Raw genomic sequence first — 56,720 nt, forward strand, 5'->3', positions numbered from 1 at the left:
GCCGGCGTCCGCGTGCGCGGCGCGCGCGAGGCCGAGCGCCGCGGGCGACGCGGACAGCACGCGCTCGAACGGCTTGCCGACCGGCTTCAGCGTGCCCTGCGCATGGAACCAGATCGAGTTGACGGCCGGCAATCCGCGCGCTTCGCGCGCTTCGTTGACCGGATGCTGGAACCACGCCATCTGCACTTCGTTCTGCAGCTTCATCCACATCCGCGAGCGTTCGCCGGTGTGCGCCTCGTGCGGCAGCCAGATCTCGATGTTGCGGCCGCTCGCGCGCAGCGGCGCGGCGCCGGCAAGGCGCGCGAGCTGTTCGCTGGACAGGTACCAGCGCGCCGGCTGCGGCGCTTCGAGCCGCACGCCGAGCTCCTCGATCAGCGGGCGCGCGACCGCGAGCAGTGCGGCGGCATCGCCGTCGTCGAGCGCGAGGCTCGCCGGATCGACGAGCACGAGGTGATCGTGCGCGATTTCGACGTGAACGGGCTCGACGCATGCCCATGCATGCGTGCCGGGGTCGCCGCCGTCCGCCAGCAGCATGTAGGGCGCGAGCGGCGCCTCGTCGGCGGCATTGCCTTGGGTCGCGCCGAACTGGCGGGCCAGCCAGCGCTCGTGCGGCAGCGTGCGCTGGAAGTCCTCGCCGGCCACGCGCTCGACGAGGCTCGCGCGGGCGAGCAACTTTTCGAGCGCGGGACTGTCCAGCGTGTGCAGGGACGAGGCCGCATCGGCCGCCGACGGCAGCGCGAACGGAACGAGAAAATGGAGGCGTCGGTCGTGCATGATGGTGCGCATTGTATGGCAAACTGCGCGCGTGATCGGGCCGGCTGACGGTCCGGGCGGGTCCGAACAGGCCCGATCCCGTCCGGCGACCGCTGTTTTCCGACCGCGCCCGGGCGGCCGGCCGCGGGCCGCCATCCCCGCCGTAACCAGCAGAAAGGATTCGCTTGAAACTTCCGTACGAATGGCAGATCGGCTGGCGCTACACGCGCGCCGGCAAACGCACGACCGGCAACGGCTTCATTTCCTTCATCGCGCTCGTGTCGATGCTCGGCATTGCGCTCGGCGTCGCCGCGCTGATCGTCGTGCTGTCCGTGATGAACGGCTTCCAGAAGGAAGTGCGCGACCGCATGCTGTCGGTGCTCGCGCACGTCGAGGTGTTCTCGCCGACGGGCTCGATGCCCGACTGGCAACTGACCGCGCAGGAAGCGCGCCGCAATCCGGCGGTGATCGGCGCGGCGCCGTACGTCGACGCGCAGGCGCTGCTCACGCGCCAGGACGCGGTGAACGGCGTGCTGCTGCGCGGCGTCGAGCCGTCACTCGAGCCGCAGGTGTCGGACATCGGCAAGGACATGAAGGCGGGCCAGCTCGCCGCGCTCGTGCCCGGCCAGTTCGGCATCGTGCTCGGCGACGCGCTCGCCGGCAATCTCGGCGTGACGGTCGGCGACAAGGTCACGCTGGTGGCGCCCGAAGGCACGATCACGCCGGCCGGGATGATGCCGCGGCTCAAGCAGTTCACGGTCGTCGGCGTGTTCGAGTCCGGGCATTACGAATACGACAGCACGCTCGCGATGATCAACATCCGCGACGCGGAGGCGCTGTTCCGGATGTCGGCACCGACCGGCGTGCGGCTGCGGCTCACCGACATGCAGAAGGCGCCGCAGGTCGCGGTCGAGCTGTCGCACACGCTGTCGGGCAGCCTGTACATCCGCGACTGGACCCAGCAGAACAAAACCTGGTTCTCGGCGGTGCAGATCGAGAAGCGGATGATGTTCATCATCCTTACGCTGATCATCGCGGTCGCGGCGTTCAACCTCGTGTCGTCGCTCGTGATGACGGTGACCAACAAGCAGGCCGACATCGCGATCCTGCGCACGCTCGGCGCGCAGCCGGGCTCGATCATGAAGATCTTCGTCGTGCAGGGCGTGACGATCGGCTTCGTCGGCACCGCGTCCGGCGTCGCGCTCGGTTGCCTGATCGCGTGGAGCATTCCGTGGCTGATCCCGATGATCGAGCATCTGTTCGGCGTGCAGTTCCTGCCGCCGTCCGTGTACTTCATCAGCGAGCTGCCGTCCGAGCTCGTCGCCGGCGACGTGATCAAGATCGGCCTGATCGCGTTCGCGCTGTCGGCCGTGGCGACGCTCTATCCGAGCTGGCGCGGCGCGAAGGTGAAACCGGCGGAGGCGCTTCGCTATGAATGACCGCGCAACCGCATTCGCGGATTCACGACAACCCATCAGACAGGATTCGGCAGGTATGCAGGAATACGTGCTTCAGGCGCGCGGGATCACGAAGGCGTTCGTGCAGGGCGGCTTCAACGTGCAGGTGCTCAACAACGCCGAGCTGACGGTGCGGCGCGGCGAGAAGCTCGCGGTCGTCGGCGCGTCGGGCTCCGGCAAGAGCACGCTGCTGCACGTGCTGGGCGGTCTCGACGAGCCGAGCGCGGGCGAGGTGTCGCTGCTCGGCAAGCCGTTCACGCAGCTCGCCGAGCGCGAGCGCAACGAGCTGCGCAACCGCGCCCTCGGGTTCGTCTACCAGTTCCATCACCTGCTGCCGGAATTCACCGCGCTCGACAACGTCGCGATGCCGCTGCGCATCCGCCGGATGACGACCGAGGACGCGCGCGCGCAGGCACAGGCGATGCTCGAGCGCGTGGGTCTCGGCCCGCGTGCGAAGCACCGGCCGGGCGAGCTGTCCGGCGGCGAGCGGCAGCGCGTCGCGATCGCGCGCGCGCTGGTGACGAAGCCGGCGTGCGTGCTCGCCGACGAGCCGACCGGCAATCTCGACGGCTCGACGGCCGACACCGTGTTCAATCTGATGCTCGAGTTGTCCGAGACGCTCGAAACGAGTTTCGTGATCGTCACGCACGATCCCGAGCTTGCCGCGCGCTGCGACCGCATCATGCGCTTGCGCGACGGCGTGCTGCACGAGGAGCCGGCGCTGCCGGTGTGAACGAACGCGTTCGCCGCTCCGCCCGGTGAAGCCGGGCGACGCGGCGAGCGCGCAGGAAAGCCGCCATGTGGATCGATACGCATTGCCATCTCGATGCCGCCGAATTCGACGCCGACCGCGATGCGGTCGCGCACGCGGCGCGCGCGGCCGGTGTGTCGCGCATCGTGATCCCGAGCGTCGGGCGCGACAATTTCACGACGGTGCGCGACCTGGCGCAGCGCACGCCGGGCGCGGTCTATGCGCTCGGCATCCACCCGTTGTTCACACCGCACGCGCGCGATGAGGATCTCGACCGGCTGCGCATGGAAATCGAGGCGAGCCTCGACGATCCGCGCTTCGTCGCGATCGGCGAGATCGGTCTCGATTACTTCGTGCCGGGCCTCGACGAAGACCGGCAGCAATTCTTCTACCAGGGGCAGTTGCGGCTCGCGCGCGAATTCGACCTGCCGGTGCTGTGCCACGTGCGCAAGTCGCAGGATCGCGTGCTTGCCGGGCTGCGCCGCTTCGGCGTGCAGCGCGGCATCGCGCATGCGTTCAACGGCAGTTTCCAGCAGGCCGGCGCGTATCTCGCGCAGGGGCTGCATCTCGGCTTCGGCGGCAACGTGACGTTCGAGCGCGCGCGGCAGATTCGCCGGCTCGCGGAGCAGTTGCCGCTCGATGCGATCGTCGTCGAGACAGATGCGCCCGATATCGCGCCCGAATGGGCGTACAAATCCCGCAATGCGCCCGATCAGGTGCCGCGCATCGGTGCCGTGCTTGCCGAACTGCGCAGGATCGACGCGCACGCGCTGTCCCTATCCACAACGGCTAACGCGCACGCTGCGCTGCCGCGCCTCGCACTTTCGTCCGCATAATCGTTGCCGGAAGGTGCCGTCCGACGACGGCGGCGCCGGTCGACGAGGAGGCGCGATGCGCGTGAGCTGGATTGCGTTCGCGCTCGGCGTCGCCGTGCTGCAGCAGCAGGCGGCGTTGCCGGGCGCGGGCGTCTGGGCGAGCGGTGCGGTGATGTTCGCGGGGTGCGGCCTGCTGCTCGCATGGGGTGTGCGGCGCCCGCGCACGCGCGCGGTCGTCGCGCTGCGCTGGATGCTGTGCGCGACGGCCGCCTGCGCGATCGGATTCGGCTATGCGGCCGCGCGTGCCGAATGGCGGCTGCGCGACAGTCTGCCCGTCGAGCGGGAAGGCCGCGACATCGTCGTCACGGGTGTGATCCGCGGGTTGCCGGTGATCGACGACAGCGGTGCGCGCTTGCTGTTCGCGGTCGAATCCAACGAGGCGGGGCTGGCCCGCTTTCCACCGGTGATTCGTTTGTCGTGGCGCACGTACGGTGCGTCCGCTGCTTCCACCGCGTCCGCCGACCCGCATGAAGCGCTGCCCGATTTGCGAGCGGCCCAGCGCTGGCGTCTCGTCGTGCGCCTGAAGCGCCCGCATGCGGAGGCGAATCCTTTCGTGCGCGACAGCGAGGCGGCGTGGCTCGCCGCGGGGATCCGGGCGATCGGCTATGTCGTCGCGCCGGAGCGCGCGGAATTGCTCGACGCGCGCGCATCGGGATGGCGCGCGTCGATCGATCGGTCGCGCGACGTGCTGCGCATGCGTATCGGCGAAGCGCTCGGCAGCGGCGCGGGCCATCGCGGCATCGTGACCGCGCTCGCGGTCGGCGATCAATCCGCCATCGGCGACGACGACTGGCGCGTGCTGCGCAATACGGGTACGAGTCATCTGGTCGCGATCTCGGGGATGCACGTCGGGCTCGTCGGCGCGCTCGCCGGCGGGATCGCGTCGATCGTGTGGCGGCGTCTGCGCTGTCGCTCACGTGCGGCGGCGCTGATGGTGCCGGCGCCTTACGTCGCTTCCGTGGCCGCGCTGATCGCCGCCGCCGGCTACGCCGCGCTCGCCGGCTTCAACGTGCCGGCGCAGCGCTCGTGGTGGATGATCGCGGCCGGTGCGGCCGCTTATCTCGCCGGGCGCAGCGTGCCGACCTCCGCCGTGCTGTGCGCCGCGCTCGGCGGCGTGCTGCTCGCCGATCCGTGGGCCGTGTTGTCGGCCGGCTTCTGGCTGTCGTTCGGCGCGGTCGCGGTGATCCTGATGGCCGTGGCCGGGTGGCGCGCGGTGCGCGAATTCGACGGGAATGACGCGGACGGCGGGAGCGGCGCCGCCGATGGAGCGGACGACGGGATCGCCGCGACCGGCCGCCGACGGCGGCTGCGAGCATGGTGCGCGCGGGCCGCGCGCCGAATCGCCGACGCCACGCGCGTGCAGTACGCGGTGACGATCGGGCTCGCGCCGCTGACGGCCGCATGGTTCGCGCAGATCTCGGTGTCGGGCCCGCTCGGCAACGCATTCGCGATTCCTTGGGTCAGCTCCGTCGTGACGCCGATCGTGCTCGCCGGGATCGGATTGCCCGCGCCGCTGGACGGCCATGCGTTCCGGCTCGCGCATGCGGCGCTCGAACCGATGATGGTGCTGCTGCGGCATCTCGCCGACTGGCCGGCCGGCGTGTTGTGGCTGCGCATGCCCGACTGGCCGGTGCTGGCGCTTGCCTGCGTGGGCGTCGGATGGGCGTTGATGCCGCGCGGCTGGCCGCTGCGCTGGGCCGCGCCGATCACGTGGCTGCCGCTCGTTGCGCCCGCACCCGATGCGCCGCCGCCCGGCGGCTTTCGCCTGACGGTGCTCGACGTCGGGCAGGGCGCATCGGTGCTGGTCGAGACCGCGAGCCGGACGCTGCTGTTCGACGCGGGGCCGGGCCCGGAGTCGACTCATGCCGGTGAGCGGATCGTCGCGCCGTCGTTGCGTGCGCGCGGGATCCGGACGGTCGATTCGCTCGTGCTCAGCCATGCGGATGCCGATCACACGGGCGGGGCGGCGGCCGTTTACGCCGCAGCCGACGTGCGTCAGCTGCTTGCCGGCATTGCGCCGCGGCACCGGTTGTGGCGTGCCGCGGAAGCTGCCGGCGTGGCCGATCGGCTGCCGTGCGCGGCCGGGCAGCGGTGGACGTGGGACGGCGTCGTGTTCACGATGCTGTGGCCGTCGCGCGTCGCGGGCGGCGGCCCGTCGAACGAGCAATCGTGCGTGCTGCGCATCGACGCGGGCGGCACGTCGGCGCTGCTGACGGGCGACATCGAAGCGCGCGCCGAGCGGCGGCTCGTGGCCGACGCACGCGATGCGCTGGCCGCGCAGATCCTCGTCGTCGCGCACCACGGCAGCCGTACGTCGTCGGTCGAGCCTTTCCTCGATTCGGTCGGGCCGCGCGTCGCGGTATTTCCTGTAGGCTATCGCAATCGCTTCGGGCATCCGCACCGGACGGTCCTTGCCCGCTACGCGGCGCGCGGGATTCCGCTGCCGCGCACCGATCTCGACGGGGCCGTGCGATTCGACGTCGCGCCGGCGGGCGGCGGTTTCGCGTTCGCGGGTTATCGCGATGTGCAGCGGCGGTACTGGATGGACCGGTGACGGATGCGATCGCGTGCGGTAGAAAACAACGGACTACGGTCAACGTTGCAGCGGCGGTCCATCCGGTCGCCGCGACGCATGAGGCGGGCGTCATGGCTGGTCCGCACTCCCACCGACCGCGAAGCATGGGGTGGGAGCAAGTGCTGAAGCACTAACTCCCACCGACCGCGAAGCATGGGGTGGGAGTAAGTGCTGAAGCACTAACTCCCACCGACAAAGGAGACATTGGCGTTTGAAGGACATCATCCACTTCTCGCATGCGAACGGTTTTCCTGCATCCACGTACCGGACGATCTTCGCCGAGCTGGCAGACGACTACGAGCTGCGCTACATCGAGCGGATCGGTCACGACCGCCGCTATCCGGTGACGCGCGACTGGCCGCATCTCGTCGAACAGCTGCTCGACGACATCGGCCGCCGCTACGAGCGCCCGGTCTGGCTCGTCGGCCATTCGCTCGGCGGCTACCTGTCGCTGATGGCCGCGCTGAAAAAACCGCAGTGGGTGCGCGGCGTGGTGATGATCGATTCGCCGATCATCGCGGGATGGCGGGCGGGCGCGCTGCGCGCGAGCCAGTGGGCCGGGCTCGACGAGCGGCTGTCGCCGGCGGCCGCGACGCGCAACCGGCGTACGCGCTGGGCGAGCCGCGACGAAGCGTGGCGGCACTTTCACGAGAAGCCGGCGTTCGCGCGCTGGGACGAGCGGATGCTGTCCGACTACATCGACTACGGCATTCCGCAGGCAGGCGCCGACGGCGAACGCGCACTCGCGTTCGACCGGCAGGTCGAGTACCTGATCTACCGGACGCTGCCGCATACGCTCGGCCCGCGGCTCGCGCACGGCGCACCGGTGCCGCTCGGCTTTCTGGCCGGCACGCGCTCGCGCGAGGTGCGGCAGGTCGGGCTCGATGCGACGCGCCGCGCCGCGCGCGGGCGCATCGAATGGATCGACGGCAGCCACCTGTTCCCGATGGAGCGGCCGATCGAGACGGCGCGCGCATTGCAGCGGATGCTGAATACGCTGAAGACGGCCGACGGCGGCGTGCCGCGCGACGGCGCCGCGCTCGCGAAGCGCGCGTGATTGCGCATGAAGCGGACGTGAAGCGGCGCGCGCAGCCCCGCGTCGCGCGGGCGCGGTTGCACCGACCGGCCGGCCGGTTCGCACCGGGCGCGCACGGCTGACGCGGCCCGGTCGGAAAGGGCGCGATCATCGCGTCAATTGCTGAGAGAAGGGCGGGCTTTACGGTATAATCCGTTTTTCCCGCGAGCATCCAGCGATGACCAAATATGTTTTCGTCACCGGCGGCGTAGTTTCTTCCCTCGGCAAGGGTATTGCCGCCGCCTCCCTCGCCGCGATCCTCGAATCGCGCGGTCTGAAAGTCACCCTCCTCAAACTCGATCCCTACATCAACGTCGACCCCGGCACGATGAGCCCGTTCCAGCACGGCGAAGTGTTCGTGACGGAAGACGGAGCGGAGACCGACCTCGACCTCGGCCACTATGAGCGCTTCATCAGCACGAAGATGCGCAAGGCCAACAACTTCACGACCGGCCAGATCTACGAATCGGTGATCCGCAAGGAACGCCGCGGCGACTATCTCGGCAAGACCGTGCAGGTGATTCCGCACATCACGAACGAAATCCAGGCGTTCATCGAGCGCGGGGCGGCATCGGCCACCTGCGGCGAGCCGGACGTCGCGATCGTCGAGATCGGCGGCACGGTCGGCGACATCGAGTCGCTGCCGTTCCTCGAGGCCGCGCGGCAGATGAGCCTGCGCCTCGGCCGCAACAGCGCGTGCTTCGTGCACCTGACGCTCGTGCCGTACGTCGCGACGGCCGGCGAGCTGAAGACGAAGCCGACCCAGCACAGCGTGCAGAAGCTGCGCGAGATCGGCATCCTGCCGCACGTGCTGCTGTGCCGTGCGGACCGCCGCATCCCGGACGACGAATCGAAGAAGATCTCGATGTTCTCGAACGTGCCGGAAGACGCGGTGATCTCGGTGTGGGACGCCGACAGCATCTACAAGATTCCGCAGATGCTGCACGACCAGGGTCTCGACCGGATCATCTGCGAAGAGCTGAAGTTGTCGCCGAAGGATGCCGACCTCGGCATGTGGTCGGAGCTCGTCGAGAAACTGGAAAACCCGAAGCAGGAAGTCACGATCGGCATGGTCGGCAAGTACGTCGATCTGACCGAGTCGTACAAGTCGCTGATCGAAGCGCTGCGCCATGCGTCGATCCACACGTCGACCAAGGTCAACATCGAGTACATCGACTCGGAAGAGCTCGAGGCGAACGGTGTCGACAGCCTGAAGCATCTCGACGCCGTGCTGGTGCCGGGCGGCTTCGGCCGTCGCGGCACGGAAGGCAAGATCGCGGCGATCCGCTATGCGCGCGAGTCGAAGGTGCCGTACCTCGGCATCTGCCTCGGCATGCAGCTCGCGGTGATCGAATTTGCGCGCGACGTCGTCGGCCTGAAGCAGGCGAACAGCACGGAGTTCGACCCGGACACGCCGGAACGCGTGGTCGCGCTGATCACCGAATGGTACGACCGCGAAGGCAAGGTCGAGACGCGCAGCGAGGAATCCGACCTCGGCGGCACGATGCGCCTCGGTTCGCAACGCTGCCCGATCAAGCCGGGTACGATGGCCGAGGAGATCTACGGCAAGGACGTGAACGAGCGCCATCGTCACCGTTATGAAGTCAATAACCGCTTCGTGCCCCAGCTCGAAGCCGGCGGCCTTATCATCAGCGCCCGTACCCCGAGCGAGGATCTGCCGGAAATGATGGAGCTGCCGCGTTCGATGCACCCGTGGTTCGTCGGTGTCCAGTTCCACCCGGAATTCACGTCGACGCCGCGTGACGGTCATCCGCTGTTCAAGTCGTTCGTCGAAGCCGCGCTCGCCAACAAGCAAGCGCGCGGAGCAAAAGCATGAAGCTGTGCGATTTCGAGGTCGGTCTCGACCAGCCTTTCTTCCTGATCGCGGGCACCTGCGTCGTCGAATCGGAGCAGATGACGATCGACACGGCCGGCCGCCTGAAGGAGATCTGCGAGAAGCTGAACGTGCCGTTCATCTACAAGTCGTCCTACGACAAGGCGAATCGCAGCTCGGGCAAGTCGTTTCGCGGCCTCGGAATGGACGAGGGGCTGCGGATCCTCGGCGAGGTGAAGCGTCAGCTCGGCCTGCCGGTCTTGACCGACGTGCATTCGATCGACGAGATCGAGCAGGTCGCGTCGGTCGTCGACGTGCTGCAGACGCCCGCGTTCCTGTGCCGCCAGACCGACTTCATCCACGCATGCGCGCGCTCGGGCAAGCCCGTGAACATCAAGAAGGGCCAGTTCCTCGCGCCGCACGACATGAAGAACGTGATCGACAAGGCGCGCGACGCCGCGCGTGAAGCCGGTCTGTCGGAAGACCGCTTCATGGCGTGCGAGCGCGGCGTCTCGTTCGGCTACAACAACCTCGTGTCCGACATGCGTTCGCTTGCGATCATGCGCGAGACGGGCGCGCCGGTCGTGTTCGACGCGACCCATTCGGTGCAGCTGCCGGGCGGGCAGGGCACGAGTTCGGGCGGCCAGCGCGAATTCGTGCCGGTGCTTGCGCGTGCGGCGGTCGCGACGGGGGTCGCGGGCCTCTTCATGGAGACGCACCCGAATCCGGCCGAAGCGAAGTCCGACGGCCCGAATGCGGTGCCGCTGAACCGGATGAGCGCGCTGCTGGAGACGCTCGTCACGCTTGACCAGGCGGTGAAGCGCAATCCGTTCCTGGAAAACGATTTCAACTAAAGATCGAATGAACCTTGCGGCGGCTTCGCGCGTCAGTAGCGAAAGCGGTTGCGGCACGCGTGCCGCCGCAGTTTGAAGAATCCATCGTCATTCTCAGAGGAAACCCATGAGTGCAATCGTAGATATCATCGGCCGCGAGATTCTGGATTCGCGCGGCAACCCCACCGTCGAATGCGACGTGCTGCTCGAATCGGGCACGATGGGCCGCGCGGCGGTGCCGTCGGGCGCGTCCACCGGCTCGCGTGAAGCGATCGAACTGCGCGACGGCGAAGCCGGCCGCTACAACGGCAAGGGCGTGCTGAAGGCGGTCGAGCACATCAACACCGAAATCTCCGAAGCGATCATGGGCCTCGACGCGTCGGAACAGGCGTTCCTCGACAAGACGCTGCTCGAGCTGGACGGCACCGACAACAAGTCGCGCCTCGGCGCGAACGCGATGCTGGCCGTGTCGATGGCCGTCGCGAAGGCAGCCGCCGAAGAAGCCGGCCTGCCGCTGTACCGCTACTTCGGCGGCTCGGGCGCGATGCAGCTGCCGGTGCCGATGATGAACATCGTCAACGGCGGCGCGCATGCGAACAACAGCCTCGACATCCAGGAATTCATGATCGTCCCGGTGAGCCAGCCGACGTTCCGTGAAGCCCTGCGTTGCGGCGCGGAAGTGTTCCATGCGCTGAAGAAGATCCTGAGCGATCGCGGCATGAGCACGGCGGTCGGCGACGAAGGCGGCTTCGCACCGAACTTCGGCAGCAACGACGAGTGCCTGTCGACGATCCTGCAGGCAATCGAGAAGGCCGGCTACCGTGCGGGTGAAGACGTGCTGCTCGCGCTCGACTGCGCGGCATCCGAGTTCTACCACGACGGCAAGTACCAGCTCGCCGGCGAAGGCCTGCAACTGTCGTCGGCCGAATTCACCGACTACCTCGCGACGCTCGCCGACAAGTTCCCGATCGTGTCGATCGAGGACGGCATGCACGAAGGCGACTGGGACGGCTGGAAGCTGCTGACCGAGCGCCTCGGCAAGAAGGTGCAGCTCGTCGGCGACGACCTGTTCGTCACGAACACGCGCATTCTGAAGGAAGGCATCGAGAAGGGCATCGCGAACTCGATCCTGATCAAGATCAACCAGATCGGTACGCTGACCGAAACGTTCGCGGCGATCGAAATGGCGAAGCGCGCGGGCTACACGGCCGTGATCTCGCATCGCTCGGGCGAAACGGAAGATTCGACGATCGCGGACATCGCGGTCGGCCTGAACGCCGGTCAGATCAAGACGGGTTCGCTGTCGCGCAGCGACCGCATCTCGAAGTACAACCAGCTGCTGCGTATCGAGGAAGATCTCGGCGACATCGCGAGCTACCCGGGCAAATCGGCTTTCTATAACCTGCGCTAACGCGCTACTATCGGGTTCGTCATCTCGACGCCGCTCTGTGCATGTCGCGCGGAGCGGCGCTTCTTATATCTGCGTCTCCTACATGCGGCTTGTCACTGTCGTCCTGATTGCCTTGCTGGCGCTCATTCAGTACCCCCTATGGTGGGGACACGGCGGCTGGCTGCGGGTGCATGAATTGCGCCAGCAGCTCGGCGATCAGTTGCAGAAGAATGCGGACGAGAAGCTGCGCAATGAACGGATCGCCGGCGAAGTGCAGGATCTACAGAGCGGCACCGCAGCCATCGAGGAGCGCGCGCGCTACGAAATGGGCATGGTGAAGGATGGCGAAGTATTCGTGCAGTTCGTATCGCCGAATGCGCCGGCCGCGCCGGTGAACAACACACCGTCGAACACGTCGACGCGCGGTGCGGTGTCGGCGGCGCCCGTGCGTGTCGTGCCGAATCCGCAGTCGATCGCGAAGCCGCCGCGGCATCACGGCGGCGACAAAGGCAAGGCCGCGCATCACTGAGCGGCAGTCCGAATCATTGAAAAAGCGCGGGAAATGCCGCGCTTTTTTATTTCCTGCAAGTTGTCAATCGGCGCGGCACGCGCGGGTAGCGTATCACCACCACCAGCCCGGATAGCCGTAGCCGATGCCGGTACCCCACCGGTTGCCCCAGCCGCCGCCGTAATAGCCGCCATAAACCGTCACCGGCGGCGGCGCGTAATACGACCATGCGCGTGCGGCCGCTTCCGCCGCCATCGCATCGTTCTGTTCGCGCAGCACCTGCCGGTCGATCTCGTCGTAGCGCTTGCGCTCGGCGCTCGATAGCGCGGGCGGCTGGCCGCCCGATGCGCCGGCTTCGGGCAGGCGGCTCAGGATCGTCGACGAAGGCGGCTGCACGGCGCAACCGGCGAGAGCCAGCGTGCCGGCTGCGACGCTGGTCAGAAGGAGAGTGCGGAACGGGCGATTCATCTGTTTCTCCAGCAGCGCGCCGACAGCGGGAAGCAGGCTTGTGCCGAAGGCCCGGGCCTACGGTGCGCGAGCCGTGCGTGCGGCGCTCGTGCGTCATTATGCGCCCGCGCTCGCATCGCGCGCACGGGCGCGCGGCTCATCAGTGACGCTGGCCGGTCGCGGGCGTGATGCCGGTCGCGAGTTCCGGCGCGGCGAACAGTTGCGCGACGTCGACGGGATCGAACTCGTAGCGCTGGTTGCAGAACTCGCAGTGGATCTCGACGTGACCGCGCTCGACGATCACGCTGTCGACTTCTTCTCGGCCGAGCATGCGCAGCATCGCGCCGACCTTCTCGCGCGAGCACGAGCACAGGAAGCGCGTGCCGGCCGGATCGAAGTGCTGCACGTTTTCCTGCCAGAAGAGCCGGCGGAACACGACTTCCGGCTCGACCTCGAGCAGTTCCTTCGCGGACAGCGTGCCGCCGAGCGTGCACACGCGCTCCCAGGTATCGGCGTCGGTCTCCGCGTTGCGCGGCACGATGCCGCCGTCGCCCGGCAGCTTCTGCAGCAGCATGCCGACCGCGCGGTCGCGATCGGCGGCGAGCCACAGGCGCGTGTCGAGCTGCTCCGAGTGGTGCATGTATTGCTCGAGCACCTGCGCCACCGATTCGAGCGGGCCGTCGACGCCGTTCAGCGGCACGATCCCCTGGTACGGCTGCTGGCCCGGCAGTTTCTCGGCCGGATCGAGCGTGATCACGCAACGGCCGTGGCCGCTCGCGTTGACGAGCGACGCGAAGCGCGTGTCGTCGTCGATCGTCTGCGCGGCGTCGCCGGCGAACTTGGCTGTCGCGCGCATCGACAGGTCCGAGCTGCACTGGACGACCAGCATCTGGACCGGCCCGTCGCCGAAGATCTGCATGATCAGGGTGCCGTGAAATTTCAGGTTCGCCGACAGCAGCGCGCACGCGGCCATCATCTCGCCGAGCACCGTGCGCACCGGAGCAGGGTAGTCGCGGCGGGAAAGCACCTCTTGCCACGTGTTGCGCAGCGACACGATTTCGCCGCGCACGGGTGCCGAATTGAACATGAATTTCTGTAACTGGTCGCTCACTCTTCTTCCTTGAAATCCGCGCGAATCACCCGATCCGCACGAGTTGCTCCTTGAAATGCGCACGCCGCTCGACGTACGTCTTCGCATTTGCGCGCAGCCGCGCGATGTCGTCAGCCGACAGCTCGCGCACGACTTTCGCCGGCGCGCCGAGAATCAGCGAATTGTCCGGGAACGTCTTGCCTTCCGTCACGACCGCGCCGGCACCGACCAGACAGTTGCGGCCGATCACCGCACCATTCAAGACCACCGCCTGAATTCCGATCAGCGACCCTTCGCCGATCGTGCAGCCGTGCAGCATCGCCTGGTGCCCGATCGTCACGTTTTCGGCAATCGTCAGTGGAAAGCCGGGGTCCGTGTGCAGGACCGCGCCTTCCTGGACGTTGCTGCCGGCGCCGACCGTGATCGTCTCGTTGTCGCCGCGAATCGTCGCGCCGAACCATACGCTCGCGTTCTCGTCGAGCACGACCTTGCCGATGATGGCCGCCGTATCGGCGACGAACACGCTTTCGTGGATCGTCGGGGCCGTATCGCCCAGTTTGTAGATCGTCACGGAGTCTCCTGGTCTCTTCGATGATGGGCGCCGGTAGAATGGCGCGTCTGGCGTGCCGCGCGCATTGCGTCGCGGCGCAAGCGCATATTGTAAACCGTCGCGTGCATGCGCTCCTGCGATGCGCGGGGCGGTCCCCCGTTCGATGAGCATGGAGTCTTCTTCTTTCCCCGCCGCGCCGGTGTGCGTGCGGCGCGGCGCGCTCGACGCGCTGCGGATGTCCGAGCCTGCCGCGAAGGCCGAGCAGGTACGCGCGCTGTACGACGCATGGCTCGCCGGGCAGGCCGCGATCGCGCCCGCTCTGGCGCTGGACGAGCCGGCCGGCCTGCCGGGCCGGCCGGCGCGGCCGCCGCTCGTCGAGCCGCGCCAGCTCGAGCGGCGCAGCATGCGTTCGCCTGCGGGGCGGGCCGTGCTGCTGCACGCGCTCGCGCATATCGAATTCAACGCGATCAACCTCGCGCTCGACGCAGTGTGGCGCTTCGCCGGGATGCCGGACGCGTTCTACGCGGACTGGCTGAAGGTCGCGGCCGAGGAGGCCTATCACTTCACGCTGCTGTCCGACCGGCTCGCGCAAGGGTTCGGGCATGCGTACGGCGATTTCCCCGCGCACGACGGGCTGTGGGAGATGTGCGAGCGGACCAGGGGCGACGTACTTGCGCGGATGGCGCTCGTGCCGCGCACGCTCGAGGCGCGCGGGCTCGACGCGTCGCCGCCGATCCGCGCGCGGCTTCTGCAGGCCGGCGACGACGCGTCCGCGGCGATCCTCGACGTGATCCTGCGCGACGAGATCGGTCACGTCGCGATCGGCAACCGCTGGTTCCGGCATTTGTGCGATTCGGCGGGCCGCGATCCGGTGCCGACCTACCGTGAGCTCGCGGAGCGATACCATGCGCCGCGACTGCGCGGCCCGTTCAATTTCGACGCGCGTCGCACCGCGGGATTCGAGCAGGCGGAGCTGGACGAACTTGCCGCGCAGGACGCCGCGAACGGCAAGACGGCGGATTAGGGCGGCCGCCCAGGGCCGATTTCGCTGCGCGCGCGCTCGGCCGCATGCCGCAAGGCCGTTCGGCGCTGTTCCTGCCTCGTTCCGGCACCACCCGACGCGCCCGCTCCTGATACCGCCGCGTCGCCGCGGCTAGAGAACTGCCTCGACGGCCGGCCGCCGGAACGGAAGCACCGCCGCTATAATCGAACGACCATTCTTTTTTTGGCGGCTGCAATGAATGCCTCGACTTCTGTTTCCGATTTCGTCACGGTGCGCGGCGTGAAGCTGCATGTGCGGCGCTGGGGCCGGCCCGACGCGCCGACGCTGTTCATGCTGCACGGCTGGATGGACGTCGCGGCGTCGTTCCAGTTCGTCGTGGACGCGCTCGCGGGCGACTGGCAGGTGATCGCGCCCGATGCGCGCGGCTTCGGCCTGTCCGACTGGCCGGTCGCGCGGCAGGGCGGTGGTCATTACTGGTTTCACGAATACCTCGGCGATCTCGACGCGCTCGTCGATCACTATGCGCCGACCGGTGAAGTCAACCTGATCGGACACAGCATGGGTGCGAACGTCGTGTGCCTGTACGCGGGCGCGCGGCCCGAGCGCGTGAGGCGCGTGGTCGACCTCGAAGGATTCGGGCTTGCGCCCGCCAAGGCGGAGCAGGCGCCGCGCCGGCTGCGCGGCTGGCTCGACGAACTGCGCGAGCCGCCGGTGCTGCGTCCGTACGCATCGCTCGACGACGTCGCGGCGCGGCTGATCAAGACCAATCCGCGGCTCGCGCCGCGCCGTGCCGCGTTTCTCGCCGCGCACTGGTCGAAGCGCGGCGACGACGGCCAGTACCATCTGCTGGCCGACCCGGCGCACAAGATGGCGGGGCCGCAGCTGTACCGGCTCGACGAGGTGATGGCCGTTTGGAAACAGGTGCGCGCGAAGGTGCTGCACGTCGAGGCCGTCAATTCGCCGACGCTCGCGTACCTCGCGGGCGACATTCCGCTGCCGGAGTTCAAGGCCCGCTTCGCCGCGTTCCCGGACTGGCGCGAAAAGCTCGTCGAGGATGCCGGCCACATGGTCCATCACGATCAGCCGGAGCAGATTGCCGCGCTGATCGAGGCGTTCTGCGCGTAGGCCGGCGGCCGCGGCGCGGCAGGCGGGCGGCGCGATTGCCGCATTGCAGTAGAATGAAGCTTCACCTGCCATACCGACAATGAACGCCGATCTCCACTGCCATTCGAATGTTTCCGACGGGTTGCTGTCGCCTGCCGACGTCGCGCGCCGCGCTCATGCCGGCGGCGTGACCTTGTGGGCGCTGACCGACCACGACGAGATCGGCGGCCAGGCGGCGGCGCGCAGCGAAGCGGAAGCGCTCGGGATGCGCTACCTGAGCGGCGTCGAGATTTCCGTCACGTGGGCGTCGCGCACCGTGCACGTCGTCGGGCTGAACATCGATCCGTCGAATCCGGCGCTCGTCGACGGCCTCTATCGCACGCGTCACGGCCGCGCGGCCCGCGCGCAGGCGATCGCCGCGCAGCTCGAGACGCTCGGGATCCCCGGCGCGTACGAAGGCGCGCTGAAGTACGTTTCGAATCCCGACCTGATCTCGCGCACGCACTTCGCGCGTTTCCTGGTCGAGAACGGCCACGCTGCATCCACGTCGGACGTGTTCGATCGCCTCCTCGGCGACGGCAAGCCCGGTTTCGTTCCGCACCGCTGGGCGACGCTGCCGGACGCCGTCGGCTGGATCCGCGCGGCCGGCGGCGAGGCCGTGATCGCGCACCCGGGCCGCTATCGCTATACGCCGGTCGAATTCGATGCGTTCTTCGGCGAGTTCATCGATCTCGGCGGCCGCGCGATCGAAGTCATCACGGGCAGCCATACGCCCGACCAGTACCGCGAATACGCGGACGTCGCGCGCCGCTTCGGCTTCGAAGTGTCGCGCGGCTCGGATTTCCATGCGCCGGGCGAGGGCCGCATCGAGCTCGGCAGCCTGCCGCCGTTGCCGCCCGACCTGAAACCGGTCTGGGAGCGCTGGCTCTGACGCGCCGCGTGCGCCGGCCGTTCGCGTCGGCGCCCGCGTGCGCATCCGACTTCCCCTTCTTTACGTGCCTTCATGTCCCAGTTCTTCAGGATCCATCCGGATAATCCGCAGCCGCGCCTGATCAAGCAGGCCGCCGACATCGTCAGCAAGGGCGGCGTGATCGCGATGCCGACCGATTCGAGCTACGCGCTCGCGTGCCACCTCGACGACAAGGACGCGGTCGAGCGCGTGCGCCGCATTCGCGGCCTCGACGAGAAGCAGCACCTGTCGCTGCTCGTGCGCGACCTGTCGGAACTCGCGAACTTCGCGATGGTGGACAACCGCCAGTTCCGGCAGATCAAGTCGGTAACGCCGGGTCCGTACGTGTTCATCCTGCAGGCGACGAAAGAGGTGCCGCGCCGGCTGTCGCACCCGTCGCGCAAGACGATCGGGCTGCGCGTGCCCGATCACGCGATCACGCTCGCGCTGCTCGAATCGCTCGGTCAGCCGCTGCTCGGCACGACGCTGATCCTGCCGGAGGACGACGAGCCGCTGAACGATCCGGAGGAGATCCGCGCGCGCCTCGAGAAGCAGGTCGATCTCGTGATCGACGGCGGCGCGTGTCCGCGCGAGCCGTCGACGGTGATCGACCTGACGGGGGACGAACCGCAGCTCGTGCGCGCGGGGCGCGGCGCGCTCGAACCGTTCGGGTTGTCGGTTGCGTAAGCGCCGTTCATTTTTGCGCGAGTGCGCTTGTTACAATAGCGCGATATGGATGCTTCCCTGATACAGACCATCGCCGTCTACGCGCTGCCCGTGATCTTCGCGATCACGCTGCACGAGGCCGCGCATGGCTATGCCGCGCGCCTGCTCGGCGACAACACCGCGTACATGATGGGACGCGTGTCGTTCAATCCGATGCGCCACATCGACCCGCTCGGCACGATCGCGATTCCGCTCGCGATGTATTTCCTGACCGGCGGAGCGTTCCTGTTCGGCTATGCGAAGCCGGTGCCGGTGTCGTTCGGCAACCTGCGGGATCCGCGCTGGGGCAGCTTGTGGGTGTCGCTCGCCGGTCCGGCCTGCAACTTCGTGCAGGCGCTGGTGTGGGGCGTGCTGACCATCGTGCTGCCCGTCGTCGGCATCGACGAACCGTTCTTCACGCGAATGGCCTATGCGGGCGTCAGCGCGAATCTGGTGCTCGGCGTGCTGAACCTGTTTCCGCTGCCGCCGCTCGACGGCGGCCGCATCCTGGCGGCGCTGCTGCCGCCGAAGCAATCGATCGCGCTGTCGCGCATCGAGCCGTACGGTTTCATCATCGTCCTCGTGCTGGTCGCGACGGGCGTGCTGACGAACTTCTGGCTGCGCCCGCTCGTGAACGCCGCGGCCGGCGTGCTGAGCGCCATCCTGTCTCCCTTCGCCTCGCTTTTCTAACGACAATCATGTTCCCAGATCGTATTTTCTCCGGCATGCGACCCACCGGGTCGCTGCACCTCGGCCACTACCACGGCGTGCTGAAAAACTGGGTGAAGCTGCAGTCCGAGTACCCGTGCTTCTTCTGCGTGGTCGATTGGCACGCGCTGACGACGCACTACGAAACGCCCGAGGTCATCGAGAAGAACGTGTGGGACGTGCTGATCGACTGGCTCGCGTCTGGCATCGATCCGGCGCAGGCGACGCTGTTCATCCAGAGCAAGGTGCCCGAGCACGCGGAACTCGCGCTGCTGCTCGGCATGAGTACGCCGCTCGGCTGGCTCGAACGCGTGCCGACCTACAAGGAGCAGATGGAGAAGCTGAAGGACAAGGACCTGTCGACCTACGGCTTCCTCGGCTACCCGGTGCTGATGGCGGCCGACATCCTGCTGTATCGCGGCTCGCTCGTGCCGGTCGGTGAAGACCAGGTGCCGCACGTCGAGATGACGCGCGAGATCGCGCGCCGCTTCAACTACCTGTACGGCCGCGAGCCGGGCTTCGAGGAGAAGGCGCTCGAAGCCGCGAAGAAGCTCGGCGGCAAGCGCGCGAAGCTCTATCACGAGCTGCGCAATGCGTACCAGCAGGAGGGCGACGACGAGGCGCTCGAACAGGCGCGTGCGATGCTGCAGGAATCGCAGAGCCTGTCGATGAGCGACCGCGAGCGCCTGTTCGGCTATCTGGAAGGCGCGCGCAAGATCATCCTGGTCGAGCCGCAGGCGCTGCTGACGGAAGCGTCGCGGATGCCGGGTCTCGACGGCCAGAAGATGTCGAAGTCGTACGGCAACACGATCGGGCTGCGCGAAGACGCCGAAACGATCACGAAGAAGGTCCGCACGATGCCGACCGATCCGGCGCGCGTGCGCCGCACCGATCCGGGCGACCCGGACAAGTGCCCGGTTTGGCAGCTTCACCAGGTCTATACGGACGAAGCGACGCATCAGTGGGTGCAGAACGGCTGCCGCTCTGCGGGCATCGGCTGCCTCGACTGCAAGCAGCCGGTCGTCGAAGGGATCCTGCGCGAACAGCAGCCGATGCTCGAGCGCGCGCAGAAGTACATGGACGACCCGTCGCTGCTGCGCGCGATCGTCGCGGACGGCTGCGACAAGGCGCGCAAGCACGCGGTCGAGACGATGCGCGACGTGCGCGAGGCGATGGGCCTGTCGTATACCTGAGCCCGGCTACATGCGCGAACCTGTCATTGCCGCCGCGGGCGGCCACGTCGCCCAAGCCGAACCGTCGCGCTGGGTTGCGCGCTGGTCGACGCTCGTTCCGGCGGGCGGCGCGGTGCTCGACGTCGCCGCGGGCGGCGGCCGCCATGCGCGCTGGTTCGCGTCGCACGGGCATCCGGTCGTCGCGCTCGATCGCGATCCAGCCGCGCTCGGCGCATTGCGCGCGATCCCCGGCGTCGATGCGCGCGAAGCGGATCTGGAGGGCGCGCCGTGGCCGCTCCCGGCCGGCGCATTGTTCGCGGCCGTGATCGTTACCCATTATCTGCATCGCCCGCTCTGGCCCCATCTGCTCGACGCGGTGGCCCCGGGCGGCGTGCTGATCTACGAAACCTTCGCGCAAGGAAACGAAACGGTCGGCAAACCGTCCAATCCCGCGTTCCTGCTCGCCCCGGGCGAGCTGCTGGACGCGGTGCGCGGCCATCTCCGGGTGGTCGCTTACGAGGACGGATTCGTCGCCGCGCCGCGCGAGGCGTTCGTGCAGCGCATCTGCGCGGTACGCGAGGGCGCGACCCCGGCGGCGGGGGCGGGAATTCCACGTTACGAACTGCCCGGCTAATCCGCTACAATCTCAACGTTTACCGGTACATCAATCAATCGCGTTTCATGGCTAACGGCACCCAAGGCGGCATTCAAATCCGCGGCAGCATCCCCGCGATCGTCACTCCGATGCTCGAAGACGGCAGTCTCGACCTGCCGGCGTTTCGCAAACTGATCGACTGGCACATCGAGGAAGGCACCGACGCGCTCGTCGTGGTCGGCACGAGCGGCGAGTCGGCAACGCTCAACGTCGAAGAGCACATCCTGATGATCCGCACGGCCGTGGAGCATGCGGCGAAGCGCATCCCGATCATCGCGGGCGCCGGCGGCAATTCGACCGCCGAGGCGATCGAGCTGTCCAAGCACGCGAAGGCTGTCGGCGCCGACGCGACGCTGCAGGTCGTGCCGTACTACAACAAGCCCACGCAGGAAGGGATGTACCGTCACTTCAAGGCGATCGCGGAAGCGGTCGACCTCCCGGTGATCCTGTACAACGTGCCGGGCCGCACGGTCGCGGACATGACGCACGAGACGACGCTGCGCCTCGCGCAGGTGCCGGGCATCATCGGCGTGAAGGAAGCGACCGGCAACATCGATCGCGCCGCACACCTGATCAAGGCGGCCCCGAAGCACTTCGCGATCTACAGCGGCGACGATCCGACCGCGATCGCGCTGATGCTGCTCGGCGGCCACGGCAACATCTCGGTGACGGCGAACGTCGCGCCGCGCGCGATGAGCGATCTGTGCCGCGCCGCGCTGGCGGGCGACGTCGCAACGGCGCGCGCGCTGCACATGAAGCTGCTGTCGCTGCACAAGAACCTGTTCATCGAGGCGAATCCGATTCCGGTGAAATGGGCGCTGCAGGCGATGGGCAAGATGCAGGGCGGCATCCGCCTGCCGCTCACGCCGCTCGACGAGCGTTGCCACGATGCCGTGCGTTCGGCTCTCGTCGAGGCCGGCGTTCTCGCCTGATGCCCAGGCGGCCGCGTCCTGCGGCCGCCGGCTCGACCCCTCATCAACCCGCACCGGCCGGCTCCGTCCGGCGCCGCTCCTGACGAGCGTTCTAGCAAGACGAAGGATTTCATGAAACGTTTCGCCTTTTCCTCTCGCGCCATCCAGGTCTCGGTGGTGGCGCTGGCGCTGGGCGCGCTCGCCGGCTGCGATACGCTGAACGATTACCTGGCTCCCGACAGGGTCAACTACAAGAACACCGGTTCGGCGCCGCCGCTCGCGGTGCCGAGCGACCTGAAGCCGGTGCCGACGACGCAGCAGTTCGTTGCGCCGCCGAGCAACGCCGGCCTCGGCACGCTGCCGCCGCGGGCGACGACGGCCGCGGGCAATGCGACCGACGGCGTACCGAGCGCGCAGGATCCGCTCGGCATGCACATCGAGCGCGACGGCGATCGCCGTTGGCTCGTCGTCGACGGCCGCACCCCCGAGCAGCTGTGGCCGATCCTGAAGGAGTTCTGGCAGGAGAACGGCTTCTCGCTGAAGACCGACGCGCCGTCGACCGGCATCATGGCCACCGACTGGGCCGAGAACCGCGCGAACATTCCGGACGACTGGTTCCGCCGCACGATCGGCAAGGTCATCGACTTCGCGTACTCGTCGGGCACGCGCGACCGCTTCCGTACGCTCGTGAACCGTACGCCGGACGGCAACACCGACATCTCCATCACGCACAGCGCGATGGAGGAGATGATGGTCGGTCCGCAGGGCGGCACGTCGTCGCGCTGGGAAGAGCGTCCGCGCAACCCGGTGCTCGAGGCCGTGTTCCTGTCGAAGCTGATGCAGAAGTTCGGCCTGAGCGATGCGCAGGCGAAGCAACTGCTGACCGATGCGCGTCCCGCGACGGCACCGGCGCAAGTCCGCGACACGAGCGGCGGCGCCGCGACGCTGCAACTGGCCGAATCGTTCGACCGCGCGTGGCTGCGCGTCGGTCTCGCGCTCGACCGCACCAACTTCGCGGTCGACAACCGCGACCGCGAGAAGGGCCTGTACACGGTTCGTTACGCGAACACGATGGAAGAGCTGAAGCGCGACGGCCTGTTCGGCAAGCTGTTCTACGGCGGCCCGTCGGCGGCCAAGCCGGGCAAGGAATATCTGGTCAACGTGCGCGCGCAGGGCAACGGCAGCACGCAGGTCGCGGTGGTCGACGCGAACGGCCAGGTCGACAACTCGTCGGACGCGCAGCGAATCATTTCGCTGCTGCACGCGCAACTGAACTGATCGCGTGCGCTTCGCCAGCCTCGGTAGCGGCAGCGAAGGCAACGCGCTGGTCGTCGAGGTCTCGAGCGGCACGACGACCACCCGCGTGCTGCTCGACTGCGGTTTTTCAGCGAAGGAGGTCGAGCGCCGGCTCGGCCGCCTGAATCTCGGCATCGACGATCTCGATGCGATCCTGATCACCCACGAACACAGCGATCACGTCGGTAGCGCGCTGACGCTCGCGCGGCGAGGTTCGCTGCCGCTCTACATGAGCTGGGGCACCGCGCGCGCGGTCGGTGCGGACGATGCCGATGTCGACCTGCACGTGCTGTGGGGCGACGAGACGGCCGCGATACGCGACCTCGCGGTGATGCCTTACACGGTGCCGCACGACGCGCGGGAGCCGCTGCAGTTCGTCTTCATGGACGGTTGCCGCCGGCTCGGCGTGCTGACCGACGTCGGCATGGCCACGCCGCACATCACGACCGTGCTGAGCGGCTGCGACGCGCTCGTGCTCGAATCCAACCACGATACCGCGATGCTCGCCGGGAGCCGCTATCCGCAGTCGCTGAAGGCGCGGATCGGCGGCAGTCACGGGCACCTGAGCAACGATGCCGCGGCCGGCATCCTCGCGTCGCTCGAGCGCAGCCGCCTCCAGCACCTGGTCGCGGCTCATCTGAGCCAGCAGAACAACCGGCCGGAGCTGGCTCGCCAGGCGTTTGCGGGCGTGCTGGGAACGGACGGGGAGGACGTCGTCGTCGCCACGCAGGACACGGGCTTCGACTGGCTCACGCTCGGCTGAGCGCGCCAGGAAGAGCGTGGCGGTGTCGTCGGCCGCAGCGGCGGTATCGCGCGGCGCGCGAAAGCGACAGACGCAAAAAAACCGGCCCGAAGGGCCGGTTTTTTTTCAGCTGATGCTGAGGCTTACTGGCTTGCGCCCGAAGCCGGAGCAGCCGTCGCTGCCGAAGCAGCCGACGCCACAGCAGCAGCTGCATCGCTCGCAGCAGCCGAAGCCGACGAAGCTGCAGCCGAAGCGTCGCTCGCAGCACCAGCAACTGCCGAAGCAGCCGACGAAGCAGCAGCCGACGCGTCGCTAGCAGCCGACGAAGCAGCTTGATCAGCGCTCTTGTTGCAAGCAGCCAGTGCAACAGCAGCCAACAGGGAAGCTACGAGGAGGGATTTCTTCATGATCACGTCCTTTTATGGTTAAAGGTAAGCAACAGCGCGAAACAATACCGGTAATGTGCTCCAACACCGACCTGGGCCGCTGGTGGAGACGCACTTCTAGAGCGTGAATCTTCCCTACGGCTTGGGCGGAAATTATATGCACTTTCCTATCGACCGTCGACAAATGCGGGGTCAATACGTTGTCTTTCCCATACAGAATTTGATCTGTACGGGCATACGGGGCGATTCACTAAATCCGGTTTCCGACCCGTATCCAGCCCGCACAATACCACTCGTGCAGCAAGGCTGTCATTGAAGGAACCCGGGATAGTGTTACAAACCGTTTCGCCTCCATCCGACGCAGATTCGCCAGTTCGGGCAGCCATTCACGAGCCTGCTCGAGCGGTTCTTCTTCGCCATTAATGAAGTACGAGCGCGCGTTATACATCAATGCGGCCCTTCTGTCGAGATATACGCCGCGGCGTGACGCCTGCGCGACGAACGCGGCCTCGGACAGCGGGCGCGCTGGCGGCTCGAACACCACGTTCGATTTGGGTTCGCTCAGGTAGCAGCCGAGGAATTCGGCGACGTCGCGCTTGCGCCAGCGGATCGCATCGACGATCTCCGCGACGCGTTCGACCATCGCCGGGGGCAACTGCGCGGGCGTGTCGACCGCCGGCTGCTTCGGATCGCGGTAGAGCGCGTCGCCGCGCGCGTCGCGCAGGCCGCCGCGTTCCGCGAGGTAGTACAGGAATTGCGCGCCCAGTTCGCCCGCCGACGGCGCCCGAAAGCCGATCGAGCAGGTCATGCACTCGCCTTCGGCCACGCCGTCGTGCGCGATGTGCGGCGGCAGGTACAGCATGTCGCCGGGCTCCAGCACCCACTCGTCGCTCGGTTCGAAATGCTCGAGGATCTTCAGCGGCACGTCCGGCCGCAGCGACAGGTCCGTCTGCGCGCCGATGCGCCAGCGGCGCCGGCCTTCGACCTGCAGCAGGAACACGTCGTACGAGTCGAAGTGCGGGCCGACGCCGCCGCCGTCCGTCGCATACGAAATCATCAGGTCGTCGAGCCGCGCGTCCGGGACGAAACGGAACCGGTCGAGCAGCGCGCGTGCGGCGTCGACGTGCAGGTCGAGACCCTGCACGAGCAAGGACCAGGACTTGCGCGACACGGCCGGCAGCGTGCCGGGCTCGAACGGACCATGCGCCAGTTGCCACTTGTTACGAAAATGGGTGATGAGTCGCGATTCGGCGTCATAGTCGGCTGCCAGCTCGAACAGCGCATCGCGCGTGACCGGCGGCTTCACGCCCGGGATCGCCTGGCGGATCAGCAGCGGTTTCTTCTGCCAATAGCGGCGCATGAATTGCGCCGGCGTAAGGCCGCCGAGTAGTGGCGTGGGAAGATCGGAAGGCGGCGCGCCGAGCGGGGCGGTAGCGGCGTCCCGCGGTTCGGCTTGAGACCGGTTGCGCATCGTATAATGAGATTTGTATTTGGGAGAATTGGATGAAAATCGCAAAAAACACCGTCGTGTCGGTCGCTTACAAGCTGTCGGATGCGCAAGGCAATCTGATCGAGGAAAGCGACGAGCCGATGGTTTATCTGCACGGCGGCTATGATGGCACGTTCCCCAAGATCGAGGAACAGCTCGACGGCCAGGAGCCCGGTTATCAGGCGCAGGTTCAGCTCGAGCCGCAGGACGCGTTCGGCGACTACGATCCCGAACTCGTGAAGATCGAGCCGCGCGATCGTTTTCCCGAGCCGCTCGAAGTGGGCATGCAGTTCGAAGGCACGCCGGAAGACGGCGACGAGGAGGTGGATTCGCTGATCTATACGGTCACCGACATCGCCGAAGACAAGGTCGTGCTCGACGGCAACCACCCGCTCGCGGGCATGGCGCTGCGGTTCGCGCTCACGGTCAAGGACGTGCGCGAAGCGACCGACGACGAAATCGAGCATGAGCACGCGCACGGCGCGGAAGGGCTCGAAATTGTCGACGAGGACGAAGACGAAGACGGCGACACGCCGTCAGGGCGCACCCTGCACTGAACTGGCAGGCAGACCGGGCGCCGGCCCGGAAGCAGCGGGCGGCGCGGGCCACGAGGCGCCGCCCGGTGTCGTGCCGTCGCCCTGCAGCGGCGGCGCGACCGACGACGAGTCGGGCAAGGCCGGCAACGCCGGAATCTCGGGCATCTGCGGCAGCGGGACATCGTCGCGCGGCCCGACCGGCAGCGCGGGCGGAACCGGCAGGTTCTTCGGCACGTCCTGCAGGCTCACGTTGAAGATCGTCTGCCGTGCCGGCGACACCGTCACCTTGACCCATTGATTCGCCGGATGATGCGGTCCGATCGCGACACGCGTCACGTTTCCCACCAGCACACCGTCGTCCGCATGCAGCGGGCGATCGATCACGAAACCGTTCGCCAGCCGCTCGCTGCTCGCGTGCATCACCAGGATCGGGCCGCGGAACGTCGCCGCCGCCTTCACCAGCGTACGTTTCAGTTCACGGAAGCCGTCGCGCACGCGCGGCCGGTTGAAACGCAACCACGCAAAACGTTCGGCGCGTTCGTAGCGATCGAATTGCGGGTCGCCTTCGAAAATCACCACCATCGCGCGCGCTTCGCGCCGCTTCGCATATTCGGCTGCATGGTCGATCCAGAAGCCGTTCGCGATCACGCGGTCTTCGAACTCGCCGTTGCGGCCGCCGGCCGTCAGGAAATGATTGTTCGGCGCCGGCGCGTTCAGTGCGACATACACGACGTCGTCGCGCATCCAGCGCGCGTTTTCGCGATACGGCCGGAAGCGCGCGACTTCGCTTTCGCGCGTGATAGGCAGTGCGCCGGCGTCCGGCAGCGCCGCGTCGGCAAGCAGCGTCTGCCGCAGGAAGTCGAGCCGCTCGACCGGGTCGTAGCCGCCACCGGCCGCGGTGCCGCAGGTGACCCAGTCGTCGTGGCCGGGCACGAACACGAGCGGCACGCGCGTCGCGTTCAGGATCGCGCCGCGCTGCGTGTACAGCGCATCCCGGCATGCTTCCTTCGCACCCTTGATGTCGCCTGCATAGACGACAAAAGCGAGGTTGCGCTCGCGCGCGATCGCTTCGAGCAGCCGCTGGGCGGCCGGCTCGTCGGCCGGTGCGTCCATCACGCCGGACACGACCGCGAACGAGTAGGGCGCGGCCGCACGCTTCGGCGGCGCGGCCAGCGCGCCGGCCTGGGCCAGCGCGAGCGCCGCCGCGATCAGTGCGGCGGCGGCGCGGGCCGGCACACCTGGCCGCGCGCGTTTATGCGTGCCCGTCGGCATCGTGCGAGCGGACCAGCGCGCGCAATTCATACAGCAGATCGAGCGCGTCGCGCGGCTTGAGGTCGTCGGGATCGATGTCGCGCAGCTTTTCGAGCGCCGGATGCGGGGCGGCGGACGGCGCCGGCGCGTCCGCGATTTCGAACGCGTTATCCGCAGCCGGCGGCGCGCTGAACAGGTCGAGCTGCGGCGTGTGCTGCGTGGCCGACTGCTGTTCGAGATACGCGAGATGCTTGCGCGCCGCGCGGATCACCGGCGCGGGCACGCCCGCGAGCTGCGCGACCTGCAGCCCGTAGCTCTGGTTCGCCGGGCCTTCGTTGACCGCGTGCAGGAACACGATGCCGTGGCCGTGCTCGACCGCCGACAGGTGCACGTTCGCCGCCTGCGGGAATTCGGCCGGCAGTTGCGTCAGTTCGATGTAGTGCGTCGCGAACAGCGTGTAGCAGCCGTTCTGCGCGAGCAGATGGCGTGCAATTGCCCACGCGAGCGCGAGGCCGTCGAACGTCGACGTGCCGCGGCCGATTTCGTCCATCAGCACGAGGCTTTGCGGCGTCGCGTCGTTCAGGATCGCGGCGGCTTCGGTCATCTCGACCATGAACGTCGAACGGCCGCCGGCGAGGTCGTCGGCCGCGCCGATGCGCGTGAAGATGCGGTCGATCGGGCCGAAGCAGGCCGACTTCGCGGGCACGTAGCTGCCGACGTACGCCATCAGCGCGATCAACGCCGTTTGTCGCATGAACGTCGACTTGCCGCCCATGTTCGGACCGGTGATCAGCAGCAGCTTGCGCTCGGCGCCGAATCGGCAGTCGTTCGCGATGAACTGCTCGACCTGCGCTTCGACGACCGGGTGGCGGCCCTGTTCGATCTCGATGCCGATCTCGTCGGTGAACGTGGGCGCGACCCAGTCGAGCGTGCGCGCACGCTCGGCGAATGCGGCCAGCACGTCGAGCTCGGCGAGCGCCGACGCGACGCGCTGGCACTCGGGAATGAACGGCAGCAGCGCCTGCAGCACGCTGTCGTACAGCGCGCGCTCGCGGGCCAGCGCGCGTTCCTGTGCGGACAGCGCCTTGTCCTCGAAGGTTTTCAGTTCGGGCGTGATGTAGCGTTCGGCGTTCTTCAGCGTCTGGCGGCGGCGATAGTCGTCGGGCACCTTGTCGGTCTGGCCGCGCGTGACCTCGATGTAGAAGCCGTGCACCTTGTTGTATTCGACGCGCAGGTTCGCGATGCCCGTGCGCGCACGTTCGCGCGCTTCGAGATCGATCAGGAATTGTCCGCAGTTCTCGGAGATGTCGCGCAGCTCGTCGAGCTCCGCATCGTAGCCGCGAGCGATCACGCCGCCGTCGCGGACCATCGCGGCCGGCTCGGGCGCGATCGCGCTCGTCAGCAGGTCGAGGCATTCGGCGGGCGGCGCGAGCGCCGCGTCGACGCGCGCAAGCGCATCCGCGTTCGCGACGATCGCGCCGATGCGCTCGCGCAATGCCGGCAACGCGGCGAACGTGTCGCGCAGGCTCGACAGGTCGCGCGGCCGCGCGGACAGAAGCGCGAGACGCCCGGTGATCCGCTCGACGTCGGCGATCTGGCGCAGCGCGCTGCGCAATGCGTCGAGGCTAGCGTTCGCGGGCGCGTCGAGCAGCGCGCCGATCGCTTGCTGGCGCGACTGCGCGACGACGGATGCGCGCGGCGGATGATGCAGCCAATGACGCAGCAGCCGGCTGCCCATCGTCGTGCAGCAAGTGTCGAGCAGCGAATACAGCGTCGGCGATTCGGTGCCGCGCAGTGTTTCGGTCAATTCCAGGTTGCGGCGCGTCGCCGGATCGAGCCCGATGTATTCGGTCTCGTTTTCGACCTTCAGGCTGCGCACGTGACGCAGTTGCTGGCCCTGCGTGGCCGCAGCGTACAGCAGCAGCGCACCGGCCGCGCCGCATGCGCTTGTCAGCGAATGTGCGCCGAAGCCGTCGAGGCCCGCGACGTCGAGCTGGTCGCACAGGCGCTGGGTGCCCGATGCGATGTCGAAGTGCCACGCCGGTACGCGCCTGATCGCGCCTGCCCCCGCGGGCACGGCGTCGGTCGCGCCGTCCGCGGTGAGGATTTCGGCGGGGCGGATGCGTTCGAGCGCGGCGCCGAGCTGGTCGGGCTCGATTTCGGCGAGCCGCAGCGCGCCGCTCGCCAGGTTCAGCCATGCGAGGCCGATGTTGACTGCGACGCCGCGTTTGTTGTGACCGGTGCACATCGCGAGCAGGTAGACGTCGTTCTTGTCTGACAGCAGTGCCGCATCGGTCAGCGTGCCGGGCGTGACGACGCGTACGACCTTGCGTTCGACCGGGCCCTTCGACGTGGCGGGGTCGCCGATCTGCTCGCAGATCGCGACCGATTCACCCATCTTCACGAGCTTCGCGAGATATTGTTCGACCGCGTGATGCGGGACGCCGGCCATCTTGATCGGGTTGCCCGCCGATGCGCCGCGCTGCGTGAGGGTCAGGTCGAGCAGGCGTGCCGCTTTCTCCGCATCGTCGAAGAACAGCTCGTAGAAGTCGCCCATCCGGTAGAAGACGAGCGTGTCGGGGTGATCGGCCTTGATGCGCAGGTACTGCTGCATCATCGGAGTGTGGCCAGCAAAGGCTTCGGGCGACAGCGTGGTCATAGATCCGGCGTAAAGTTGTTGCTTGGGTTGCCCGAGTTTACCAGCGGCTTCGGTGCGCAAGCGCGAAGTTGGCCGTTCGGCCAGTTGCGGGAAAGCGGACCGGCGGCAGTCGGCCGCCCCGGCGATCCGCTCTCGCCCGTCGTCAGGCATTGACAGCCGGTATCACCCGGCGCAACGAATCGCGCGCGCCGGGGTCTCGAACCGTTCAGGCCCCCAGCGTCGAAACCAGATCGAGCGCCACTGCCTGCGCGACTTCGATCCCGTCGATGGCTGCCGAATAGATGCCGCCTGCATACCCGGCGCCTTCGCCCGCCGGATACAGCCCTTCGACGTTCACGCTCTGGTAGTTGTCCTTGCGCCGGATCCGGATCGGCGACGACGTGCGCGTCTCCACGCCGGTGAGCACCGCATCGTGCATCGCGAACCCGGCGATCTTCCGGTCGATCTGCGGCAGCGCTTCACGAATGGCTTCGATCACGTAGTCGGGCAGTGCGGTGCTGAGGTCGGTTGGGCGCACGCCTGGCTTGTACGACGGCACCACGGAGCCGAGCGACGTCGACGGCCGGCCCGCGATGAAATCGCCGACCAGCTGGCCCGGCGCGCTGTAGTCGCCGCCGCCGAGCTCGAACGCGCGCTCTTCCCATTTGCGCTGGAACGCGATACCCGCCAGCGGGCCGCCCGGATAGTCTTCCGGCGTGATGCCGACGACGATGCCCGCGTTCGCGTTGCGCTCGGCGCGCGAATACTGGCTCATCCCGTTGGTGACGACGCGGCCGGGCTCGGAGGTCGCCGCGACCACGGTACCGCCCGGGCACATGCAGAAGCTGTAGACCGCGCGTCCGTTGCTGCAGTGGTGGACGACCTTGTAGTCGGCCGCGCCGAGCTGCTTGTGGCCGGCGAACTTGCCGAAGCGGCTGCGATCGATCACGCCTTGCGGATGTTCGATCCGGAAACCGAGCGAAAACGGCTTCGCTTCCACGTAGACGCCGCGATCGTGCAGCATCTGGAACGTATCGCGCGCGCTGTGGCCCACGGCCAGCACCACGTGATCGCAGCGCAGCGTTTCGCCGTTCGACAGCTTCAGCGCGCGCACTTTGCCCTGATCGATGTCGATGTCCTCGACGCGGGTTTCGAAGCGCACTTCGCCGCCCAGCTCGTGGATGCTCGCGCGCATCTTTTCCACCATGCTGACGAGGCGGAACGTGCCGATGTGCGGCCGGCTCAGATACAGGATGTCCTCCGGCGCACCGGCCTTCACGAACTCGTCGAGCACCTTGCGGCCGTAGTGGTGCGGATCCTTGATCTGGCTGTACAGCTTGCCGTCGGAGAACGTGCCGGCGCCGCCTTCGCCGAACTGCACGTTCGACTCGGGATTGAGCACGCTCTTGCGCCACAGGCCGAACGTGTCCTTGGTGCGCTCGCGCACGGCCTTGCCGCGCTCGAGGATGATCGGGCGAAAGCCCATCTGCGCGAGGATCAGCCCGGCGAACAGCCCGCACGGCCCCATGCCGATCACGACCGGACGCAGGAAGTTGCCATGCTCGGGCGCCTTCGCGACGAAGTGGTACGTCATGTCGGGCGTCACGCCGCAATGCGGCGTGCCGGCGAGGCGCGGCAGCACGGCCGCTTCGTTCTTGACCTCGACATCGACGATATACGTGAGCTTGATGTCGGAGCGCTTGCGCGCGTCGTGCGCACGGCGGAACACCGTGTAGCGGAGGAGCCCGTCTGCGGCCACGCCAAGCTCCTCGAGGCGCGCGCGAATCGCGGCTTCGAGGGCGCTCTCGGGATGGTCGAGCGGGAGTTTGATTTCGCTTAGCCGTAACATGAGTAGTCGGATACGGTCGCCACGAAGCCGTGGCGGTGTTGAGACGGGCGGGGGCCGGCATGCCGGCGGCGTCGTTCGCGGCGCGCGCATCCCGCGAGCCGATCATTCGGCGACGGAAAACGCGCGGCGCGCGGTGGCACGCCGGCCACACCGGACCACTCGGGCAAGGTCGGCACGGGCGCCTGACGCGACCCCTGCGAGAAGAAGAGTACTTCGCGCTCCGGACGACCGGAACGAGGCAAGCGCTCCATCATGACCGTGCCAGCGAGTGGTTGATGCGAAAGCCGCGCCGCACGGCGCGGCGCGGACTTACTCCGCTGCCGGATGCACGCGGCTGTAGCGGTTCAGGATCGGGATCATCTGCGCGTAGATCTTCGGGTTCGCCGCGACGATCTCGTGGCGATGCAGGAAGTCGGCGTCGCCCGTGTAGTTGCCGACGAGCCCGCCGGCTTCGGTGATCAGCAGGCTGCCTGCCGCCATGTCCCACACGTTGATGCCCTGCTCGAAGAACGCGTCGAGGCGGCCCGCCGCGACGTTCGCGAGATCGAGTGCGGCCGCGCCCGGGCGGCGCAGACCCGTGCAGGCTTGCGTCATTTCGGTGAACAGGCGCGCGTATGCATCGAGGCCGTCCTTTTCGCGGAACGGGAAGCCCGTGCCGACCAGCGCGTCGGCGAGGCGGTCGCGGCGGCCGACGCGGATACGGCGGTCGTTCAGGTACGCGCCGCGGCCGCGGGTGGCCGTGAACAGGTCGTTCTTGTTCGGATCGTAGACGACGGCCTGCGTGACGACGCCCTTGTGCTCGAGCGCGATCGATACGCAGTAGTACGGGAAGCCGTGGATGAAGTTGGTCGTGCCGTCGAGCGGATCGATGATCCACTTGAATTCGGATTCGTTCTCCGATTCGCCCGATTCTTCCGCGAGGATCGCGTGATCGGGGTAGGCGGTCTTCAGCGTCTCGATGATCGCCTCTTCGGCGGCCTTGTCCACTTCGGTGACGAAGTCGTTCTGCTGCTTCTTGCGGATCTCGATCAGGTCGAGATCGAGGGACGCACGATTGATGATCTGTCCGGCGCGGCGCGCAGCCTTGACAGCAATGTTGAGCATGGGATGCATGAGCCTGGATCCTGTAGCCGACGGCACGGGCCGCCACGAAGTGGAACACACCGCCCGGAACGGCGCAAACATGCCGGGCGAGATGAGACGCGAATTGACAAAGAGCGGATAAGACCCGCGCCGCACGGAATGCGACGCGTAAGCGCATGATTTTACCCGATTTTCGAGCGTTTCGGTGGTTCGGGGTACGGGGAAACCCCCACTGGCCGTCCGGACGAGTGGGCTTGCCGCGACGATGGCGATACCATACGGCCATTCCGATGAACCGAGCCGTATGTAGTGGAAACTCCGCAGAACCCCGCCGCGCCGTCCGAATCGTGCGCTGCTCCGTCCCCGCCGCCGTCCGGCGGCTTCACGTCCACCCGCTTCGTGCTCGTCGAGCCCAGCCATCCCGGCAACGTCGGGGCGGCCGCCCGCGCGCTGAAGACGATGGGTTTCTCGCGGCTCGTGCTGGTCGCGCCGCGCGTGCCGCACGCGCAGAGCGATCCCGACGCGATCGCGATGGCGAGCGGTGCCGACGACGTCCTCGCGTCCGCGCAGGTCGTGCCCACGCTCGGCGATGCGTTGGCCGGCGTCCACTGGTCGATCGCGCTGACCGCACGCACGCGCGAATACGGGCCGCCGCGCCTGGCGCCGCGCGCGGCCGCCGAACAGGCGCGCACGCACGTCGGCGGCGGCGACATCGCGCTCGTGTTCGGCAACGAGCGCACCGGTCTCGCGAACGAGCACGTGGAGCAATGCAGCGCGCTCGCGCATATCCCCGCGAATCCCGCCTACAGCTCGCTGAACCTCGCGCAAGCGGTCCAGGTGCTCGCGTACGAACTGCGCGTCGCGTTCCTGGGGCGGGGAAGCGAGTCGTCGTACGCGATGCAGCCCGACGTCGGCACGCTCGCGCAGAGCGACGAGATCGAGCGGATGTATGCGCACCTCGAGAACGCGCTGATCGCGCTGGATTTTCTCGATCCGCGCAATCCGAAGAAACTGATGCCGCGGCTGCGGCGCCTGTTCGCGCGCACCGGTCTCGAGCGCGAGGAAGTCAACATCCTGCGCGGCATCGCGAAGCACATCCTGCTGAAGTCCGGGACACCGGAAGGCGACGCGTAGGCGGCCGGTATGGCGGTGGCCGGGCGCTTCGGCGTTCGACGGCGGTGAAGCCGGTCGCGGCCGCCGCGTTGCATTGGCCGCCGTGATGGCGGCCACCCGTTGGCGCGTGCCTATCGCGCATTACCCAATCGCCGGCGGCGTCGCGTCGGCCTGCCGGAACAGCGGTCAACGACCGAATACCCGTGCCGCCGGCGGGGTGAACGCGCGACGCCGTGCGGCCGCGCGCGAGTGGCCCTACAATCGCCGGACGTCATAAGCAAATTACCCGGCGAGATAACGACCGGCCCTTGCCGGCGAGGCACGCCGGCCTTTTCCCCAGCCCAGATCCGATCATGTTCACTAGACTGCGCGAAGACGTTGCGACGATACGCGAGCGGGATCCCGCCGCTCGCAGTGCCTGGGAAGTGCTGACCTGTTATCCGGGGCTGCATGCGCTCGTGCTGCACCGGTTCGCACATGCATGCTGGCGCGCGAAACGCTACTGGCTCGCCCGTTTCGCGTCGCAGGTCGGCCGCTTCCTGACGGGGATCGAGATCCATCCGGGCGCGACGATCGGCCGGCGCGTGTTCATCGATCACGGCATGGGCGTCGTGATCGGGGAGACCGCGGTCGTCGGCGACGATTGCACGATCTATCAGGGCGTGACGCTCGGCGGCACGTCGCTCACGCGCGGCGCGAAGCGCCATCCGACGCTCGAGGCCGGCGTGATCGTCGGCGCGGGCGCGAAGGTGCTCGGCGGTTTCACGGTCGGCGCGGGCGCGAAGATCGGCTCGAACGCGGTCGTCGTGAAGCCGGTGCCGGCGGGCGGCACCGCTGTCGGCAATCCGGCGCGCATCGTGATGCCGGCGCAACCGAAGCCGCAACCCGAGCGTGCCGCATTCTGCGCATACGGGATCACGCCGAACGCGGACGACCCGATGTCGCTCGCAATCCACGGGCTGATCGATCACGCGGCGAAGGAGAGCCGGCGCGTCGACGAGATCGTCGCGGCGCTCGAGCAACTCGGCACGCATCTGGAAACGCTGCAGGGCGCCGACGCAGCGCGCCTCGATCTGCGCAGGCTGTCGGCGGTGCTGGAAGGCAAGGCGGTCGAGCGCCAGCCGTAACGCGCCGCGTGCCGACGGCGCTCGGCAGCGGCAGTCGTGTCGAGCGCCGTCAGGCGGTTTGGTCAGCCGATCGCGTCAGTCGAGCGGCATCGCATGGATGCCTTCCGCGTCGACGCGCAGATAACCGCCGCGCGGTTTGCCGTGGTCGAGATCCCAGTCGGGCAGCACCCAGCGAATCCCGCCCGGCTCGAGGTGGCGGGCAGGGCGATGCGTATGGCCGTGAATGATCACGCTTGCGCGGCTTTTCCGGAACAGCGCAGCCACGCCTTCACGCGTGACGTCGTAGATCGCCGAAGCAGGGCGCATGCGGCCCGCTTCGCTGTTCGAGCGCATCCGCTGCGCGAGCGCGCGGCGCCAGCGGAACGGCCATGCGAGGAACAGCGCCTGCGCGATGCGATTGCGCGCGAATCGCCGGAACACCTGATAGCCGCGATCGGCCGTGCATTGCGCGTCGCCGTGCGCGAGCACGATGCGCTGGCCGAACGCCATGATCAGCGCCGGGTCGGGCAGCAGCATCGCACCGGCCGCTTTCATGAAGCGCCGCCCGAGCAGGAAATCGCGGTTGCCGTGCATCACGTACAGCGCGATGCCGCGCTCGGAGAACGTATGCATCAGCGCGGCCATGCGGGCCGCGAACGGATCGTCGTCGAGCACGTCGTCGCCGATCCAGTATTCGAACAGGTCGCCGAGAATGAATACCGAGTCGGCGCTGTCGGCTGTGTATTTCACGAAATGCTCGAACGCGGCGACCGTCTTCGGGATCGCCTCGCTCAGATGCAGATCGGAGAGAAACAGGAACGGGCGTGCGGCTTGCGCGTATTCGCGCTCGCCCGGCACGCCCGCGGAGACGCTTCGCGGCGGACTCTCCTGCAACATCGAAGTGCCTCCGTAACGGCTGGTGCGTCAGACCACCACGGCCTTTTCGATCACGACGTCGTCGGTCGGCACGTCCTGATGGAAGCCCGCGTTGCCCGTCTTCACGGCCTTGATCTTGTCGACGACGTCCTGGCCTTCGACGACCTTGCCGAACACCGCGTAGCCCCAGCCTTGCGGCGTCGGCGACGAGTGGTTCAGGAAGTCGTTGTCGTTCACGTTGATGAAGAACTGGGCGGTCGCCGAGTGCGGATCGTTCGTGCGCGCCATCGCGATCGTGTAGTTGTCGTTCTTCAGGCCGTTGTTCGCCTCGTTGTCGATCGGCGCGTCGGTCGGCTTCTGCTTCAGGCCCGGCTCGAAGCCGCCGCCCTGGATCATGAAGCCGTTGATCACGCGGTGGAACACCGTGCCGTCATAGTGGCCCTTCTTCACGTAGTTCAGGAAGTTCTCGACCGTCTTCGGTGCCTTCGCGGCGTCCAGTTCGAGCTTGATCACGCCGTGGTTCGTGTGCAGTTCAACCATGATGAATTCCTTCGGTATGGCGGTTTAAATGGCACGCGGCCGGTCGTACGACGCGGCCGCGTGTGGCGCCGGACGTGCCGGCAGGTGCTTACTTCGAGACGATGCTCGCCGATTCGATCACGACCGGCTGGGCCGGCACGTCCTGCATCGGGCCGCGCGAGGTCGTCGCCACGCCTTCGATCTTCTTCACGACGTCGAGGCCCGACACGACCTTGCCGAACACGGCATAACCGTTGCCGTCCGGGTTCGGGTAGTCGAGGCCGCCGTTGTCCACCGTGTTGATGAAGAATTGCGCGGTGGCCGAGTTCGGATCGCTGGTACGCGCCATCGCGATCGTGCCCGTCAGGTTCTTCAGACCATTGCGGCTTTCCAGCGGGATCGGCGCGCGGGTCGGCTTCTCCTCGAAGTTGGTCTTGTAGCCGCCGCCCTGGATCATGAAGCCCTTGATCACGCGATGGAAGATCGTGCCGTTGTACTGGCCGGCCTTCACGTAATCGAGGAAGTTGGCGACCGTCTTCGGCGCCTTCTCCGGGTAGAGCTCGACGCGGATGTCGCCCTGCGAGGTCTTCAGCTGCACGACCGGGTGCGCGGTGGCCGATTGCGCGAAGGCAGGCGCGGTCGCGAGAAGGGCGGCGCCGCCAAGCGCCAGCAACAGACGTTTCATTGCGATCCTCAGGTTGGGAGGGAAGGAAGGGCGCGCCGCTTTACTGCGACGGCGCGACGTACGGCGCCGCCAGCGCACCGGACGGACCACTGAACTGGAACGTCGGCGACATCGGCAGCGTGGTGGTGCTCACGTTCGCGGCGGCGCGGTCGGAGTACGCGCGCGTGGCCGGCGTGACGTTGTGCGCGCCTGCTGCGGGCTTCGGCGGCGACACGATTTTCTGCAGGTCGGCGAGTCGCTGTGCGGTCGCGCCGCTCGTGCGGCCGAGCGACTGCGCGCGCTTGTACGACTCGGACGCGAGGCGCAGGTACAGGTCGCCGAGGTTCTCGTACGCGAGCGAGTAGCTCGGGTTCGCTTGCGTCGCCGTGACGAGTGCGCTGCGCGCTTCGTCGTAGCGGCCATGCTTCGCGTAGAGCGCCGCGAGATTGTTGTAGGGCTCGGGCAGTTCGGGGTAGGCCTGCGTGATCGCGACGAACTGCTGGATCGCGTCGTCGTCGCGGTTCAGGCGCGCGAGCACGGTGCCGCGCTTGAACTGCGCCTGCACGTCGTGCGGGTTCGCGGCGATACGCGCGTCGAGTTGCGCGAGCGCCTGTTTCCACTGCTTGCCGGCGATCGACGCGTCGATTTCGGGCGTGCCGTCGGCGGTGGCCGGAGCCTTTTGCGCATGCGCCGCGGGGGCCGCGAAGAGCGTCAGTGCGACGCCCATGACGGCGGTCGCAACGAGGGTCGCAGCGCTCGGCGCGCGGCCGCGATGAGGTTTCATAGGCGTAAATCGGAATGTTATACTCCGAGCCATTCTAACAAAACGTCTGCGCGTTCCGGCGAGCCGCAGACAGTCTTTCTTTGCCTCTCGTGGCCGTCACCGCTGTGCTTGCAGCCTGACCGCCCCATGTGATATCGAGGACGCGCGGCGTCGTGCCGCAACGGGTAGTTCGTCCGTGTCGCATGCAGGGCGAGCTTCGCCAGGGCGGTTTCCTTCGGCTCACGGTTCATCTCTATGGAATCACTGCGCATCTACAACACGCTCGCGCGTGACAAGCAAGTTTTCGTGCCGCGCCAGTCCGGCGAAGTGCGGATGTACGTATGCGGGATCACCGTCTACGACTATTGTCACGTGGGCCACGCGCGCATGCTGGTCGTGTTCGACCTCGTCCAGCGCTGGCTGCGTGCGATCGGCTATCGCGTCACGTACGTGCGCAACATCACCGACATCGACGACAAGATCATCCGGCGCGCGGTCGAGAACGGCGAGACGATCAAGTCGCTGACCGACCGGTTCATCGGCGCGATGCACGAGGACGAGGCGGCGCTCGGCATTCAGCGGCCCGACATCGAGCCGCGCGCGACGCAGTTCATTCCGCAGATGCTCGGGATGATCGAGCAGCTCGAGACGAACGGCTACGCGTATCAGGCGAGCGACGGCGACGTCAATTATTCGGTGCGCAAGTTCGCGAACTACGGGAAGCTGTCGGGCAAGTCGCTCGACGACCTGCGCGCGGGCGAGCGCGTCGCCGCAAACGACGCGAAGGAAGATCCGCTCGATTTCGTGCTGTGGAAGCGCGCGAAGGCGGACGATCCGGAAGGCGCGTCGTGGTCGTCGAAGTACGGGATGGGGCGGCCGGGCTGGCACATCGAGTGCTCCGCGATGGGCTGCACGCTGCTCGGCGAGCATTTCGACATCCACGGCGGCGGGCAGGACCTGCAATTCCCGCACCACGAGAACGAAATCGCGCAGAGCGAAGGCGCGACCGGCCAGACGTTCGTCAATTACTGGATGCACAACGGCTTCGTGCAGGTCGACAACGAGAAGATGTCGAAATCGCTCGGCAACTTCTTCACGATCCGCGAAGTGCTCGAGCGGTACGACGCCGAGGTCATGCGCTTCTTCATCGTGCGCACGCACTACCGGTCGCCGCTCAACTACAGCGACGTGCACCTCGACGATGCGCGCGCGTCGCTCACGCGTCTCTATACGGCGCTGAAGGACGTCGAGCCCGACACGCTCGCGCTCGACTGGAACGAGCCGCATGCGCAGCGTTTCGCGGCCGCGATGAACGACGACATCAACACGCCGGTCGCAGTGGCAACGCTGTTCGAACTGGCGGGCGAGGTCAACCGCACGCGCGATGCATCGCTCGCGCGGCAACTGAAACAACTGGCGGGCCTGCTGGGCCTGCTCGGCCGCGAACCGCGCGCGTTCCTGCAGCAGGGCACCGGTGCCGCGCAGGCGGGCGGGCTCGCAGCCGACGAAATCGAAGCGAGGATCGCCGCGCGTGTCGCGGCGAAACAAGCGAAGGACTATGCCGAAGCGGACCGGATTCGGGCGGAACTGCTCGACGCCGGCATCGCTCTTGAAGACAAACCGGGCGGATCGACCGAATGGCGTCGCGTATGAGCGCGGCGCGTTCCACTGACCGATCCGTCGGGTAGGAGGCAAGATGGCAACGGCCAGAAAAGCGCCGGTCAGGCGTGCGACTCCGCTCGCCGCGCGTCCGGCAGCCAAGCGCGCGCCGGCGGCGAAGGCGGACCCGACGCGCGCCGTGCCGAACGGCGCGATGAACGGTCATGCGAAGCCCGTGCGCGCGAAGGGCGCGGACGCGGCGCAGCCGGAGGTCGCGCTGACGGCCGCGGACGCGGCGCGCAAGACGCGCGCGTCCGACGCGGCAGCCGACGGCGCCGATGACGTCGTGCGTCCCGCATATTGGGACAAGGCGTGCGCCGATCTCGTGAAGCGCGACCGGATCCTGAAGAAGCTGATCCCGAAGTTCGGCCCCGCGCATCTGGTGAAGCGCGGCGATCCGTTCGTCACGCTCGCGCGCTCGGTCGTCGGCCAGCAGATTTCGGTGACGTCCGCGCAGGCGCTGTGGGCGCGCATCGAGGATGCGTGTCCGAAACTCGCGCCGCAGCCGGTGATCCGGCTCGGCGCGGACAAGCTGATTGGATGCGGCTTGTCGAAGCGGAAGACGGAATACATCCTCGATCTTGCGCAGCACTTCGTGTCCGGCGCGCTGCACGTCGACAAATGGACGTCGATGGACGACGAGGACGTGATCGCGGAACTCACGCAGATCCGCGGCATCAGCCGCTGGACGGCCGAGATGTTCCTGATCTTCAACCTGTCGCGGCCGGACGTGCTGCCGCTCGACGATCCGGGCCTGATTCGCGCGATCAGCGTCAATTACTTCAGCGGGGAGCCGGTCACGCGCAGCGAGGCGCGCGAAGTGGCCGCCAACTGGGAGCCGTGGCGTACCGTCGCGACCTGGTACATGTGGCGCAGCCTCGACGTGCCCGACACTGACACCGACTGACGGCTATCAGGTTTTAAACATCAATAGTTGAGAGCCGGTTTTGCGCATCGCCCGCGCGGGTAGAATACGCGCTGCCGCAAGACCCAAGGATTCGAACACATGAAGACCACGTTTCTGGATTTCGAACAGCCGATCGCCGAACTCGAGGCCAAGATCGAAGAGCTGCGATTCGTGCAGGACGACTCGGCTGTCGATATTTCGGAAGAAATCGAGCGGCTGTCGAAGAAGAGCCAGCAACTGACGAAGGACCTCTACGCGAATCTGTCGCCGTGGCAGGTCTCGCAGATCGCGCGGCATCCGCAGCGTCCGTACACGCTCGACTACGTCGCGGAACTGTTTACCGATTTCCACGAGCTGCATGGCGACCGCGCGTTCGCGGACGACTTGTCGATCGTCGGCGGTCTCGCGCGCTTCGGCGGCCATCCGTGCATGGTGATCGGCCATCAGAAGGGCCGCGACACGAAGGAGCGCGCGGCGCGCAACTTCGGGATGCCGCGTCCGGAAGGCTATCGCAAGGCCGAGCGCCTGATGCGCCTCGCCGAGAAGTTCGGGTTGCCGATCTTCACGTTCGTCGACACGCCGGGTGCATATCCGGGCATCGGCGCCGAAGAGCGCGGCCAGTCGGAAGCGATCGGCCGCAACCTGTACGTGATGGCCGAGCTGAAGACGCCGATCATCACGACCGTGATCGGCGAGGGCGGTTCGGGCGGCGCGCTGGCGATCGCCGTGGCCGACACCGTGATGATGCTGCAGTTCTCGACCTACTCGGTGATCTCGCCGGAAGGCTGCGCGTCGATCCTGTGGAAGAGCGCCGCGAAGGCGCCCGAGGCAGCGGAAGCGCTCGGCCTGACCGCGCATCGCCTGAAGGCGCTCGGCCTGATCGACAAGATCATCAACGAGCCGCTCGGCGGCGCGCACCGCGATCCGAAGGGCATGGCTGCGCTGCTGCGCCGCGCGCTCGCGGATTCGCTGCGCCAGTTCCAGGGCATGAGCATCGACGCGCTTCGCGAGCGCCGCTTCGAGCGCCTGATGGCCTACGGCAAGTTCAAGGAAACCACGCCCGGCGCATGACCGGCGTGTTCGCATCGCGCGCCGTCCGGCGCGCGTCTTGCTCGTGATCCCCCCGACCGAATTCAACGCCGACCGCGTCGTCCTCGACGCGGTCGGCGTTGCGCTTGCCTGTCTGCCGGCCGATGCGCGGATCGCGATCGCGTACAGCGGCGGCCTCGACTCGACGGTCCTGCTCGATGCGGCCGTGCGCGTCGCCGGCGCCGCGCGCTGCGTCGCGCTGCATGTGCATCACGGCCTCAGCGCGAACGCCGACGCGTGGGTCGCGCACGCGCAGGCGACGGCCGAGCGGCTTGGTGTCGCATTCGAATCCGAACGTGTCGACGTGCCGCGCGACAGCGGGCTCGGCGTCGAGGCGACCGCGCGCGAGCGTCGCTACGCGGCGCTCGACGCGATGTGCGAACGGCACGGCGTGGCGGCGCTCTGGATCGCGCAGCATGCGGACGATCAGGCCGAGACCGTGCTGCTGCAACTGCTGCGCGGCGCGGGGATCGCCGGTCTCGCCGCGATGGCGCCGCACTATCGTCCGGCGGGCGCGAGCGTCGAGCGCGTGCGGCCGCTGCTGAGATTGTTGCGTGCGCAACTTGAACGCTATGCGGCGCAACGCGCTCTCGCATGGATCGACGACGAATCGAACGGCGACACGCGCTATGCGCGCAATGCGTTGCGCATCGACGTGCTGCCGGCGCTTGCCGCGCACTTTCCAGGTTTTCGCGATGCGCTCGGCCGTGCGGCCCAGCACGCGGCCGCCGCGCAGCGGCTGCTCGACGATCTCGCCGAACTCGATTTCGCCGGCGCCGCGCGCGACGACGGACGTGCGCTGTCGCGCGACGCGCTGGTCGCGTTCGACGATACGCGCGGTGCGAACCTGCTGCGCTTCTGGATGCGCCGGCTCGGTTTGCCCGGCGCATCGGCGGCGCGGCTCGCGAACATGATGCGGCAGCTGCGCGCCGCGCACGACGCGCATGCGCTGCGCGTCGACCACGCGGGGCAGTGCCTGCGGCTTTATCGCGATACCGTTTACTGGGAAGCGGGCGACAGCGCTGAGCCGGCCGACGACGGTGCCGGCACGCCGCATCCCGAGTCGTCGCTCGCATGGGACGGCCAGGAAGTCTGGCACGTGCCGGGGTGGCGCGGCACGTTCGTGTTCGCGCCGGCCGACGCCGGCAGTCCCGGCGCCGTGCCGGAGGCGCTGTTGCGCAGCGCGGCGCTCGTCGTGCGTGCGCGGGCGGGCGGCGAGCGGCTGCGTACGTCGCCCGGCGGGCCGGGGCGCACGTTGAAGAACCTGTTTCAGGAGCGCGGCGTGCCGGCATGGCAGCGCGACGTGCCGCTGCTGTTCGCGGGCGACCGGCTCGTCTACGTGCCGCGGCTCGGCGTGAATCATGGCGACGGGCTTACCAGCGACGGCGGCTGGCGCCGGATCGAATGGCGTCCCGACCTGCTGATCGCGTAGCGCCCGCGCGTCTCCCGCCGCGCGATCGCGCGCCGGTTTTCACCATTTGGTAAACAGCGCCGGAACGCTTGCCGAACCGGCGAGCGGCTTGTCAAGCGGGCCTCTATCGGGTACGCTCGGTCGTTTGCTCGGCTCGATTTTTGAGCGATTTGTGCAGGTTTTCCGCGTGACGTACCCGGTTTGCGCGGCCTGATCGGCCTTCCGGGCAAAATCCGTCACGCTTGCGTGTTGCGTCCCAGCCGTTCCCCTCGTCGTCCGTCCACAGCCACAAGCCGCGTGACCGAACGGCAACGCGGCCTGCCCAGCGCGCCCGTGCGGCTTCTCCTCCAGTTCAGAACGACAATGGCACTCATCGTACACAAATACGGCGGCACTTCGATGGGCTCGGTCGAGCGCATCAAGAACGTCGCGAAACGCGTCGCAAAATGGCATCAGGCCGGGCACCAGATGGTGGTCGTGCCGTCCGCGATGTCCGGCGAAACCAACCGCCTGCTCGGTCTCGCGAAAGAGATTTCGAGCCAGCCGAGCCCGCGTGAGCTCGACATGATCGCATCGACCGGCGAGCAGGTCAGCGTCGGCCTGCTGTCGATCGCGCTGCAGGAAATCGGCGTCGAGGCCGTGAGCTATGCCGGCTGGCAAGTGCCGATCAAGACGGACAGCGCATTCACGAAGGCGCGCATCCACTCGATCGACGACGAGCGCGTGAAGGCCGATCTGAACGCCGGCAAGGTCGTGATCATCACGGGCTTCCAGGGCGTCGATCCGGACGGCCACATCACGACGCTGGGCCGTGGCGGCTCGGACACGTCGGCAGTGGCGGTCGCGGCCGCGCTCGATGCCGAAGAGTGCCTGATCTACACGGACGTCGACGGCGTCTACACGACCGACCCGCGTGTGGTCGAAGAGGCGCGACGCCTCGATCGCGTGACGTTCGAGGAAATGCTGGAAATGGCGAGCCTCGGCTCGAAGGTCCTGCAGATCCGTTCGGTCGAATTCGCCGGCAAATACCAGGTGAAGACGCGTGTGCTGTCGAGCCTGACCGATCCGCTGATTGCGCTCGACGAAGAAATGCGCTCGGGCACCCTGATTACTTTTGAAGAAGACGAGACCATGGAAAAGGCAGTCATTTCCGGCATCGCGTTCCAGCGCGACGAAGCACGCATTGCGGTGATGGGTGTGCCCGACAAGCCGGGCATCGCGTATCAGATCCTCGGCCCGGTCGCCGATGCGAACGTGGACGTCGACATGATCATCCAGAACCAGAGCGTCGAAGGGAAGACGGACTTCACGTTCACGGTCGGCCGCGGCGACTACCAGAAGGCAATGGACATCCTCACGAACCAGGTGCAGGGCCATGTGAGCGCCGAGCGCGTGCAGGGCGACCCGAAGGTGTCGAAGGTGTCGGTCGTCGGCGTCGGCATGCGTTCGCACGTCGGTGTCGCGAGCAAGATGTTCCGCACGCTGTCGGAAGAGGGTATCAACATCCAGATGATCTCGACGTCCGAAATCAAGATTTCGGTGCTGATCGACGAGAAATACATGGAGCTGGCCGTCCGCGCGCTTCACAAGGCATTCGAACTCGACCAGGCGTCGTGAATTTTTCGTGATGCATTGAAGAAAATGCATCACGGAAATTGACGCACGGTTCGAAAGCCTATATTATCTCGTTCTCGTCGCACTGCCTCCCTGGTGCGAGCGAAAGTTTGGGAGACGTGGCCGAGAGGTCGAAGGCACTCCCCTGCTAAGGGAGCATCTGGGCCAAAACCTGGATCGAGGGTTCGAATCCCTCCGTCTCCGCCAAAAGCGGTGACAAAGCCCCGCAAGTTCTCGGACTTGCGGGGCTTTTTCTTTTTCGCGCTTCGTTTCCGATTCGCTCCGATCCGCCGCTCGGCGTCGCGCTTCGTCCGGACAGCCAATCAATGCTGGACTTCAGCGATGCCGATGCGCTAAATACGCGTATCGCCTCGCACGGCTGACGTCGGAGTTTCGGCACGCATGCATTCCGTCCTGACCATCGTTTCGCGCCGGCCTGTCGACGGGCTCGTCGCGAACCACGCGTGCTACGCGCACGAGCAGGGCTACCGGCATGCGGTCGTCGACGGCACGCACGTGTACGGCGAGCGCCAGCAGGTGCTGCACAAGTATCACGCGATCATCGCGCAGCTCGTCGCGATGGAGGAGGGCGCGCTGCTGCTCGTGCTCGATCCGTTCTCGGTCGTGTTCGGCCGGCACGCGCTTCCCGACGTCGCGGATGGTTACGATGCGATCGTCACGACGCAGACGCCGAAGTCCCCGTTGCCCGCGGCGAGCGGCATGATCTTTCGCAACGTGCCCGACGTGCGCGAGCGCTTGCGCACGCTGGCGGTCGAACTGGGCAAGTGGGCGATGCGCGTGCCTGAGCGGCACCACGACTGCGAGGCGACGCTGCTCGCCGAGCACTTCCCGCCGCTGCCGTTCGACCGGCCGCTTGCGAACGGCCATTACGCTTGCGCGCCGATGCGTGAACGGGTCGACCGCATCTGCGCGCGCATCGAGAGTTTCGACGACCGGTCGTCGGTCTACGCGAGCGGCGGCGACCAGCAGGCGATCTACGTCGAGTTGCTGCACGCGGGCATGATCGACGCGCGCTACGTCGTCGATGCGATGTCGCTCGCTTGCTCGCCGGTCTATGCGACGCGCGATAGCCGCTTCGTTCATTTTCCTGCGCAGCACAACCACTATCGCGCGGTCGCGATGCGCGTGTGGGACAGGCTGAGTCACCGGCGCTGACGAACGTGCTGCGGGCGGCCGACGCGCATCCCGAGCTGAATGATCGGCATTCGTTGAAATAAAAACGAAAGCATCGGCGTAAGGAGCGGCGCGTGCACCGCCATCGCTCCCTTTATTTTGCACTTGCGCGTCGCAACGGAGTCGTTTCGTCAAAAATGCGGCGTCGCGTCGATTCGGACCACTGGTGCCGCTCAGCAATACAAAAAATTACGCATAAAAATCAGGCGCCTATCGAATTGACGCGAAACACCGCGCTGCTGCGCTGCAAAAAATATTCAACCACCGTATGCTGGTTAACCCGATAGCGCTTGAGCGGCGTCAAGCTTCGTCCTGATTCCGCTTTACATTTTGCCAACATTGGCGATCCGCGAAATCTATCTGTCGATTTGATTTCGTTCCCTTCGTCACGCCTGCTTCCCGATGCAGCGCGCGACCTTCTCAAGGCCTGTTGACATGCAACACTTCCCCTTTCTGAGCCTGGCGATCTGGGCTCCGATCCTGTTCGGTGCGTGCCTGCTGCGCGCCGGTTCCGACCGTCATCCGCACCGCACGAGACTGCTCGCGCTCGTCGGTGCGCTGGCCGGGCTCGCTGCCGTCGTGCCGCTCGTCGCCGGCTTCGATGCGCATTCGGCCGCGATGCAGTTCGTGGAAACGCGCGACTGGCTGGCCGCGTTCAATGCCGGCTGGCGCGTCGGGATCGACGGCGCGTCGCTATGGCTCGTCGTGCTGACGGCGTTCACGACGCTGGTCGTCGTGATCGCGTCGTGGGAATCGGTGACGGTGCGCGTCGCGCAGTACTACGCATCGTTCCTGATCTTGTCGGGGCTGATGGTCGGCGTGTTCGCCGCGCAGGACGGGCTGCTGTTCTTCATCTTCTTCGAGGCGACGCTGATTCCGCTGTACCTGCTGATCGGCACGTGGGGCACGGAGCATCGCGTGTACGCGGCCGTGAAGTTCTTCTTCATCTCGTTCGCGGGTTCGCTGCTGCTGCTGATGGCGATGCTGTACCTGTTCGCGAAGTCGCATACGTTCGACATGAACGCATGGCGCACGCTGCAGCTCGGCTTCGCGCCGCAACTGCTGGTGTTCCTCGGCTTCTTCGCCGCGTTCGCGGTCAAGGTGCCGATGTGGCCGGTCCACACGTGGCTGCGCGACGTGTATACGGACGGCCCGACCGGCGCCGCGCTGATGCTCGCGATGCTCAAGCTCGGCGGCTACGGCTTCCTGCGCTTCGCGTTGCCGATCACGCCGGACGCGAGCCACTTCTTCGCGCCGGCGGTGATCGCGCTGTCGCTGTTCGCGATCGTCTATGCGAGCCTGATCGCGCTCGCGCAAACGGACCTCGGCAAGCTGCTCGCGTATTCGACGGTCGCGCACATGGGGATCGTGACGCTCGGGCTGTTCCTGTTCAACCGGATCGGCGTCGAAGGCGCGATCGTGCAACTCGTGTCGTACGGCTTCGTCGCGGGCGCGATGCTGCTGTGCGTGAGCGTGCTCGTCGATCGCACGAAGCAGCGCGAGATTGCCGCATATGGCGGCGTGGCGGGCGTGATGCCGCGCTTCGCGACGTTTGCGGTGCTGTTCGCGATGGCCAACGTCGGCCTGCCGGGCACGTCGGGCTTCGTCGGCGAGTTCATGGTCATCATGGGCGCGATCCGCGTGAACTTCTGGATCGGCGCGATCGCGGCGCTCACGCTGATCCTCAGCGCGTCGTACACGCTGTGGATGATCAAGCGCGTCGTGTTCGGCAAGGTCGCGAGCGCGCACGTTGCGAAGCTCGCCGATCTCAGCCGCCGCGAGATCGTGATGTTCGCGTCGCTCGCGCTGATCGTGCTGATGGTCGGCGTCGATCCGAAGCCGTTTACCGACGCGATCGATCCGACCGTCGGGCGGCTGATCCAGGACGCGAGCCGCTCGAAGGTGCCGGCCGGCGACGGCGGCGCACCCGCGCAACCGGCGTACATGGCATCGGTGCACGGCTGAGCGCATGACACCGTGCAGACAGTCCGCATCGCGCGCCGATGCGGGCTGTCGTTGCGCGCACATCGATCCGGCGACGGCCGAGCTCCGGCCGGCCGGCGGCCATCTTCCGCCCGCGTGAAATTGCCCCGCGACAATCTGTCTCACAACAGATTTTGCAATGATGATTTGCCGCATCCGCCGGTTTTTCATCGCGCTCGCGCGACGTATGATTCGCCCACTTTCGTGGATCGGATGCGCATCGGGCATACGCAACGGATTCAATGACCCTCGGGCTGTGTGATGAAAAGAAGAGCTTCAAAAGGCTGGACGGCGCTGATGTCGATCGGCGCGGCATTGAGCCTGTCAGGCTGTAATTTAGATGTACTAAATCCGAAAGGAAGCGTCGGGGCCGCCGAGAAGGCGCTGATCGCGACGTCGACATGGGCGATGCTGATCGTCGTCGTGCCGGTGATCCTGCTCACGCTGTGGTTCGCGTGGCGTTACCGCGCGTCGAACCGCAACGCGGCCTACGCGCCGAACTGGTCGCACTCGACCGCGATCGAGGTCGTGATCTGGACGGTGCCGACACTCATCATCCTGTTCCTCGGCGTGCTCACGTGGAAAACCACGCACGAGCTCGATCCGTACAAGCCGCTCGAGTCGTCGGTGAAGCCGATCGACGTCGAAGTCGTCGCGCTCGACTGGAAATGGCTGTTCATCTATCCGGAGCTCGGCATCGCGTCGGTGAACCAGCTCGCGATTCCGGTCGGCACGCCGGTGAATTTCCGCATCACGTCGGATTCGGTGATGAACTCGTTCTTCATCCCGCAGCTCGGCGGCCAGGTCTACGCGATGGCCGGCATGCAGACGCGCCTGCACCTGATCGCCGACGAAGCCGGCGACTACGCGGGCACGTCCGCAAACTTCAGCGGCCGCGGCTTTTCCGACATGAAGTTCCGCACGCTCGCCGAGCCGCGCGAGCAGTTCGACGCGTGGGTGCAGAAGGTGAAGGCGTCGCCGGAGCGGCTCGACGCGACCGTGTACGGCACCGTCGCGCAGCCCAGCGAGAAGGCGCCGGTGCGCTACTTCTCGTCGGTCGATCCGCGGCTCTTCCACAACATCATCGCGAAATACAACGACGGCCACGTCCTCGATCTGAAGGACGCCGCCTGCGGCACGAAGGGGTAACGCATGTTCGGCAAACTCACACTATCGGCGATCCCGTTCGATCAGCCCATCATCATGGGGGCGGGCGCCTTCATGGGGCTCGTCGTGCTGGGCATTCTCGCCGCGCTGACGATCACCGGCCGCTGGAAGTGGCTGTGGACGGAATGGCTGACGACGGTCGACCACAAGAAACTCGGCGTGATGTACATCATCGTCGCGCTGATCATGCTGCTGCGCGGCTTCGCCGACGCGATCATGATGCGCATGCAGCTCGCGCTCGCGTACAACGCGCCCGGCTACCTGCCTCCGCACCACTATGACCAGATCTTCACGGCGCACGGCGTGATCATGATCTTCTTCATGGCGATGGTGTTCATGGTCGGCCTGATGAACCTCGTCGTGCCGCTGCAGATCGGCGCGCGCGACGTCGCGTTCCCGTTCATCAACTCGCTGTCGTTCTGGATGACGGCGGTCAGCGCGATCCTGATCAACGTGTCGCTCGTGATCGGCGAATTCGCGCAGACGGGCTGGCTCGCGTATCCGCCGCTGTCGGAGCTGCAGTACAGTCCGGGGGTAGGGGTCGACTACTACCTGTGGGCGTTGCAGATTTCGGGCGTCGGCACGCTGCTGACCGGCGTGAACTTCTTCGTGACGATCATCAAGATGCGCGCGCCGGGCATGACGCTGATGAAGATGCCGGTGTTCACGTGGACGGCGCTTTGCACGAACGTGCTGATCATGGCGTCGTTTCCGATCCTGACCGCGACGCTCGCGCTGCTCGGCCTCGACCGTTACCTCGGCATGCACTTCTTCACGAACGAAGCCGGCGGCAACGCGATGCTGTACCTGAACCTGATCTGGGCGTGGGGCCATCCGGAGGTGTACATCCTGATCCTGCCCGCGTTCGGGATCTTCTCGGAAGTGATCGCGACGTTCTCGAAGAAGCCGCTGTTCGGCTACAAGACGATGGTGTACGCGACCTGCGCGATCATGGTGCTGTCGTTCCTCGTGTGGCTGCATCATTTCTTCACGATGGGCTCCGGCGCGAACGTGAACGCGTTCTTCGGGATCATGACGATGATCATCGCGATCCCGACCGGCGTGAAGGTGTTCAACTGGCTGTTTACGATGTACCGCGGCCGGATCGAATTCACGACGCCCGTGCTGTGGACGATCGGCTTCATGGTCACGTTCACGCTCGGCGGCATGACCGGCGTGATGATGGCGATTCCGGGCGCGGACTTCGTGCTGCACAACAGCCTGTTCCTGATCGCGCACTTCCACAACGTGATCATCGGCGGCGTGCTGTTCGGCTATCTCGCGGGCTTCAACTACTGGTTCCCGAAGGCGTTCGGCTTCAAGCTGAACGAGAAGCTCGGCAAGGCCGCGTTCTGGTTCTGGCAGGTCGGCTTCTACGTCGCGTTCGTGCCGCTCTACGTGCTCGGCTTCATGGGCATGACGCGCCGCCTGAACCACTACGACAACCCGGCGTGGCATCCGTGGCTGCTGGTCGCCGCGTTCGGCGCCGTGCTGATCGCGATCGGCATCGCGTGCCAGCTGCTGCAGCTGGTCGTCAGCATCCGCAACCGGAACCTGCCCGCGTACCGCGATACCACGGGCGATCCGTGGGGCGGCCGCACGCTGGAATGGGCGACCTCGTCGCCGCCGGCCGACTACAACTTCGCGGTGATTCCGCAAGTACGTACGCTCGACGCGTACGCGGACATGAAGGCGCGCGGCGACGGCCGCCCGAACCCGGCGGCGATCCGCGACATCCACATGCCGTCGAATACGTGCGCGGGCCTGGTGGTCGCCGTCTTCAGCCTGGTGCTCGGCTTCGCGCTGGTGTGGCACATCTGGTGGATGGCGATCGGCGGGCTGGTGGGCATCGTCGCGACGCTCGTGGTCTACAGCTCGCGTGACAACGACGGCTACTACATCCCGGCGGCGAAGGTGCGCAAGATCGAAGAGAAGCAACCGGCGGCGCGCGTGGCCACGCGAGTCGATGACGTGGAACTGGAGGCCAACTGATGTTGCAGAAAACCTTGAGCGCAACCTTGCTCGAGCACGACGACCATCCGCCGTCGCATTCGGTGTTCGGCTTCTGGCTGTATCTGATGACCGACTGCGTGATCTTCGCGGCGCTGTTCGCGACGTTCGCGGTGCTCGGCAACCAGTACGCGGGCGGCCCGACCGCGAAGGACCTGTTCGACATTCCGGGCGTCGCGGTCGAAACCGCCGCGCTGCTGCTGTCGAGCATCACGTACGGCTTCGCGATGCTGGCCGCATACAAGCAGCGGCGCGGCGCGCTGCTCGCGTGGCTCGCGGTGACGTTCGTGCTCGGCGCGGCGTTCCTCGCGATGGAGCTGCGCGAGTTCTCGCACCTGATCGCGGAAGGCGCCGGCCCGCAGCGCAGCGCGTTCCTGTCGGCGTTCTTCACGCTCGTCGGCACGCACGGGCTGCACGTGACGGCAGGCCTCCTGTGGATGCTCGTGCTGGCCGGCCAGATCGTATTGCGCGGCGGCGACCTGACCGATCGCGACCTGCGCCGCCTGACGTGCCTGAGCCTCTTCTGGCACTTCCTCGACATCGTGTGGATCTGCGTGTTTTCCTTTGTCTATCTCGCGAGCGTGATCTAAATGGCCCATTCGCATTCGTCTCAACTCGAAGAAGGGCACGGCAGCGTCGGCGGCTATGTCGCCGGTTTCATCCTGTCGGTGCTGCTCACGGCCGCATCGTTCGGTCTGGTAATGGGCGGCGTGCTGTCACCGCACGCGTCGCTGATCGCGCTCGCCGCGCTGGCATTCGTGCAGATCGTCGTGCACCTGGTGTACTTCCTGCACATGAATGGTTCGTCCGGCCAGCGCTGGAACGTGATGGCGTTCAGCTACACGGTGCTCACGGCGGCGATCCTGATCGTCGGCACGTTGTGGGTGATGCACAATGTCAGCATGAACATGATGTCGCGCTGAGCGGCATCGCGGCGCTGCGCGCCGGCTACGAAGAAGCGGCACGCGTGTGCCGCTTTTTTTCGCCTGCCGAAAGCCGAAAGCCGGTGGCCGGTGGCCGGTGGCCGCGTCGTGTCATTCCGGGAGCGACACCGGCGTCCACCGGAAGCAGTATGATTCCGCGCGGCGAGCGCGCATCAGCGGCGCATCCGGCGCAGGAACGGCGCAACAGGAGCGCAAGCCGCACGCACGCGCAGGAGAGCTGGACAGGCCGCGACCGGCGCTGCGGATCGCCAATTGTTACAAGACGTTAGCCGGCGGTTTCGGTCGCGATGCCGCGCATCAGTTCTTACAAACTTGAAATATGCGGGGCCAGCGCCAGCCGTTATAGTCGAATCACACATGAAACAACTCGAAGAGGAATCCATGAAGACTTTGCGTGTTGCCTCGCTCTTGACCGGTGTGACGGCCTTGCTCGTGTCGGGCGCAGCAATGGCGGGAGTCAATGTCGGGATCAACGTCGGCGTGCCGGCGCCGGTCTACGTCGCACCCGCGCCCGTGTATGCGCCGCCGCCTCCGCCGGTCGTCTACCAGCCGGCGCCTGTGTACGCACCGGCGCCCGTATATGCGCCGGCACCGGCGATCGTGATCGGCTGGCACGGCGACCGATACTGGGACGGCCGCCGCTACTGGGCCCGCGAAGAGTGGTATCGCCATCATGGCCGCGGCTGGGATCGTGGTCATGGTCACTGGGATAACGGCCGCCACAACGGCTGGCGTTGATTGCGTCGCGGCGCACGCGCGATGCGTGCACGCACTAGAAGAAAAACCGCCTGCGTGGCGGTTTTTCATTTACGCGCGCAGTGTGCGCACGTCGGCGCGACGCGCCGGCGCCACGCATGAAAACCCGCGGTCTGGCTCGGCGTCGAATTGAATGGGTAGAATCGACCCTCGTTCCATCCAACAATCGACCGACAGGGCCTCTATGACGAAGGGTTCGCCCCGGGCCGCGGCCGCACGCATCCGCTTCGGCGCCGCGCAAGCGGCACGGGCCGCCGGCCGCACGGCGGCAGCATGGGCAATACAGGCGGTGCTGGCCGCAACGGCCGCACACGCGGCGTATGCGATCGCGCAATACGGCGAGCCGAAATATCCGCCGGGTTTCAAGCATTTCGACTACGTGAACCCGAACGCGCCGAAGGGCGGCACGCTCGTGCTCGCGAACCCGAGCCGGCTGACGTCGTTCGACAAGTTCAATCCGTTCACGATGCGCGGCAACCCCGCGCCGGGCATCGACATGCTGTTCGAGAGCCTCGCAACCGGCAGCCTGGACGAGCCCGCGTCCGCGTACGGATTGCTTGCCGACGACATCGACATCGCGCCGGACCGCCGCTCGGTCACGTTCCATCTGAACCCGCGCGCGCGCTTCTCGAACGGCGATCGCGTCACGGCCGACGACGTCAAGTTCTCGTTCGACACGCTCAAGAGCAAGCAAGCCGCGCCGCAGTTCGGCGCGTACTTCGCCGAAATCACGAAGGCCGTGGTCGTCGATCCGGCGACCGTACGCTTCGAATTCCACAGCGCGAACCGCGAGTTGCCGCTGATCGCCGGCGGCGTGCCGGTGTTCTCGCGCAAGTGGGGGCTGCGCGCCGACGGCTCGCGCATCCCGTTCGACCAGCTCGCGTTCGAGCAGCCGATCGGCAGCGGCCCGTACGTGATCGACCATTACGACAACGGCCGCACGATCACGTACCGGCGCAACGCCGCGTATTGGGGCGCCGATCTGCCGGTGCGGGTCGGCACCCACAACTTCGAGCGCATCGTCTACAAGCTGTACGGCGACGGCGTCGCGCGGCTCGAAGCGTTCAAGGCCGGCGAATACGACGTGCTGGTCGAATACGTCGCGCGCAACTGGGCGCGGCGCGACGTCGGCAAGCGCTTCGACAGCGGCGAGCTCGTCAAGCGCGAATTCCGCCAGCACAACGGCGCCGGCATGCAGGGCTTTTTCATGAACCTGCGCCGGCCGCTGTTTCGCGACGTGCGCGTGCGCCAGGCGCTCGACCTCGCGTTCGACTTCGAATGGCTGAACCGGCAGCTGTTCTACAGTGCCTACACGCGCCTCAACAGTTATTTTGCCGACACCGACCTGCAGGCGACCGGCACGCCGGGCCCGGGCGAACTGAAGCTGCTCGAACCGCTGCGCGCGCAGCTCGACCCGGCCGCGTTCGGCCCGATGGTCACGCAACCGAGCACGAATCCGCCGGGCTCGCTGCGCGCGAATCTGCTGAAGGCTCGCGCGCTGCTCGCGCAGGCCGGCTGGACCTATCGCGACGGCGCGCTGCGCAACGCACACGGAGAGCCGTTCACGTTCGAGATCCTCGACGATTCCGGCGGATCGATGCAGGGCGTCGTGACCGCCTATCAGCGCAATCTCGCGAAGCTCGGCATCGACGCGCGCTTTCGCACGGCCGATTTCGCGCTGCTGCAGAAGCGGCTCGACGCGTTCGACTACGACATGACGACGATCCGCCTGCCGGGTGTACAGGTGCCGGGCGCCGAGCAATACTCGCGCTACGCGAGCAGGTTCGCGGACGAACCGGGCTCCGACAACCTGATCGGTCTGAAGTCGCCGGCGGTCGACACGCTGCTGCACGCGCTCGGCACCGCGCAGACGCGCGAAGAACTGCTCGACGCGACGCATGCGCTCGATCGCGTGCTGATGCACGGCTACTACGCGGTGCCGCAGTGGTACAGCACGACGCACCGGATCGCGTACAAGCGCACGCTTGCCTATCCGCAGACGCTGCCGCTGTACTATTCGGCCGAGGGCTGGGTCGTATCGACCTGGTGGGCCAAGCCCGATCACTGAAGCCTGCCGGCCCTTCGTTCAACCCAGCCTGACGATCGCGAGTCGACGCCTTATGTGGAGCTACATCCTCAAACGCCTGCTGCTGATGATCCCGACGCTCGTTGGCGTGCTCACGCTCACGTTCGCCGTGATCCAGTTCGTGCCGGGCGGCCCCGTCGAGCAGGCCGTGCAGGAGCTGCGCAAGGGCGCGACGGAGCAGGGCGCGACGCCGTTCGGGATGCGCGCGCATACGGGCGTCGACGCGCAGCAGCTCGCGCAGCTCAAGGCGCTGTACGGCTTCGACAAGCCGCCGCTCGAACGCTACTGGCTGATGCTGAAGCGCTTCGCGCGCTTCGATCTCGGCGAAAGCTACTTCCGCCATCAGAGCGTGTGGTCGCTGATCGTGCAGAAGCTGCCGGTGTCGATCAGCATCGGGCTGTGGACGTTCTTCGTCACCTACCTGATCTCGGTGCCGCTCGGCATCGCGAAGGCCGTGCGCAACGGTTCGCCGTTCGACGTCGCGACGAGCCTCGTCGTGCTGGTCGGCTATGCGATTCCCGGCTTCGTGCTCGGCGTGCTGCTGCTGGTGCTGTTCGGCGGCGGCTCGTTCTGGCAACTGTTCCCGCTGCGCGGACTCACGTCGGACAACTTCGCGCAGCTGTCGCTCGCCGGCAAGGTGCTCGACTACCTGTGGCACATCGCGCTGCCGATCACCGCGTCGGTCGTCGGCAGCTTCGCGGTCGTCACGATGCTCACGAAGAACGCGTTCCTCGACGAAATCCGCAAGCAATACGTGCTGACTGCGCGCGCAAAAGGGCTCGCCGAGCGCACCGTGCTGTGGAAGCACGTGTTCCGCAACGCGATGCTGCCGCTGATCGTCGGGTTCCCGGCCGCGTTCATCGGCGCGTTCTTCACCGGCAGCCTGCTGATCGAGACGCTGTTCTCGCTCGATGGCCTCGGGCTGCTGTCGTACGAGTCGGTCGTGCGGCGCGACTATCCGGTCGTGCTCGGCACGCTGTATCTGTTCACGCTGATCGGGCTCGCGACGAAACTGATCTCCGACCTCTGCTACGTGTGGGTCGACCCGCGCATTCAATTCGACAACCTGGAGCGCTGACATGAAACCGTCCGTTCGCACGCCGTTCGCCGGCGCGTCCATCTGCATGCCCGCGTCCGCCGGGCGAGGTGCGCGATGAACCGGGCCGTCGTGTCGTCCCGCATCGACGCCGCGCGCGCGCGCGTGTCGCCGTCGCCCGCACGCCGCGTGTGGCAACGCTTTCGTCAGCAGCGCGTCGGCTACTGGAGCTTCGTGATCTTCGTCGTCGCATTCGCCGCGAGCCTCGCGGCGCCGCTGTGGTCGAACGACAAGCCGCTCGTCGTGCGCTACGACGGCCAATACTATTTCCCGATGTTCCATGCGTACCCGGAGACGACCTTCGGCGGCGACTTCCCGACGCCGGCCGACTATCTCGATCCGTACGTGCGCAAGCGGCTCGACGCGCCGGGAAACTTCGTCGTCTACCCGCCGAACCGCTATTACTACGACACGCTGAACTACTTCTCCGACGTGCCGAACCCGGCGCCGCCGTCGCGCGCGAACTGGCTCGGCACCGACGCGCAAGGGCGCGACCTGCTCGCGCGGCTCGTGTACGGGTTCCGCGTGTCGGTCGAGTTCGGCTTGATCCTGACCGCAATCGGCACGCTGCTCGGAATCGCCGCGGGCGCGGTGCAGGGCTTCTTCGGCGGGCGCATCGACATCGTCGGGCAGCGGCTGATCGAGATCTGGAGCTCGCTGCCCGAGCTGTACCTGCTGATCATCTTCGCGTCGATCTTCGAGCCGAGCTTCCTGCTGCTGATCGTGCTGCTGTCGCTGTTCGGCTGGATCGGCCTCGCCGACTACGTGCGCGCCGAGTTCCTGCGCAACCGCACGCAGGACTACGTGCGCGCGGCCCGCGCGATGGGGCTCACGAACTGGCAGATCATCTGGCGCCACGTGCTGCCGAACAGCCTGACGCCCGTGATCACGTTCCTGCCGTTCCGGATGAGCGGCGCGATCCTCGCGCTCACGAGCCTCGACTTTCTCGGGCTCGGTGTGCCGCCGCCGACGCCGAGCCTCGGCGAGCTGCTCGCGCAGGGCAAGGGCAACCTCGACGCATGGTGGATCTCGCTGTCGACGTTCGGCGTGCTGGTCGCGACGCTGCTGCTGCTGACGTTCATGGGCGACGCGCTGCGCAACGCGCTCGATACGCGGATCGCCGACTCGGTGCGTGCGGCGGGAGGGCA

At 67.0% G+C, this 56,720-nt stretch carries 52 protein-coding genes, 1 tRNA gene and 1 pseudogene (1 of these 54 running past the window's edge); 39 read left to right on the top strand and 15 right to left on the bottom strand.

Going from position 1 to position 56,720, the window contains the following annotated elements; translation table 11 throughout:
- Positions 1 to 786: regulator (locus BSE24067_RS25445; RefSeq protein WP_174904899.1), on the bottom strand; the 786-nt coding region annotated here is incomplete at its 3' end.
- A 152-nt stretch (positions 787 to 938) separates the two neighbouring features.
- Here BSE24067_RS25445 and BSE24067_RS25450 point away from each other — a divergent pair.
- The 9 genes from BSE24067_RS25450 (at position 939) to ftsB (ending at position 12,072) form a co-directional block, all read left to right on the top strand.
- Positions 939 to 2,192 carry a lipoprotein-releasing ABC transporter permease subunit gene (locus tag BSE24067_RS25450; protein WP_151066983.1) on the top strand — a complete coding sequence of 418 codons (1,254 nt, stop codon included), beginning with the start codon at positions 939 to 941 and terminating at the stop codon, positions 2,190 to 2,192.
- Entirely contained in the window at positions 2,185 to 2,943 is a 759-nt protein-coding gene (gene lolD, locus BSE24067_RS25455) for a lipoprotein-releasing ABC transporter ATP-binding protein LolD (RefSeq protein ID WP_420883500.1), read from the top strand. Before BSE24067_RS25450 ends, lolD begins: the two co-directional genes overlap by 8 nt.
- Before the next feature lie 65 nt (positions 2,944 to 3,008).
- Entirely contained in the window at positions 3,009 to 3,797 is a 789-nt protein-coding gene (locus tag BSE24067_RS25460; RefSeq protein ID WP_151066985.1) for a TatD family hydrolase, read from the top strand.
- Between the two features lie 55 nt (positions 3,798 to 3,852).
- Positions 3,853 to 6,390 (top strand): DNA internalization-related competence protein ComEC/Rec2, encoded by a 2,538-nt coding sequence (locus BSE24067_RS25465; protein WP_151066986.1) that lies wholly within the window; start codon positions 3,853 to 3,855, stop codon positions 6,388 to 6,390.
- Between the two features lie 232 nt (positions 6,391 to 6,622).
- Complete coding sequence (locus BSE24067_RS25470) at positions 6,623 to 7,468, top strand: alpha/beta fold hydrolase (RefSeq protein WP_151066987.1); 846 nt, start codon at positions 6,623 to 6,625, stop codon at positions 7,466 to 7,468.
- 196 nt (positions 7,469 to 7,664) lie between these two features.
- Entirely contained in the window at positions 7,665 to 9,323 is a 1,659-nt protein-coding gene (locus tag BSE24067_RS25475) for a CTP synthase (protein WP_151066988.1), read from the top strand.
- A complete protein-coding gene (gene kdsA / locus BSE24067_RS25480) occupies positions 9,320 to 10,174 on the top strand; it encodes a 3-deoxy-8-phosphooctulonate synthase (RefSeq protein ID WP_151066989.1) in 855 nt (284 codons plus the stop codon). Before BSE24067_RS25475 ends, kdsA begins: the two co-directional genes overlap by 4 nt.
- A 106-nt stretch (positions 10,175 to 10,280) precedes the next feature.
- On the top strand, positions 10,281 to 11,564 hold the full coding sequence (gene eno, locus BSE24067_RS25485; protein WP_011885396.1) for a phosphopyruvate hydratase: 1,284 nt from the start codon (positions 10,281 to 10,283) through the stop codon (positions 11,562 to 11,564).
- A gap of 82 nt (positions 11,565 to 11,646) precedes the next feature.
- The gene (ftsB, locus tag BSE24067_RS25490; protein WP_151067003.1) at positions 11,647 to 12,072 is read left to right on the top strand and encodes a cell division protein FtsB; all 426 of its coding nucleotides are present in this window, start codon (positions 11,647 to 11,649) and stop codon (positions 12,070 to 12,072) included.
- A gap of 93 nt (positions 12,073 to 12,165) precedes the next feature.
- On the opposite strand, the gene BSE24067_RS25495 is transcribed toward ftsB, so the two are convergent.
- The 3 genes from BSE24067_RS25495 to BSE24067_RS25505 form a co-directional block, all read right to left on the bottom strand.
- Positions 12,166 to 12,519 (bottom strand): hypothetical protein, encoded by a 354-nt coding sequence (locus BSE24067_RS25495; RefSeq protein ID WP_151066990.1) that lies wholly within the window; start codon positions 12,517 to 12,519, stop codon positions 12,166 to 12,168.
- Between the two features lie 139 nt (positions 12,520 to 12,658).
- Positions 12,659 to 13,609, bottom strand: coding sequence for an Hsp33 family molecular chaperone HslO (gene hslO, locus BSE24067_RS25500; protein WP_151066991.1), 951 nt, complete (start codon positions 13,607 to 13,609; stop codon positions 12,659 to 12,661).
- Between the two features lie 25 nt (positions 13,610 to 13,634).
- Positions 13,635 to 14,159, bottom strand: coding sequence for a gamma carbonic anhydrase family protein (locus BSE24067_RS25505; protein WP_040144554.1), 525 nt, complete (start codon positions 14,157 to 14,159; stop codon positions 13,635 to 13,637).
- A 142-nt stretch (positions 14,160 to 14,301) separates the two neighbouring features.
- Here BSE24067_RS25505 and BSE24067_RS25510 point away from each other — a divergent pair, with 142 nt between their 5' ends.
- From BSE24067_RS25510 to BSE24067_RS25560, 11 genes are all read left to right on the top strand, one after another.
- Positions 14,302 to 15,162: a ferritin-like domain-containing protein gene (locus tag BSE24067_RS25510; protein ID WP_151066992.1), complete on the top strand. Its 861-nt coding sequence runs from the start codon at positions 14,302 to 14,304 to the stop codon at positions 15,160 to 15,162.
- A 213-nt stretch (positions 15,163 to 15,375) separates the two neighbouring features.
- Positions 15,376 to 16,266, top strand: coding sequence for an alpha/beta fold hydrolase (locus tag BSE24067_RS25515; protein ID WP_151066993.1), 891 nt, complete (start codon positions 15,376 to 15,378; stop codon positions 16,264 to 16,266).
- 79 nt (positions 16,267 to 16,345) lie between these two features.
- Positions 16,346 to 17,176, top strand: coding sequence for a 3',5'-nucleoside bisphosphate phosphatase (locus BSE24067_RS25520; protein ID WP_151066994.1), 831 nt, complete (start codon positions 16,346 to 16,348; stop codon positions 17,174 to 17,176).
- Between the two features lie 72 nt (positions 17,177 to 17,248).
- Entirely contained in the window at positions 17,249 to 17,881 is a 633-nt protein-coding gene (locus tag BSE24067_RS25525) for an L-threonylcarbamoyladenylate synthase (RefSeq protein WP_151066995.1), read from the top strand.
- Between the two features lie 45 nt (positions 17,882 to 17,926).
- A complete protein-coding gene (locus tag BSE24067_RS25530; RefSeq protein WP_040144550.1) occupies positions 17,927 to 18,589 on the top strand; it encodes a site-2 protease family protein in 663 nt (220 codons plus the stop codon).
- A gap of 8 nt (positions 18,590 to 18,597) precedes the next feature.
- A complete protein-coding gene (locus BSE24067_RS25535; protein WP_151066996.1) occupies positions 18,598 to 19,800 on the top strand; it encodes a tryptophan--tRNA ligase in 1,203 nt (400 codons plus the stop codon).
- Positions 19,801 to 19,810: 10 nt separating this feature from the next.
- Positions 19,811 to 20,413, top strand: coding sequence for a class I SAM-dependent methyltransferase (locus BSE24067_RS25540; RefSeq protein WP_151066997.1), 603 nt, complete (start codon positions 19,811 to 19,813; stop codon positions 20,411 to 20,413).
- Positions 20,414 to 20,460: 47 nt separating this feature from the next.
- A complete protein-coding gene (gene dapA, locus BSE24067_RS25545) occupies positions 20,461 to 21,366 on the top strand; it encodes a 4-hydroxy-tetrahydrodipicolinate synthase (RefSeq protein ID WP_151066998.1) in 906 nt (301 codons plus the stop codon).
- A 111-nt stretch (positions 21,367 to 21,477) separates the two neighbouring features.
- Positions 21,478 to 22,623, top strand: a complete 1,146-nt coding sequence (gene bamC, locus BSE24067_RS25550; protein ID WP_151066999.1) for an outer membrane protein assembly factor BamC — start codon at positions 21,478 to 21,480, stop codon at positions 22,621 to 22,623.
- A 4-nt stretch (positions 22,624 to 22,627) separates the two neighbouring features.
- On the top strand, positions 22,628 to 23,404 hold the full coding sequence (locus BSE24067_RS25555; RefSeq protein WP_151067000.1) for an MBL fold metallo-hydrolase: 777 nt from the start codon (positions 22,628 to 22,630) through the stop codon (positions 23,402 to 23,404).
- 112 nt (positions 23,405 to 23,516) lie between these two features.
- Positions 23,517 to 23,699, top strand: a complete 183-nt coding sequence (locus BSE24067_RS25560; protein WP_170297531.1) for a hypothetical protein — start codon at positions 23,517 to 23,519, stop codon at positions 23,697 to 23,699.
- Between the two features lie 20 nt (positions 23,700 to 23,719).
- Here the strand turns inward: BSE24067_RS25560 and BSE24067_RS33140 are convergent, their stop codons facing one another.
- Positions 23,720 to 23,965, bottom strand: a complete 246-nt coding sequence (locus BSE24067_RS33140; RefSeq protein ID WP_011657350.1) for a hypothetical protein — start codon at positions 23,963 to 23,965, stop codon at positions 23,720 to 23,722.
- A 54-nt stretch (positions 23,966 to 24,019) separates the two neighbouring features.
- A complete protein-coding gene (locus tag BSE24067_RS25565; RefSeq protein WP_151067001.1) occupies positions 24,020 to 25,240 on the bottom strand; it encodes a cupin domain-containing protein in 1,221 nt (406 codons plus the stop codon).
- Positions 25,241 to 25,272: 32 nt separating this feature from the next.
- Here BSE24067_RS25565 and BSE24067_RS25570 point away from each other — a divergent pair, with 32 nt between their 5' ends.
- Positions 25,273 to 25,815, top strand: coding sequence for an FKBP-type peptidyl-prolyl cis-trans isomerase (locus BSE24067_RS25570; RefSeq protein ID WP_151067002.1), 543 nt, complete (start codon positions 25,273 to 25,275; stop codon positions 25,813 to 25,815).
- Here the strand turns inward: BSE24067_RS25570 and BSE24067_RS25575 are convergent.
- The 4 genes from BSE24067_RS25575 to BSE24067_RS25590 all read right to left on the bottom strand — a co-directional run bounded on the left by BSE24067_RS25575 (position 25,795) and on the right by BSE24067_RS25590 (position 32,645).
- Positions 25,795 to 27,066: a metallophosphoesterase family protein gene (locus BSE24067_RS25575; protein ID WP_174904900.1), complete on the bottom strand. Its 1,272-nt coding sequence runs from the start codon at positions 27,064 to 27,066 to the stop codon at positions 25,795 to 25,797. The two genes, BSE24067_RS25570 and BSE24067_RS25575, sit on opposite strands and share 21 nt — an antisense overlap.
- Positions 27,047 to 29,704 (bottom strand): DNA mismatch repair protein MutS, encoded by a 2,658-nt coding sequence (gene mutS / locus BSE24067_RS25580; protein WP_151065666.1) that lies wholly within the window; start codon positions 29,702 to 29,704, stop codon positions 27,047 to 27,049. Before mutS ends, BSE24067_RS25575 begins: the two co-directional genes overlap by 20 nt.
- A gap of 205 nt (positions 29,705 to 29,909) precedes the next feature.
- The gene (locus BSE24067_RS25585) at positions 29,910 to 31,532 is read right to left on the bottom strand and encodes an NAD(P)/FAD-dependent oxidoreductase (protein WP_151065665.1); all 1,623 of its coding nucleotides are present in this window, start codon (positions 31,530 to 31,532) and stop codon (positions 29,910 to 29,912) included.
- Positions 31,533 to 31,841: 309 nt separating this feature from the next.
- The gene (locus tag BSE24067_RS25590; RefSeq protein WP_006751612.1) at positions 31,842 to 32,645 is read right to left on the bottom strand and encodes an inositol monophosphatase family protein; all 804 of its coding nucleotides are present in this window, start codon (positions 32,643 to 32,645) and stop codon (positions 31,842 to 31,844) included.
- Between the two features lie 279 nt (positions 32,646 to 32,924).
- Between BSE24067_RS25590 and BSE24067_RS25595 the strand changes: the two genes are divergently transcribed.
- Together BSE24067_RS25595 and cysE are read left to right on the top strand one after the other, a co-directional pair.
- Positions 32,925 to 33,749 carry an RNA methyltransferase gene (locus BSE24067_RS25595; protein WP_151065664.1) on the top strand — a complete coding sequence of 275 codons (825 nt, stop codon included), beginning with the start codon at positions 32,925 to 32,927 and terminating at the stop codon, positions 33,747 to 33,749.
- A gap of 332 nt (positions 33,750 to 34,081) precedes the next feature.
- Complete coding sequence (gene cysE, locus BSE24067_RS25600; protein WP_151065663.1) at positions 34,082 to 34,855, top strand: serine O-acetyltransferase; 774 nt, start codon at positions 34,082 to 34,084, stop codon at positions 34,853 to 34,855.
- A 75-nt stretch (positions 34,856 to 34,930) separates the two neighbouring features.
- Here the strand turns inward: cysE and BSE24067_RS25605 are convergent, their stop codons facing one another.
- The 4 genes from BSE24067_RS25605 to BSE24067_RS25620 all read right to left on the bottom strand — a co-directional run bounded on the left by BSE24067_RS25605 (position 34,931) and on the right by BSE24067_RS25620 (position 37,677).
- Positions 34,931 to 35,731 (bottom strand): UDP-2,3-diacylglucosamine diphosphatase, encoded by an 801-nt coding sequence (locus tag BSE24067_RS25605; protein WP_151065662.1) that lies wholly within the window; start codon positions 35,729 to 35,731, stop codon positions 34,931 to 34,933.
- Positions 35,732 to 35,758: 27 nt separating this feature from the next.
- Positions 35,759 to 36,250, bottom strand: a complete 492-nt coding sequence (locus tag BSE24067_RS25610; RefSeq protein ID WP_040144534.1) for a peptidylprolyl isomerase — start codon at positions 36,248 to 36,250, stop codon at positions 35,759 to 35,761.
- A gap of 88 nt (positions 36,251 to 36,338) precedes the next feature.
- The gene (locus BSE24067_RS25615) at positions 36,339 to 36,914 is read right to left on the bottom strand and encodes a peptidylprolyl isomerase (protein ID WP_151065661.1); all 576 of its coding nucleotides are present in this window, start codon (positions 36,912 to 36,914) and stop codon (positions 36,339 to 36,341) included.
- Between the two features lie 40 nt (positions 36,915 to 36,954).
- Positions 36,955 to 37,677, bottom strand: a complete 723-nt coding sequence (locus tag BSE24067_RS25620) for a tetratricopeptide repeat protein (protein WP_170297500.1) — start codon at positions 37,675 to 37,677, stop codon at positions 36,955 to 36,957.
- A 234-nt stretch (positions 37,678 to 37,911) separates the two neighbouring features.
- Between BSE24067_RS25620 and cysS the strand changes: the two genes are divergently transcribed.
- The 4 genes from cysS to tilS all read left to right on the top strand — a co-directional run bounded on the left by cysS (position 37,912) and on the right by tilS (position 42,743).
- Positions 37,912 to 39,309 (top strand): cysteine--tRNA ligase, encoded by a 1,398-nt coding sequence (gene cysS / locus BSE24067_RS25625; protein WP_151065660.1) that lies wholly within the window; start codon positions 37,912 to 37,914, stop codon positions 39,307 to 39,309.
- A gap of 43 nt (positions 39,310 to 39,352) precedes the next feature.
- Positions 39,353 to 40,222, top strand: a complete 870-nt coding sequence (locus BSE24067_RS25630; RefSeq protein WP_151065659.1) for a DNA-3-methyladenine glycosylase family protein — start codon at positions 39,353 to 39,355, stop codon at positions 40,220 to 40,222.
- 99 nt (positions 40,223 to 40,321) lie between these two features.
- Positions 40,322 to 41,293 (top strand): acetyl-CoA carboxylase carboxyltransferase subunit alpha, encoded by a 972-nt coding sequence (locus BSE24067_RS25635; RefSeq protein ID WP_006478433.1) that lies wholly within the window; start codon positions 40,322 to 40,324, stop codon positions 41,291 to 41,293.
- 43 nt (positions 41,294 to 41,336) lie between these two features.
- Positions 41,337 to 42,743, top strand: a complete 1,407-nt coding sequence (tilS, locus tag BSE24067_RS25640; protein WP_151065668.1) for a tRNA lysidine(34) synthetase TilS — start codon at positions 41,337 to 41,339, stop codon at positions 42,741 to 42,743.
- A gap of 122 nt (positions 42,744 to 42,865) precedes the next feature.
- On the opposite strand, the pseudogene BSE24067_RS33145 reads toward tilS, so the two are convergent.
- Positions 42,866 to 43,103 (bottom strand): annotated as a pseudogene (locus BSE24067_RS33145) (hypothetical protein); the annotation flags it as partial.
- Here BSE24067_RS33145 and BSE24067_RS25645 point away from each other — a divergent pair.
- The 12 genes from BSE24067_RS25645 to BSE24067_RS25700 all read left to right on the top strand — a co-directional run.
- The gene (locus BSE24067_RS25645; RefSeq protein ID WP_034188899.1) at positions 43,086 to 44,339 is read left to right on the top strand and encodes an aspartate kinase; all 1,254 of its coding nucleotides are present in this window, start codon (positions 43,086 to 43,088) and stop codon (positions 44,337 to 44,339) included. The pseudogene BSE24067_RS33145 and the gene BSE24067_RS25645 sit on opposite strands and share 18 nt — an antisense overlap.
- A gap of 110 nt (positions 44,340 to 44,449) precedes the next feature.
- Positions 44,450 to 44,543 (top strand) — tRNA-Ser (locus tag BSE24067_RS25650).
- Between the two features lie 195 nt (positions 44,544 to 44,738).
- Entirely contained in the window at positions 44,739 to 45,512 is a 774-nt protein-coding gene (locus tag BSE24067_RS25655) for a hypothetical protein (RefSeq protein ID WP_151065658.1), read from the top strand.
- A 453-nt stretch (positions 45,513 to 45,965) separates the two neighbouring features.
- A complete protein-coding gene (locus BSE24067_RS25660; RefSeq protein ID WP_151065657.1) occupies positions 45,966 to 47,495 on the top strand; it encodes a complex I subunit 4 family protein in 1,530 nt (509 codons plus the stop codon).
- Positions 47,496 to 47,774: 279 nt separating this feature from the next.
- A complete protein-coding gene (gene cyoA / locus BSE24067_RS25665) occupies positions 47,775 to 48,662 on the top strand; it encodes a ubiquinol oxidase subunit II (protein WP_151065656.1) in 888 nt (295 codons plus the stop codon).
- Between the two features lie 3 nt (positions 48,663 to 48,665).
- On the top strand, positions 48,666 to 50,672 hold the full coding sequence (cyoB, locus tag BSE24067_RS25670) for a cytochrome o ubiquinol oxidase subunit I (RefSeq protein ID WP_151065655.1): 2,007 nt from the start codon (positions 48,666 to 48,668) through the stop codon (positions 50,670 to 50,672).
- A complete protein-coding gene (gene cyoC, locus BSE24067_RS25675; RefSeq protein ID WP_151065654.1) occupies positions 50,672 to 51,280 on the top strand; it encodes a cytochrome o ubiquinol oxidase subunit III in 609 nt (202 codons plus the stop codon). The genes cyoB and cyoC overlap by 1 nt, the downstream gene beginning before the upstream one ends.
- Complete coding sequence (gene cyoD / locus BSE24067_RS25680) at positions 51,281 to 51,613, top strand: cytochrome o ubiquinol oxidase subunit IV (RefSeq protein WP_006759069.1); 333 nt, start codon at positions 51,281 to 51,283, stop codon at positions 51,611 to 51,613.
- A 402-nt stretch (positions 51,614 to 52,015) separates the two neighbouring features.
- Positions 52,016 to 52,372, top strand: coding sequence for a hypothetical protein (locus BSE24067_RS25685; protein WP_151065653.1), 357 nt, complete (start codon positions 52,016 to 52,018; stop codon positions 52,370 to 52,372).
- A 202-nt stretch (positions 52,373 to 52,574) separates the two neighbouring features.
- On the top strand, positions 52,575 to 54,458 hold the full coding sequence (locus tag BSE24067_RS25690) for an extracellular solute-binding protein (protein ID WP_151065652.1): 1,884 nt from the start codon (positions 52,575 to 52,577) through the stop codon (positions 54,456 to 54,458).
- A 52-nt stretch (positions 54,459 to 54,510) separates the two neighbouring features.
- On the top strand, positions 54,511 to 55,554 hold the full coding sequence (locus BSE24067_RS25695; RefSeq protein WP_063549915.1) for a microcin C ABC transporter permease YejB: 1,044 nt from the start codon (positions 54,511 to 54,513) through the stop codon (positions 55,552 to 55,554).
- A 75-nt stretch (positions 55,555 to 55,629) separates the two neighbouring features.
- Positions 55,630 to 56,720, top strand: partial view of an ABC transporter permease gene (locus BSE24067_RS25700; protein WP_151065651.1) — the 5' portion only. 7 nt of this gene lie beyond the right edge of the window; 1,091 of the gene's 1,098 nt are visible here — the first part of the coding sequence; its start codon is at positions 55,630 to 55,632; its stop codon lies off the right edge, out of view.

It is taken from the genome of Burkholderia latens, from assembly GCF_902499045.1.
GTDB classification, from domain to species: Bacteria; Pseudomonadota; Gammaproteobacteria; order Burkholderiales; family Burkholderiaceae; genus Burkholderia; species Burkholderia latens.

Excerpts from the sequence above, each read along its gene's own strand:
- lolD (WP_420883500.1), top strand. The coding sequence starts at position 2,185 with ATGAATGACCGCGCAACCGCATTCGCGGATTCACGACAACCCATCAGA.
- BSE24067_RS25460 (WP_151066985.1), top strand. The coding sequence starts at position 3,009 with ATGTGGATCGATACGCATTGCCATCTCGATGCCGCCGAATTCGACGCC.
- BSE24067_RS25465 (WP_151066986.1), top strand. The coding sequence starts at position 3,853 with ATGCGCGTGAGCTGGATTGCGTTCGCGCTCGGCGTCGCCGTGCTGCAG.
- BSE24067_RS25475 (WP_151066988.1), top strand. The coding sequence starts at position 7,665 with ATGACCAAATATGTTTTCGTCACCGGCGGCGTAGTTTCTTCCCTCGGC.
- kdsA (WP_151066989.1), top strand. The coding sequence starts at position 9,320 with ATGAAGCTGTGCGATTTCGAGGTCGGTCTCGACCAGCCTTTCTTCCTG.
- eno (WP_011885396.1), top strand. The coding sequence starts at position 10,281 with ATGAGTGCAATCGTAGATATCATCGGCCGCGAGATTCTGGATTCGCGC.
- ftsB (WP_151067003.1), top strand. The coding sequence starts at position 11,647 with ATGCGGCTTGTCACTGTCGTCCTGATTGCCTTGCTGGCGCTCATTCAG.
- BSE24067_RS25495 (WP_151066990.1), bottom strand. The coding sequence starts at position 12,519 with ATGAATCGCCCGTTCCGCACTCTCCTTCTGACCAGCGTCGCAGCCGGC.
- BSE24067_RS25510 (WP_151066992.1), top strand. The coding sequence starts at position 14,302 with ATGAGCATGGAGTCTTCTTCTTTCCCCGCCGCGCCGGTGTGCGTGCGG.
- BSE24067_RS25515 (WP_151066993.1), top strand. The coding sequence starts at position 15,376 with ATGAATGCCTCGACTTCTGTTTCCGATTTCGTCACGGTGCGCGGCGTG.
- BSE24067_RS25520 (WP_151066994.1), top strand. The coding sequence starts at position 16,346 with ATGAACGCCGATCTCCACTGCCATTCGAATGTTTCCGACGGGTTGCTG.
- BSE24067_RS25525 (WP_151066995.1), top strand. The coding sequence starts at position 17,249 with ATGTCCCAGTTCTTCAGGATCCATCCGGATAATCCGCAGCCGCGCCTG.
- BSE24067_RS25530 (WP_040144550.1), top strand. The coding sequence starts at position 17,927 with ATGGATGCTTCCCTGATACAGACCATCGCCGTCTACGCGCTGCCCGTG.
- BSE24067_RS25535 (WP_151066996.1), top strand. The coding sequence starts at position 18,598 with ATGTTCCCAGATCGTATTTTCTCCGGCATGCGACCCACCGGGTCGCTG.
- BSE24067_RS25540 (WP_151066997.1), top strand. The coding sequence starts at position 19,811 with ATGCGCGAACCTGTCATTGCCGCCGCGGGCGGCCACGTCGCCCAAGCC.
- dapA (WP_151066998.1), top strand. The coding sequence starts at position 20,461 with ATGGCTAACGGCACCCAAGGCGGCATTCAAATCCGCGGCAGCATCCCC.
- bamC (WP_151066999.1), top strand. The coding sequence starts at position 21,478 with ATGAAACGTTTCGCCTTTTCCTCTCGCGCCATCCAGGTCTCGGTGGTG.
- BSE24067_RS25560 (WP_170297531.1), top strand. The coding sequence starts at position 23,517 with ATGCTGAGGCTTACTGGCTTGCGCCCGAAGCCGGAGCAGCCGTCGCTG.
- BSE24067_RS25565 (WP_151067001.1), bottom strand. The coding sequence starts at position 25,240 with ATGCGCAACCGGTCTCAAGCCGAACCGCGGGACGCCGCTACCGCCCCG.
- BSE24067_RS25570 (WP_151067002.1), top strand. The coding sequence starts at position 25,273 with ATGAAAATCGCAAAAAACACCGTCGTGTCGGTCGCTTACAAGCTGTCG.
- BSE24067_RS25575 (WP_174904900.1), bottom strand. The coding sequence starts at position 27,066 with ATGCCGACGGGCACGCATAAACGCGCGCGGCCAGGTGTGCCGGCCCGC.
- mutS (WP_151065666.1), bottom strand. The coding sequence starts at position 29,704 with ATGACCACGCTGTCGCCCGAAGCCTTTGCTGGCCACACTCCGATGATG.
- BSE24067_RS25585 (WP_151065665.1), bottom strand. The coding sequence starts at position 31,532 with ATGTTACGGCTAAGCGAAATCAAACTCCCGCTCGACCATCCCGAGAGC.
- BSE24067_RS25590 (WP_006751612.1), bottom strand. The coding sequence starts at position 32,645 with ATGCATCCCATGCTCAACATTGCTGTCAAGGCTGCGCGCCGCGCCGGA.
- cysE (WP_151065663.1), top strand. The coding sequence starts at position 34,082 with ATGTTCACTAGACTGCGCGAAGACGTTGCGACGATACGCGAGCGGGAT.
- BSE24067_RS25605 (WP_151065662.1), bottom strand. The coding sequence starts at position 35,731 with ATGTTGCAGGAGAGTCCGCCGCGAAGCGTCTCCGCGGGCGTGCCGGGC.
- BSE24067_RS25610 (WP_040144534.1), bottom strand. The coding sequence starts at position 36,250 with ATGGTTGAACTGCACACGAACCACGGCGTGATCAAGCTCGAACTGGAC.
- BSE24067_RS25615 (WP_151065661.1), bottom strand. The coding sequence starts at position 36,914 with ATGAAACGTCTGTTGCTGGCGCTTGGCGGCGCCGCCCTTCTCGCGACC.
- BSE24067_RS25620 (WP_170297500.1), bottom strand. The coding sequence starts at position 37,677 with ATGAAACCTCATCGCGGCCGCGCGCCGAGCGCTGCGACCCTCGTTGCG.
- cysS (WP_151065660.1), top strand. The coding sequence starts at position 37,912 with ATGGAATCACTGCGCATCTACAACACGCTCGCGCGTGACAAGCAAGTT.
- BSE24067_RS25630 (WP_151065659.1), top strand. The coding sequence starts at position 39,353 with ATGGCAACGGCCAGAAAAGCGCCGGTCAGGCGTGCGACTCCGCTCGCC.
- BSE24067_RS25635 (WP_006478433.1), top strand. The coding sequence starts at position 40,322 with ATGAAGACCACGTTTCTGGATTTCGAACAGCCGATCGCCGAACTCGAG.
- BSE24067_RS25645 (WP_034188899.1), top strand. The coding sequence starts at position 43,086 with ATGGCACTCATCGTACACAAATACGGCGGCACTTCGATGGGCTCGGTC.
- BSE24067_RS25655 (WP_151065658.1), top strand. The coding sequence starts at position 44,739 with ATGCATTCCGTCCTGACCATCGTTTCGCGCCGGCCTGTCGACGGGCTC.
- BSE24067_RS25660 (WP_151065657.1), top strand. The coding sequence starts at position 45,966 with ATGCAACACTTCCCCTTTCTGAGCCTGGCGATCTGGGCTCCGATCCTG.
- cyoA (WP_151065656.1), top strand. The coding sequence starts at position 47,775 with ATGAAAAGAAGAGCTTCAAAAGGCTGGACGGCGCTGATGTCGATCGGC.
- cyoB (WP_151065655.1), top strand. The coding sequence starts at position 48,666 with ATGTTCGGCAAACTCACACTATCGGCGATCCCGTTCGATCAGCCCATC.
- cyoC (WP_151065654.1), top strand. The coding sequence starts at position 50,672 with ATGTTGCAGAAAACCTTGAGCGCAACCTTGCTCGAGCACGACGACCAT.
- cyoD (WP_006759069.1), top strand. The coding sequence starts at position 51,281 with ATGGCCCATTCGCATTCGTCTCAACTCGAAGAAGGGCACGGCAGCGTC.
- BSE24067_RS25685 (WP_151065653.1), top strand. The coding sequence starts at position 52,016 with ATGAAGACTTTGCGTGTTGCCTCGCTCTTGACCGGTGTGACGGCCTTG.
- BSE24067_RS25690 (WP_151065652.1), top strand. The coding sequence starts at position 52,575 with ATGACGAAGGGTTCGCCCCGGGCCGCGGCCGCACGCATCCGCTTCGGC.
- BSE24067_RS25695 (WP_063549915.1), top strand. The coding sequence starts at position 54,511 with ATGTGGAGCTACATCCTCAAACGCCTGCTGCTGATGATCCCGACGCTC.